Genomic DNA, 51,025 nt, shown 5'->3' on the forward strand with positions numbered 1-51,025 from the left:
CCTTAGCTTATCCGGACGAAAGTCCTGATATGAAAATAGCTTCCCTGTGAAGGCAAGGCGCAAAGAATAACTGAGGCCGACACGAGGACAGCAAAATAGCCGGTGTTTATTACGGTGAGGTCCCACCTGTTCCCATCCCGAACACAGAAGTTAAGCTCACCAGTGCCGAAGATAGTTGGCGGGAAGCCGCCTGTGAAAATAGGTCTTCGCCGGCACAAAAGAAGAGTTGATAGCGGTTCCATCAGGGACCGCTATTAGCCCATTCCGAAAACTTTATATGCCTTAATAGCTCAGTCGGTAGAGCATGCGGCTGTTAACCGCAGGGTCGTTGGTTCGAGTCCAACTTGAGGCGCCACCAGGCGAGGGCCTGGAGCCAAACGCGCTCCAGGCCTTTTATTATAACCGGAATAAATGGCCCGTGCTTGATTTTAATAAATCTGAGTTATAGTCGCAGGCTGATACCGGTAATCACTGGGCGAGAATCCCAAATAGCTCGCTTTGCAGGTCTTGATTGCTGTTATTTTATGGTTTGGATTTGAGGAGAAATGACTTTTTGGAAACTCCAAATCCCAAAAGGATTCTCTTTATGATTTATATTTACTTTCAGTGAACAAAGGGTCAAAGCGTCAGCTGGAGAGAAAACAAACTTTGCTTCTTTCTTCACCTTGATAGACTTCCATCTTGTTTCTCATCCAACCTTCCAAAGTTTTCCACAGATGGCACGGACTTTTCCCGCAAGGCTGACGATGCAGCCTGTCTGTTGAAAGGTAAAGAGCAAAACGCCGTTGAATAGTGTTTCCAGATTCAGAAAAACATTTGGACCTTTATTGGGCGAGGGGATGGGACTGTTTAAAAGAAAATAGGTATACGATAGAGACTATTTGAAAATTTTGTTCACAAAAAGGGAACTGTTTGCAAGGCAGTTCCCTTTTTTGACATCTTTTTATTTGATAGAGAAAAAGAAGACTTTTTTGCCAATTCAGGTAGATTGTTGCAAGGCGGAGTAATAAGGCCGTTCAGGCAGCGGAGGAATTTTTAAAGCAGGAGAGGTTGCTACAATATCTTTTGTCAACTGGATAAAGGCCTGGGCAGAAGGCGAAAGACCAATATGCTTATTATAAGCGGCGATAATTTTGCGTCTGTAGGGCGGCAGATCCACGGTACAGCAAACAGGAATGTGGGGCGGATAAGGAGGTGTTACGCTGTTATCCGGGGTGAAAACCAATCCCAGTCCTTCACTTGCCAAATGAAAAGCGGTATCGCTGTTGTTGATTTCCCGGATTTCGCCCGGTTTAATCCCATGCTTTTCAAAGATTTGCCAGGTACACCGATACAATCCATGGCCCGGACTGGGACAAATAAAGGTTTGTCCGTTTAAACGCTCCGGTTCAATATATAAAAGATGTTCCAAGTCATTTCCGGACAAATTTTTCCCTTTGAGAATGGGATGTCCAGGAGCGACTGCCAGAATAATTGTTTCCTCACAGATGATATCAAAATCAATGTCCAGGGACATATTGGGAAGAGCGGTGATACACAGGTCAATGGTTCCCTTCAGTAGACCTTCTTCAAAAACGTCGCTTTTTCCTTCCACGATTTTAATATCGATGCCGGGATAAGCCTTCAAAAAAGGCGGTACAATATGGGGCAGCCAATATTCTCCCCGGGCGTTTCCGATGCCTATTACCAGGCGCCCCCGGCGCATCCCGGCAATTTCCTCCAGCTCATTGCTCAGGCGATGCTCAAGGGCGATAATTTTTTGCATCTCTGTAATGTAGTGCTCTCCGGCGTAGGTCAGTTGTATCGGATTGGAGGTACGATCAAATAACTTTACCCCCAAGCGCTCTTCCAGTTTGTTGATGGTTACAGTGAGAGCGGGTTGAGAGATATACAGTTTTTTGGCAGCCTGCGTCATGTTTTTTTCTTTGGCAATAGCCAGGACGTACTCAAACTTGGAATGATCCATCACAACTCCGCCTTTCCTTTCAAAATAAAATCTGTTTGATAAATATCAGTTTATCATGGCAATATATAAAATGGTATTGGACATAATAAATAAAAAATGTTATTTTTGAAATAGAAAAATATATATTTTTCAATGGGTTTAAAAGAGGAAAACCTGATCAATTTTCCTTTGACAGGGAAAGGAGCAAGCAATGAGCCAGAGTTTCTATGATCATTTGGTATTTACAGGATCGCATCGGGAAGTAGGACGTCAATATGGCGAGGCACTCAGAGAAAAAATTCTGGGACATCTGGAAATTATTTATCGAAATGCTTATAAAGTTTCTGGTGTAACCAAAGAAAAGGCACTGCAGATTGCTCAGATGTACGAACCGTATATTGAAAAATATGCGCCCCATTATTTGGATGAAATCGCCGGACTGGGGGAGGGTGCAGGGATTACCAAAGCGGAGGCGCTTTTGCTTCAGGTGCGGCAGGAAGTCGTTAATTTGGCACGGTTTGGTGGGATTGATCCTGAGTGTACTGCTTTCGCGGTGACTTCGGAATACACAGCAAACGGAAAGGTATACTCTGGGCAAAACTCGGATATGTATGATGATTTTCGCTCCATTACCAATGTCATTACCTTCTGCGTTATCGGAAAACCCCAGATTATGATGGCCGTTCCCGCCGGTCAGCTGAGTTTTTTGGGCATGAATTCCGAAGGTATTTCCTGCAACTGCAATATGCTGCACTGCACCGGCTGGAAGAAAGGGTTCCCCCGTTATCTCATGTCCCGTTTGATTCTGGAACAACGGACTTTTGAGGAAGCTTGCGCCAAAGCGGAGATTCCCGAGCGGGCGTCCCAACGGAATATTTTGATCTGTGATCGGGAAGGCCATATCGCCAATTACGAAACGACTTCTACTGATTTGGCACGGATTGATGGAAAAGGTTATTTGGTACATACCAATCATTTTCTGGCTCCTTCTATGTTCCAATATGAGAAATCCAACAACATTGAAACCCAAAACTCTACCACCAGATATCGCAGGATGTGCCAGCTGATCGAGGAGAATAAGGGGAAGATAGACGATCTGAAACTGCATCATTTTCTGGGAGACCATGGAACCGAACCGGACACCATCTGCATGCACGAAACAGCGGAACGCGGCTACCATACCTTTGTTTCCATTATCAACAATCTCACCGACAACGTAATGGAAGTGGCGGCGGGAAATCCCTGTTGCAATGAGTATGCCATTTATGAGTTTCGCTAAAGAAAAGGCCCGACTGGTAAAAAATAAAGGCGGAATTCCAAAAAACTGATTCAAAAGGCAACGGGGTGTTTCTTCACTGGCAAATGGTGAAAAGAGTTTTTTCATGAGGTTTTCTCACAAGGAAAGGGAATTTTTATCCATAAGTATAGGAGGGAGAAAAGCATGAGTGAGCAAGCCACGAAGACAAAGAAAAAATTTGAGGTACCTCATTCCCTGATTATTATTCTGGCAGTGATGCTGTTGACGGCAGTTTTGACTTATATCATCCCTGCGGGTACCTATGACCGGACAGTTTCCGAAAGCGGTCAGACCGTGGTGGACCCTGAGAGTTTCCATTATGTGGAGCGCTCCCCTGTCAATCCCATCGGCGTATTGGGATTGGTATTTCAGGGACTCACCGACGCCCAGGGTATCATTTTCGCTCTGATGTGCTGCGGTGGTGGGTTAGGCATTGTCCTTTCCACCGGAATGTTCCAGGGCGCCGCCGGAACCATGGGACGCCGGGTCAAAGGCAAGGAATGGGTGGTTATCGCCTCCCTGATGACCATTTTTGCCCTGCTGTGCATCCCCATCAACCTCAATAACTTTATTCCCTTTGCGCCTCTCGGTCTGGTAATCGCCGCAGCTCTGGGAATGGACGCCATTGTGGGAATTTCCATCATCATGCTGGGCGGTGCGGTAGGCTTCTCCTGCGGCGCGATGAACCTTTCCAACACCGGAACGGCCCAGAGCATCGCAGAACTCCCCACCTTTTCCGGCATAGAGTACCGGCTGTTCTGTATGATTCCCTTCCTGATTACCGCCATCTTTTATGTGGTGCGGTATGCGAACCGGATCAAGAAGGACCCCACTAAGAGCTACGTCTATGGTTTGGACCTGGGCACCGATGCCTCCCTGGAAAAGATTCCGGAGTTTACCAAGCGGCACATCCCCGTTGCTGTCGTTACCGCCATTGGCATCGGCACGATGATCTATCTGGCGCTGACCGGAGAAGCGGGCAACCAAACTACCGCCACCATCTTTATTTACATGGGACTGGCGGCCGGCATTGTTTACGGGATGAAGCCCAATGACATTTGCAAAGAGTTTATCAAGGGTCTCAAGAGTATGGCCGGCACCAGTATGATGATTGGTTTTGCCTATACCATTGCCATTATCCTTACCGATGGCAACATTATGGATACAGTGGTTCACGCTTTGGCTGGTGTTTTGAGTTATATTCCCCATATTTTCCAGGCTCCGGCCATGTTCATTATGCACATCATCATCAATCTGCTTATCACCTCCGGCAGCGGACAGGCCGCCGCCTCCATGCCCATTATGGTGCCGGTGGCAGATCTGCTGGGAATGAGCCGGCAGACTGCGGTTTTGGCTTTCAACTTCGGCGACGGCTTCTGCAACAACATCCTTCCCCACGCAGCTGCTACTATGGGCTTTGTGGGCGCGGCTGGCATCCCCTTTGGTCGTTGGTTCAGCTATGCCATCAAGCTCTTCCTCCTCTGGGTTGTGGTGGGATGCATCTTGCTGATGCTGGCCACTGTAATTGGGTACTCCTGAAACTTTCTTCTCATACATACAAGCACATACAGGCGGCGTCCCCGAACCCTGGGGACGCCGTTTGTATGGAGAAAAGAGGAAAAGCGACGGCCTGGGTAACGGTATTGTCTCAATGGTATGATGGTTTCATAAAGGAGCAGTTGCTTTTGTTTGGTATTCTCTTTTATTTACCCCTCGACAAAATGTTGCAAGAACTGCCGGAGAATAATTCAATTTTGTCTTCATTGCCGTTTTTGTCGAAAGCTTCTTGACAAGGGCAGCTTTGCCCCATAAAATAGTCGAGGTATGAATGGCAGGAGCCAAGTTGCGCCCCGAATGCTGTGCAGTGAGGCACGCCTTTTCCATCCCACGGAAAGGCGTGTTTTTTTGCGGCCTGGGCACAGATACGGGCAGAATCAGAGGGAGGAATCAGTGTATGAACACAACTGAAAAGACCGCTTCCATGGGTATGGAAGGCGTGCTGGGCGGTAAAGCTCAGCACCAGGAGCAGCCCCAAACGGTGGACCATGACTTTTCGTTGGAAAGTGTCCCCATGTCCGCCAGAAAGGCATTTATCCCCATGTTCTTTATCATGCTGGGATTCACTTTTTTCTCTGCCAGCATGAGCGTAGGAGCCAAGCTGGGCAATGGCCTTGATCTCAGCGGATTTGTTTGGTCCATTCTGCTGGGTGGCGTTCTGTTGGGAGCCTATACCGGTGTACTGGGTTATATCGGCAGCGATACCGGCCTTTCCCTGGACCTGCTGGCCCAGCGGTCCTTTGGCCGGTACGGTTCTTATCTCCCCTCGGCTCTGATCAGCTTCACTCAGATCGGCTGGTTCGGTGTTGGTATTGCCATGTTCGCTGTACCCGCCGCTGAACTGCTCCATGTGAGCCCTGTTGTGCTGGTAGCGGCTGCCGGCATCTGCATGACCAGCTCCGCCTATTTCGGCATCAAGGGCCTGGAAGTGGTCAGCTACATTTCTGTCCCCCTGATCGCAGTGCTGGGTATTTACTCCATGGTTACCGCCACCGTTCAGGGCGGCGGCCTGGAGGCCATCTTCAGCCAGAGTGCCGGCTCCCTCACTGTTTTCAGCGGTATTGGCCTGGTGATCGGTTCCTTTGTCAGCGGCGGTACTGCAACCCCTAACTTCACCCGTTTTGCCAAAACCAATAAGATCGCGGTTATCTCCACTGTAGTAGCCTTTTTCCTGGGCAATACCCTGATGTTTGCCTTCGGCGCTGTGGGCGGTGCTTTTACCGGTAAGGATGACATCTTCTATGTGATGATCGCTCAGGGACTGGCCCTCCCCGCTCTGGTGGTGCTGGGCGCCAATATCTGGACCACCAATGACAACGCCTTGTACACCTCCGGCCTGGGCCTGTCCAACATCACCAAGATCCGCAAGCGCCCCATGGTGCTGGTGGCCGGTGTGGTGGGTACCGTTACCGCTCTGTGGCTGTACAACAACTTTGTGGGCTGGCTCAACTTCCTCAATGCCACCCTGCCTCCTGTGGGCGCTCTCATCGCCTTGGATTTCTTCCGCCATCGGAAGGACTATGCCCAGGGCAGCGAAGTGGCAACCAATTTCAACTGGGGTTCTATCCTGGGCGTGGTGGCCGGTGCCTTGGTAGGAAACTATCTGCCTGTAGGCATCGCTTCGGTCAATGCCATGATTGCAGCCTGCATCTGCTATCTCATTGCAGAAATGGCCGGAAAGAAGTAAAATAGACACCGGAAGGATCGTGCCCCTCCGGAGAACAAAGGAGCAGGGGCTGTACAAAAGCCTTCTGCTCCTTTAAGCTGCCATCAAAGAAATTCTCAAAATTGCATCCTTGTGTTTGCGTGAATGAAAAATTCAACAAGAATGAGGGCGTCTGTGGAAAGGCTGCACGACCAAGAGAAGCGTCAAAAAAATCAAAGAAACACACCAGAAAGGGGATTATTGAATGCTGCTGAAAAACCTGTACCTGGAAAACGCGCCGGAAACCTGCGATATTCGCATTGAGGAGGGACGGTTTGCAGAAATCGCCCCCTCCATCGCTCCACGGGAGGGGGAAGAAGTGGAGGACCTGGGCGGACGTCTGGCTCTGCCGCCTTTCATTGAATCCCATGTCCACCTGGACACCTGCCTGACGGCGGGGGACCCGGTGTGGAATATGTCCGGCACCCTTTTTGAGGGGATCGAGTGCTGGGCCAAGCGCAAGGACAAGCTGACCAAGGCGGATGTCCGGGAGCGGGTAAACCGGGCGGTCCGGATGCAGGCGGCTAACGGTATCCAGCATGTTCGTACCCATGTGGATGTCACAGATCCCAAGCTGACCGCTATGGAAGCCATGCTGGAGCTGAAAGAGGAACTGCGGGATGTGATGGACATCCAGATCGTAGCTTTTCCCCAGGAAGGTATCCTCAGCTATCCCAACGGCAAGGAACTGATGGAGAATGCGGTGAAGATGGGCGCCGATGTAGTGGGCGCCATTCCTCATTTTGAGTTCACCCGGGAGTACAGTGTGGAATCCCTCAACTTTGCCATGGAATTGGCGGCAAAATATGACCGGTTGGTGGATGTTCACTGCGACGAAATTGACGATGAAGCCTCCCGCGGTCTGGAGACCCTGGCGGCCCGGGCCTATGAAATGCAGATGTTTGACCGGGTGACTGCCAGCCACACCACCGCCATGCATTCCTATAACAATGCCTATGTTCTGCGGCTGATGCGGCTGCTGAAGCTGTCCCGGATCAACTTTGTTTCCAACCCCCTGGTCAATACCCATCTCCAGGGCCGGGTGGACACCTATCCCAAACGCCGGGGTGTCACCCGCGTCAAGGAGCTGACAGCGGAAGGGCTAAATGTTTCCTTCGGCCACGACGATATCTTTGATCCCTGGTATCCTCTGGGCAACGGCAATCTGCGGGATGTGGTATTCATGGGGCTCCATGTCTGCCAGATGATGGGCTATCAGGAGATTATGGATTCCTATAAGTTCATCTCCACCAATGCTGCCAAAACTCTCCATCTGGGGGATGGCTATGGGATTCGGGTAGGCAACAGCGCCGACCTGATCGTGCTGGACGCCAAGAATTATTATGATGCCCTCAACTATAATTCTCCTGTCCTTCGCTCCTATAAGGCGGGACGTTTGATTGCCAGCGCTGTACCCGGGGAGAAAAAGGTACTTTTCTAAAAAAATCATTTACAAACAGCAGAAAAAGAATCCCGTGGCGGGGAAGATGGACTTCTCCGCCACGGGTTCTTTTTTATGGAAGATGAGAAGTTTTTCCCCTTATTCTGCAATCAGCAAAGAGAAGGTGGGGACGCCCAGGATCTGCCGTTTTAACCTGCTTTTGAGAAAGAAAAAGGAAAAGAGTATTTTCCCTTTTGCAGACTGCAAAAAGGCATGGTTATTATCCCATGTCCCTTCCCGCGGATGAGGTTGGGTAAAACGGCCCTATCTGTGGAAAATAACGGCGCAGAGAAAGTTGAAAAGAAAAGTTATCGCAAATAATGCTTTTCCCAAGCATCGGCTTCCTCACGGGAGGTAAAGATAATGATCTGTTTTTGGTCCCGATACTGATCCAACAGCCGGTAAATATCCGGCAGCTGCGTGTTTGGAAAATCCAATATCCACTGACGGAATTCCGGATCAAATTCTGTTTCCTGCCAGGGTATATCGGGACGGTCTTTTCCAATTCGTTCCGCCACTCCGGCAAGGCAGACCTCGACGGGATAATCTAGAAGAAATATGGTGTCACAGGCTGCTATACGCTGCTGTAAGGTGCGCTGATAGTTTCCGTCAATAATCCACTCCTTCAGGGCGAGAATCTCCTCCAAACGGGTATCAAACTCCTCCCGTGAGATGTTGGTTTTATCAGGCAGATGCCACAGCAGATCCAGATGAAACAGGGGCAATCCTGTAGCCCGATGAAGCTTTCTGGCAAAGGTGCTTTTTCCTGGGCCGGAATTGCCGATCACAAGAATTCTTTTCATTTTGTTTTTTTGAGAAAACATTCTGTCAGCTCCTCCCTATGGTATTTTGGGCTTTTCAAAACAGAGGTGAGAGGTTCGCCTGCAAATAAATTTTTAAGAGATCACTTTTAAACAAAGAGGGCCGCTCTGCTTATCAGAGCGGCCCTTCTTATACTTGCTTCATTTAAAAAGTGAATTACTTTTTGCGGATGATCAGCGCGCCGGCAGCGGCAATGGAGACCAGAGCCAGAGCGGAAGCCAGACCCATCACATCATTGGCGCCGGTGTCAGGGTTGTAGTTGATGATGGGAGAAGAAGAGGAGGAGCTGGAAGAGCTGCCGGAATCTTCTTCAGATTCAGAGCTGGAGGAAACGGATTTCAGCCGCACATCGGAAATGATGTAAGAAGTATTGCTGCTGATCTTGCCGGTCCAGGCATACAGATCCTCATCCCACTTCAGGTTGGAAGAAGTGAGCTTGCCATTGCTGTAACGATAAATATAAGCGTCTTCGTTATAGTCGGAGTAAACCTCCAGCTCCATGGAGCTGTTTACCCGGAAGTTCAATCCCATGATGTCGGCATCAGGATAGGTGCGGAACAAATCGGTGTCCACATCGGTGTCAAAACCGTAGATGTTCTCGTCTCCCTTGTAAGCGCGGCCATAAGCATAAGCATAGCCGTCGAAGTCAGCGGTCACCATACCATAGGAATCGCCTTCCCACTCTACATAAAGGGTATCACCATCAGCGATGGGTGGCAGTTCAAAATCAGAATCGCGCATCAGGCTGTAAGTTTCCTTCTGATAACCAACCTTCAGCTCGATCTTTTCGCCGCCGCCGTAGGAAAAGGTATCGTTGCGGCCCAGAATCTCATGACCGTCCTCACGAATGCTCTTTTTGGACTTTACCGCCAGCTCAGAGATGACTACATTGGGTTTATCGTCATTAGTGATGCCTTCGCCAACATTGTCCTTCAGGGTGATGACCACTACCTCATCCCCATCATCAAAAGCGATGGATTCAATGAGATCGGATCCCTTGGTGATCCGTTTGGTGGAAATGGTGAAGTTTTCACTGGAAAACTCTACATCACTGGGAATACTGGAGTTATCATCCTCGTTTTGAAACTGGTTGTAATCCAGTACAATCGTATCGCCAGGGGAACAAACTTCGCTGGGAACAGAATCCCATTCCTTTGCGTATGCCATGGTTACCAGCATAGACGCCGCCAACATAGCAGCCAACATCTTTTTCATGTTTCTTTCCTCCGTTAAAAATTACAGTCGCTGTTGGTGTTCACCTATACTAACGTTTTGCAGGTGTCACTTATTGTAGTATATTACAAAATTGTAATTATTTCAATGGGATTTCCCCAGGCTTAATGGATGAATTCCCAAGTTTTTGTAACTTTTTTATGAATTTATACGCGAATTGCCCTTATTGCTCACGGAAAATGAGTTCTTTTTCATTCATACTGTCAATAATCGCCAGGGATTCCAGCCGGATTCCCTTTTCCCGCAGCAGCCGGCCACCCTCCTGGAAGCCCTTTTCGATCACAATGCCGCAGCCTGCCAGCTTTGCGCCGGCTTTGCCCACCACATCGATGAGGCCCATCAGAGCGTTGCCTTTGGCCAGGAAGTCATCCAGAATCAGCACAGTATCCTCAGGCCCCAGAAAGCGTTTGGACACCATGATCTGATAGGTGGTGCCGTGGGTAAAGGACTCCACCTGAGAGGTATAGATCTCGCCGTCAATATTTTTGGTTTTGGTCTTTTTGGCAAACAGAGCCGGCACATGGAAGTACTGGGCGGTTACACAGGCAATACCGATGCCGGAAGCTTCAATAGTCAATATTTTGGTTACGCCGCAGTCCCCGAACAGGCGATAAAATTCCTTGCCGATTTCCTGATACAGTTCCACATCCATCTGGTGATTGAGAAAGCTGTCCACTTTGAGGATATTCCCGGCTTTGACAACGCCGTCTTTTTTGATCCGCTCCTCCAGCAGTTTCATTTTTCCACTCCTCCGCAAAGGTTTGCTGTCTGATTCTTCTGACCCATGGAACGGGCGCCGAAAGATATTTATACGTTACCACAGACTGGCATAAAAAACAAGAGACTGAGAGGAAAAGAGGCACTCTTTCCTTTTACAAAAGCATTTCACAGTCATGACACAATGCCGGTTTTTGGAGTTGCCAAAAATTTTTTGTTCTGATACACTGATTTTGCGATGAGAAGCTTTCGGAAAGGGAAAGTTCTTCATGGTGGGCCGCAGATTCTCCGGCTTTTTTGTGCAGAATGAAAAAGTTGATTTTTTTCGGTCCCCAGGTGCGATAAAAGTTCGGTTTCCCACATTAACAAGATGGAGGGAGTTTTTGAGATGCTGTTGTTTTGCGCGGTTTTGGGCGCTTCTCCAGGGGAGGGATCCGTTCCCCGGTTTCATCTGGATGAAGAGCTGATTCCCCTGATTGGGCAAGGGGACGGCCAGGCGCTGACCATCTTTTATCATCAAACGGAAAAGGCATTGTATGCCTATCTTCTTTCCATGCTGCGCGATCCTGAGGATACCCAGGATGTGATGCAGGACACCTATTTGAAGATCCGCTCCTGTGCCCACCTGTATCAGCCTCAGGGAAAGCCCATGGCATGGATTTTTACCATCGCCCGAAATCTGGCGCTGATGAAGCTGAGACAGCGGCGCAGGCAGGGAGAATTGCCCCCTGCGGAAGAGCTGGAAAACAGTCTGCGTTTTTCCGTCACCTGTGACCGGGAGGATGCTATCGTGCTCCAGGCGGCGTTGGGGCTGCTGGAGGAAACAGAACGGCAGATCGTGCTGCTGTTTGCGGTTTCCGGGATGAAGCATCGGGAAATCGCGGCACAGCTGGGCCTGCCCCTGTCCACTGTACTTTCCAAGTATCACCGCAGCCTGAAAAAACTGCGCAAGTACCTGGAAGAAAAGGAGGCGCTGTCATGAAAAGAAAATCCCGCAAGCAGCTGCTCCGTTCTCTGAACCGGGCCGTGGAGGCACAAATGCCGGATTTGCTGGAGCAGATCTCCAGTGCCCCGGTGCGGAAGATGGAGGAAATGGATTTCATTACCGCCCAGCCTGCTTCCCCAGACAGAAAAAGAAACAGTTGGATTCCCCGGATGGCGGCAGTATGCTGTATGCTGCTGCTGACCTTGGCGGGGGGATGGTTTTGGCAGACGCGCCTGCCTTACAGCCTGGTGGATCTGGATGTCAATCCCAGTATTCAGCTGACAGCCAGCAGATCAGACCGTATTTTGAAGGCAGAGGCTTTTAACAGCCAGGCCCAGGAAGTCCTGGGAGAGATGGACCTGAGAGGGGTTCCCTTGGATGTAGGAGTCAACGCCATTATCGGTTCTATGGTGACCCAGGGCTACCTTAATGAGCAGCATAGTACCGTCCTGGTAACCGTGCAGAGCTCCAACCAGCAAAAAGCAGTGGAAATGACCGCCTCTCTCGCAGGTGAAATCAGCCAGCAGCTGACTACAGCCGGGCTGACACCCAAGGTATTGTCTCACGCTTCCCCTTTGGAGGAAAAATCTCAGGGGGCAGCGGTCCAGGGAATTTCTCCCGGCAGAGTGGCGCTGATCGAACACATTCTGGCACAGAAGCCGGAAGCAGACCGTGAGACCCTTTATCAAATGTCGGTGGATCAGCTGCTGGGATATTGTTACAGCAACCATTTGGACTTATCCGATTTTACCTCTGATGATCCTGATGATGAATGGGATGATTGGTACGACGATTGGGACCAGGAGCAGGACGACGAAGACGATTGGGACCAGGAGCAGGACGACGAAGACGATTGGGACCAGGAGCAGGACGACGAAGATGATTGGGACCACCAAGAGGAGGATGATGACCAGGGCGACCAGGACGACGGGGATGATGATAGAGACGAGGACGACCAGGACAACCAGGACGATCGGGATGACCAGGAAAATGACCATGACCAGGATGACCGGGACGATGGGGATGACCAAGAAAATAAGGATGACCGGGACGAACGGGATGATCAGGAAGAAGAGGACGACCGGGAAGACAGGGACGACGATGAAGATGACCGGGATAACCGGGACGACAGAAACGATGAGGATGATGAAGACGACCAGGATGATGAGTCAGATGGGGATGACCGGGATGATGAGCATGACTGACAGATAAGAGGTTAAAAGCAAATACAGGTTTCAGGGCGCGGGGAAAGTGTGTGTGTTCTCCGCGCCTTTGCTTTTGGTGAAGGATGATAGAAACCCCTGATGAATAAAAAGCCGTATGAGATTTGAAAGAAGAATATTTTGTCTGTCTGTTCTTTTGGGCGATGCTTCACAAAGGACGACAGGAATGGTTTGTACGGAAGGCAAGAGACTTCCCCACGGAAGAAGATGCCATCCCTCTGACCAGTAAGAAAAGAACTTTGGGTTAATCCTGCTGAACAAAGAGCGGAAAATGGGCCGTGGAACGGAATTTCACAAAATCGAAAAAATTTTTGCGGGGCCTGCAATAAAAATCCCATCCCCGGCATTATGGTTATGAAAGGCAAAACCGGTTTCGCACACAGCGCCCATTGGGCAAGAATAATAACAACAGACAGGAGAATGATTATGAATTTGCTGAAGAAACACACTGCTCTCTGGCTGCTTTCCCTGCTGACACTGATTGCTGTTTCGGCAGCGCTGCTGCTGGCTCCCGCCCACTATCTGGCCATTGATGTCAACCCCAGTATTGAGCTGGAAACCAATTGGCTCAACCGGGTGACCAAGGTTACCGCAGCCAACGCTGACGCCCGCAAGATGCTGGACGGCGTGGACCTCACGGGAGAGACGCTGGAAGACGCGGTGGAAAAAATTATGAACCTGCTGATGAAAAGCGGTTATATCACCGGCGGAACGGATAATAAGGTGCTGGTGACGGTGGACGACGGGTATGCGGACAGCCAGGCGGTACGGCAGGTGAATCAGACCATTGCCCAGCTGCTCAAAAGCAAGCAGATCGAGGCGCAGATCCTCAATAACCAGGTGTCGGATCTGAAAAAGCTGCAGACCGAAGCGGAAAAGTATCATATCTCCGCTGGTAAATATGAGCTGATCCAGCAAATGATGAAGGACGATGACAGCCTGAGCCTGGAACAGCTGGCAAGCCTTCGGGTATCAGATCTGACAGCTTTCGCTGTCCAGAAGGATATCAAATTGAATCGTGTACTGGGTCAATTTGAAGACGCTGTGGAAAATACATTGGATCGCTGCAATGACAGCAATGATAATCAGCATAGTAACAACTGGTACGATGATGATCGTTATGATGACCGGTACGACGATGACCGTTATGAGGACGATGACGACGACCGGTACGACGATGACCGTTATGAGGACGATGACGACGACCGGTACGACGATGACCGTTATGAGGACGATGACGACGACCGGTACGACGATGACCGTTATGAGGACGATGACGACGACCGGTACGACGATGACCGCTATGAGGACGATGACGACGACCGGTACGACGATGACCGCTATGAGAAGGATGATGATGACCGGTATGACGATGATCGTTGGGATGATTGACCATTGTTCCATACAGCGAGGCTAAAGTATTAAAAAAGAGGTCATGCTCTTTGACAAAAGCCGGTTCAGGAAATGCAGGCAAAAAATCCTGAACCGGCTGATTTTTTTGTTGGATATATATCCCGGCAAAGAGGCAGACAGCTTGACGCCCTTTTTGACCATGCAAGAGGGCTTGCCCGCCTGTGAATAAGGCGCAGGATGATTTTTTCACCAGATATGTACCGGCGGTGTACTTGGCTTTAATTCATCTTTGGCTATTGAGCAGGGTGACGGTCAGAAGTTTTTGCTACAGAGAATCATCTTCCTGGTGAAAGATGCCGGATCATCGTTTGGGAACATTGAAACAGAAAAAGTCCGGGAGCAGACGAAAACTGTTCCCGGACTTTTGAAATAAAAGGACTACCCACAGAATCACTCTGAAAGCAAAAAAAGAACCTGGAGCAATTTTACTCCAGGTTCTGCAGATGGTGGGAGAGAATGGATTCGAACCATTGAAGCCGAAGCAACAGATTTACAGTCTGCCCCCTTTGACCACTCGGGAACTCTCCCATATGATAGCTTTTGATGTTGGTGGAGCTGGTGGACGGATTCGAACCCCCGACCTGCTGATTACAAATCAGCTGCTCTACCAGCTGAGCTACACCAGCGAATCTACTGTATCGCGCTAGAACAATATACCATAAGGCAGAAAGAATGTCAAGCGTTTTTTCTTTTTTATTTGAGAAAAAAACTGTTCCTTTTCCACCAAAATTTTCCCGCCCAGGTAGATTCCGCCGCTGTGCTGTGTTATAGTGATAACAGACCTGTGGCGCAGGGAATTTTGATGAAAAGCGGGAGATTTTTTACAGGCAGGACAGCAAAAGACAGTGTGCGCGGCAGGTGGATTTGCAGCAAACCGGAAATGTGTAAGGCGTCAGTTTCCCCACAGGAGAAGGGGGACAGAAAGGAGCCATTGAAATGAAAAAAGAACTGTTTGGATATACGGCCGCAGGAGAAGCGGTAGAGCGGATCTGGCTGGAAGGGGAAGGCATCCGCTGTGGGGTGCTCACCTATGGAGGAGCCTTGGCAGCGCTGGAGGTGCCTGATCGTGAAGGACACCCAACCGATGTGGTGCTGGGTTTTGATACCGTGGAGGACTACCAGAAGCAGGACAAGTATATCGGCGCGCTCATCGGCCGGTACGCCAACCGCATTGGGGGAAGCCGCTTCAGATTGGGCAATGAGACATATCCCCTTTATGCCAACGACGGCCCCAATCATCTCCATGGAGGCAAGGTGGGCTTTGATAAGAAAATCTGGCAGGCCCAGGAGCTTCCCGATGGCATTTCCCTTTCCCTCCACAGCCCTCACATGGAGGAGGGGTATCCCGGCGAACTGGATGTGACAGTCTCCTATACCTTACAGCCAGGCCAGCTGACCATCCATTATCAGGCCCGTACCGACCGGGAAACAGTTTGCAATCTTACCAATCACAGCTATTTCAACTTGGGCGGACAGGGGTCCCAGGCAGTCCTGGACCATCAGCTCCAGCTGTTTGCTTCCGCTTATACTCCCGCAGACCCTGAAAGTATTCCCACCGGAGAAATCGCTCCGGTAGAAGGCACCCCCATGGACTTCCGCCGTCCCACCGCCATCGGCGCAAGGATCGACCAGGATTTTGCCCCCCTGCGGTACGCCTCCGGCTATGACCACAATTGGATCATCGATGGTCCCCAGGGAACACTGCGGCCATTTGCGCGGGTCTGGTGCCCCCGGACGGGTATTTTGCTGGAGGGAAGCACCACTTTGCCGGGGGTACAGCTGTATACCGGGAATTTTCTGGAAGGAGGTCCCGCAGGAAAAGGGGGAGCGGTTTACCACAATCGTGACGCCTTCTGCCTGGAGACCCAGTTCTTCCCCGATGCCCCCAATCATGAAAACTTCCCGTCCCCGGTGCTGCGTCCCGGAGAGGTGTGGGATCACACCACTATTTTCCGCTTTTCAGTGGAATAACCCCTTTTCATAGGAGGATTTCCCACAGCTAAGGAACGATTGAATACCCCTATAGGGGACCTCTGTGAGAACAGTGAACCGGAAAACGCCATATTTCTTTGGCTGCAATTTATTGCAAAACAGATTTTGAGAATATCAAGGGAGCCGCTCTGAAATCAACATTCAGAACGGCTCCTGATGCTTTTTCGTATCTTTTTATGAAAGGATGGACAGGAAACGATCAGCCCCAGACATTGGGTACCTTAAAGTCGGTATTGGCGGTGACGGTGACAGGTTCAATGGTTTCACCGGGACGCAGCAGCCGGGCCATAACCACAAAACGCTGATTGTTGGTGGCGCCATAAGCTCTGGTGCAGGTGGAAAGGGTGAGGATCTTATCGGAGGAATCCACCTTCACATCAAAATCATGGAGGCTGCGGTCACGGGCCTCGCTGATGATGTATTCCATATCTCCTTCAGGCTGATTGTAGTTGAAGGCCACCTCTGTATAGAAGCAGGCGAAGATCTTGAAGGTCATCTGCTCTTTTTCGGTGGAATAATAAATGTAAGGATAGCTCTTGGCCATGTTCAGCCAGTGATAGCCGGTAAGCTGGGCAAACATAATGTCATTGGCGTTGCCGATGCGGGGGGTAGCGGAATAATTGGTCCAGTTGTGGCCGTAGATGACGGTGTTGGAGGAAATCTCACTGCTGTTTCCCACCACTGTGTTGGGATTGGTCCACAGCACGCCATAGTAGCTGTACTGCTTGTCAATGCCCTTGCTGGTATAATAGTTGACGTCGGAGGTGTTGCGCAGTACCGGATGGCTGATGTTGGTGCCGGGAATACGCAGATAGCCGATAACGTCGCTGTTCTGGCTCTTCCAATAGTCGATTTTGTCCGCACCGGTATAACCGTAAGCGTCCGCCTGGAACTCACCGTTGGCGTTGGCAATGGGTTTGGCGGCGGGAGTGGTGCTTTGGCTGCTGCTGGGGGAGGAGCTTTCAGAACTTTCGCTGCTTTCAGAGCCTTCCGTGCTTTCTGTCTCGCTTTCCCCAGAGCCGTCTTCCGCTGTCAGGCTGGCCGCCAACAACAGATCCTGGGTGCGCACAGCGGCCAGAGAAGCATCCAGCGCTTCCTGAAACGCCTCAGTGTTCCCCGCCTGAATCTCCACTGCCTGCTGGGCCAGGGCCTTGTGCTGGGCCTGCGCCTCCACAGTACCATCCACGGTGATGGCTCCTACCAGTACACACAGATAAAGTGCCACGGTAACCAAAGCCATTCTACGGTGCTTCCTGATTTTTCTTTGCTGCCTGACAGCGCTGCGGCTGCGATCCATAGACACACGACCTCCAGATTTTAAAATACAGAAAAATAAATAAAGGGAACCTGCCCACGGGAAAAACAGCGGCTTTTTAGCCGCCGTCTTTAAAATCCTCCTCAAACCGGCGTGAAAATGATTGTAAAACGCCGCAAAATGGACTACTATATAGTATACAAAACAAGAAAAAGCTTTTTCAAGAGTTTTTTCACTTTTTTTGCTGGAAAATTGCGCTTTTTTTCGGAAAAATCTTGTCCAAACACAGCAGAAGGACGGGATACTCAGCCAGCACGAAATTTGTCGGTAAAAAACGGCTTTGGTTTCAGGGAAAAGATTGCTTTCAGGATGGATGTGGAGAGGAGGAGAAAACAGATGGCTGTGACAATCAGGCGGGCAGGCCGCCAGGATTGGCAGGAGCTGGACTGCATCATGGGGGAGGAGATTGATGCCGGTCATGTGCCGGGGCTGGAGATCGTTCCGTTAAAAGAAGAGGAATGGATGGAGTGGTTTGACAGCCATGGCAGCCGCCATCCGGTTTTTGCCGGTGAAAGAGACGGCAGGATGATCTGTTGGGCAGATCTGGCGGTCAGCCGCTGGAGCTATCCCTTTGACCATGTGGTGGAAGCCACCATCCATATTGGTACGGAGGGAAGAGGGCTGGAACGTCCGCTGCTGCGCTTTCTGGAACAGCAGGCAACCGCCCTGGGCTATGGCAAGGTGATGATGCTGGTGCGGGCGGATGACCGCAATCTTCTCCACAACTGCCGCTGCTGCGGCTACCGGGATGTGGGAGTGCTCCGTGGCCACGGCTTCTATTTGGGACGATTGGTGGATATGGTGCTGCTGGAACGTCTGCTCTCTCCCAATCTGGAGCAGCTGCGGGAATATTATTGTGACCATTATCCCTTTTACCAGGAATATTTTTTGCGGCAGCAGCAGGCGCTGGAAGAGGAGATGCACCGCAACGGCATGATCCGGTCTCCTCAGGATCCCAGCAAATGGATTCCCGCGCCCAGAGAAGTGCCGGAGGAGTCCGCCGGGGATACCATGGAATGGGAGCCCATCCGCTGAAAATAAGGACAGGGCTTTGGAGCGGGGTGGAAGGACTTTTTTCAGAAGAATGTCCTTGCCCAGCGGGCGATGGGAAAAAAGGGGCGAAAGGGGCCTTTTTCCTTGACTTTGCGCCCATGGGCCGATAGAATAGGAAGTTAGAAACGGGTCCGCTCCACAGGAGCGGATTCCCGGTGAGATGGAGGAACATAAAAGATGAACAACGCGGACAAGACCATGGAAAAAATCGTGACCTTGTGCAAAGGCAGAGGTTTCGTATATCCCGGCTCCGAAATTTACGGCGGATTGTCCAACACCTGGGACTACGGTCCTTTGGGCGTGGAATTCAAGAACAATGTCAAAAAGGCATGGTGGAAGAAATTCGTGCAGGAATCCCCCTATAACGTGGGGCTGGACTGCGCCATCCTGATGAATCCTCAGGTGTGGGTGGCCTCCGGCCATGTGGGCGGTTTTTCCGACCCGCTGATGGACTGCAAGGACTGCAAGACCCGCCATCGTGCCGACAAGCTGATTGAGGACGCTACCGGCGAGGTGGCCGATGGCTGGACCAATGAGCAGATGATGGAGTTCATCAAGTCCCACGGCATCAAATGCCCTGAGTGCGGCAGCACCAACTTTACCGACATCCGCAAATTCAACCTGATGTTCAAAACCTTCCAGGGCGTGACCGAGGACGCCAAAAATGAGATCTATCTCCGTCCTGAGACTGCCCAGGGTATCTTTGTCAACTTCCAGAACGTGCAGCGCACCACCCGCAAGAAGATCCCCTTCGGCGTCTGCCAGGTAGGCAAGTCTTTCCGTAACGAGATCACCCCCGGCAACTTCACCTTCCGTACCCGGGAGTTTGAGCAGATGGAGCTGGAGTTCTTCTGCAAGCCGGATACTGATCTGGAGTGGTTCCAGTATTGGCGCAGCTATTGCGAAAACTTCCTGCTGAGCCTGGGAATGAAGAAGGAAAATATGCGCCTGCGGGATCACAGCCCTGAGGAGCTGTCCTTCTATTCCAAGGCCACCACAGACATTGAGTTCCTGTTCCCCTTCGGCTGGGGCGAGCTGTGGGGCATTGCCGACCGCACCAACTACGACCTGTCCAAGCACGCCGAGCACTCCGGCAAATCCATGGAATACTTTGATCAGGAAGCGGGAGAGAAGTACGTTCCCTATGTGGTGGAGCCTTCCCTGGGCGCCGACCGTGTGGCGCTGGCTTTCCTCTGCGATGCTTATGACGAGGAGGAGCTGGAAGGCGGCGATATCCGCACTGTGCTGCGTCTCCATCCCGCTCTGGCCCCCTATAAGGCTGCGGTGCTGCCTCTGTCCAAGAAGCTGAGCGAACCCGCTGAGAAGATCTTCCATCAGCTGGCCGGTAAATTCATGGTGGACTTTGACGTTACCGGAGCCATCGGCAAACGGTACCGCCGTGAGGATGAGATCGGTACTCCCATCTGCATCACCTACGACTTTGAGTCTGAGAACGATGGCTGCGTGACCGTCCGTGACCGGGATACCATGGCTCAGGAGAGAATTTCCATTGAGAGCCTGGAAGCTTATATCGAGGAAAAGATCCGGTTCTGATTTTGCTTTGCATCCCAAAAGAAACAAACAACAGCAAGCCCCGTCCGGCGAAAGCCGGACGGGGCTTGTGCGTGTCGAAAAAGTTCGACACGCTTCCAGGGGGTATCCAATACCCCCTGGATACGCCGCAGGTTCCTGACGAAACCAGCGGCGATACCCCCGGTTTCGCGCCCCGATGGGCGCGGGTCGTGGTATAAAAATCAGGCGCATGTCCCTCTGAGTGTGCCGAAGGGGTTCGGCACACTTCCAGGGGGACCCAGTCCCCCTGGATACGCCGCCTGGTTCCTGACGAAACCAGCGGCGATACCCCCGGTTTCGCGCCCCGGTGGGCACGGGTCGTGGTATAAAAATCAGGCGCATGTCCCTCTGAGTGTGCCGAAGGGGTTCGGCACACTTCCAGGGGGACCCAGTCCCCCTGGATACGCCGCAGGTTCCTGACGAAACCAGCGGCGATACCCCCGGTTTCGCGCCCCGGTGGGCGCGGGTCGTGGTATAAAAATCAGGCGCATGTCCTGATTTTTATGATTTTGAATTTTGTTTTTTCTCGGAATCAGCTTTTTCTACAGAAGACTGGGCCCTGTCCGGCGAAAGCCGGACGGGGCTTTTTGAGTATGCTTCCAAAGCTGGGTAATTGTCCGGAAATATCGAGTTTGCAAGCAGGTTGGAAGGGGAACACCTTCATGTACAGATGTTGTTTCTGTACCCGTTGTTCACTGGAAAATGCTGCTGTATTCTTCCCGGGCATGAAAACGGAATGATAGATTTGGAAATGTTAAGCCTTTCCGGAACGCTCAAAGGGATATCTGGCTGGTTTTTATAATTTCAAATTTTGTTTACCCTTTGAAACAGTTTTTTACGGTGTGGGGGCGGCGGTTTATCCGCCGCCCCCTTTGGCCGCCTTGGGCGGCCATCTCTTCCACCAGGAAAGCGAGTGGATTGTCGGGCTTTACCCCGACAACCGGCGAGCGGACGATATTGTCTATACTGGAATTGGAACAGAAACCATCCCTCCCACCCGTTCCCCATAACACTAAAAGATACAGGCAAAAACAGCGGCAGGCTCCTTCCCTTTTTTCCTTATAAAATGAAAATCACTCCCGCCCCCAAAAGGTTGGTAGCGCAGCGGAGGCGTCGTGAGGGCGCTTGTTACCCCTAAAGGGTACAGGCAACCGAGCAGCCGAAGCAAGCGGGACCTTTTGGGGAAGAGCTTCGCGCCCGCAGGCGCATTTCGGAGGCCAACCGCCGCAGGCGGCTCTTAGGCCGGAGATGGGCAAGGGAATGGAGTGGATGGTCCCCGTCCAGGGGACCGAAGCGGAATGGACTTTGCTCCGGCGAGAGTCCCTTTGGGCGTAACCCCAGCCCAAACCGTTGCCCACTCCACTTTCTGGTATGGAACACAGTCTCTGTCCAATTTTTCCACACATGACTTACCGGGAAACCAACATCACCAGCGCTATGCCAATTGCCACAACACCACTGACACGGCTGGCGGTCACAGCTGCATCAGAAGGCTCCGCCTGGCGATACATCCAGCCGTGCCGAAGATACCAGCAGCGTTCGGGCCAGATGATATGGGGCACGCCAATGGCGATGAGAAAAAGCACCACCGGCCAGTTGACAGGAGAGGGCTGGGACTGCATTTGTTCCTCCAGAATTTCCACCAGCAAATGAGGATCAGCGTAACCGCTGGGATCAAAGCCATCACTCCATCCTCCATAACCGCTGGAAAAGCCGTTTCCTGCTTCCTCCCTGCGCCACCAATAGGTTTCCCCATTGGGATAGGTCAGTTCTGTCTGCCAGGAGTGGGCATCTCCCTGCAGGGTATAGCGGTAGGTCTCCCCGCCGCAGGAGATGGTTTTTTCTTCGGGATCCACAGTGAAAACCTGCTCATTTTTGACGGTGGTGTAAGGCTGCTGGGAATTGGAAGCGCCGCATCCTGACAGCACCGCCAGCGTTAGCACAAAAGCCAAAAGCAGTGAAACAATCTTCATCTTTCTCTCCCTCTCCCGGCCTTTTTCCCCAGAGCAGAAAGACCGGAGAAAAGGCGTTTGTATTTTTTTCATCATAACATAAATGACATTTCCGCGGCAACAGCCATTGGACAGAGGTATAAAGAAAACCCCACTGGGGAGAATGAAGAAAAAAGAGAAAGGATGATGGTCCTATGGGACTGACGCCAAAGGATTATCAGCAGATGTCGCAGGAGGCGTCCCCGCCGTCCAGGACAGTGAAAAATGGGGCAATGGCCTTTTTGATTGGAGGCAGTATCTGCACCCTGGGCCAGATTGTACTGGAGCTGCTGAAATCCATGGGAATGGAGCAGGACCAGGCTTCTGCGCTGGTGTCGCTGTCACTGGTGCTGCTGTCGGTGCTGCTGACCAGCTTCGGTCTTTATGACCGGGTGGCCAGAATTGCGGGAGCGGGCACACTGGTACCCATTACCGGCTTTGCCAACGCCATGTCCTCTGCTGCCATTGAATTCCGCAGTGAGGGACTGGTGCTGGGGCTGGGAGCAAAAATGTTTTCCATAGCGGGACCGGTACTGGTCTACGGCATTTCCGCCGGTGTACTGTATGGCTTGATCTATTACTTTATCCGCTAGAAGGGAGAAAGAAGTATGGCGTTGCGCAAAGGGAGCACCCTGCTGCTGACCCAGGGACCGGTAATTCGATCCTTTGCGGCGGTGGGCTCCAAAATGGAAGGGGAAGGGCCGCTGGGGCCCTCCTTTGATCTGATTTGTGAGGACAGCGCTTTCGGCCAGGACAGCTGGGAGAAGGCAGAGGCCTCCATGCAGAAAAAGGCCCTGGATCTGGCAATCCAGAAGGGAGCTTTTTCTCCGGAGGAGATCGATGTTCTTTTTGCCGGGGATCTGCTGAACCAGTGCATCAGCTCCACCTATGGCCTGCGGGATCTGAACATTCCCTTTCTGGGGGTATACGGCGCCTGCTCCACCATGGCGGAAAGCCTGATGATGGCTTCCCTGTTTGTGGAGGGAGGCTTTGGAGAGCTGGCAGGGGCGGTTACTTCCTCCCATTTCTGTTCAGCGGAGCGGCAATTTCGCTTTCCTCTGGAATATGGAAGCCAGCGTCCCCCCTCCGCCCAGTGGACCGCCACAGCCAGCGGCGCTGTGGTAGTGGGACGGCAGGGAACAGGCCCCCGGGTGCGGGCGGTTACCCCCGGCAGGATCCGGGACCTGGGAATCACCGACGCCAATAATATGGGAGCAGCTATGGCCCCGGCAGCGGCAGATACCATCTCCCGTTTTTTCACCGACACCGGATATCAGCCGGAGGACTTTGATCTGGTGGTGACGGGGGACCTGGCTCATGTTGGCTCACAGCTGCTGCTCCAGCTGCTGGAGCGGGATGGGGTGCGTCTGGAGGGACGGCACCGGGACTGCGGACTTTTGCTGTATGACCGGAAGAGACAGCAGGTGGATTCAGGAGGAAGCGGCTGCGGCTGTTCCGCTTCTGTGCTGTGCTCCAGCCTGCTGCCCCGTTTGCTGGATGGCTCACTGAGAAATATCCTCTTTGTAGCCACCGGCGCCCTGATGTCTCCTACAGCGGTGCAGCAGGGGGAATCCATCCCCGGGATCGCCCATCTGCTGTGGCTGTCCGCGGCTCCCGCAGGAAAGGAGTGAAAAAATGAACCTGTTTGTATTGCTCAAAGCCTTCCTGGTGGGAGGAAGTCTCTGTCTCATTGGACAGCTGCTCATTGACCGCACCAAGCTTACTCCGGCCAGGATTCTGGTGGCTTATGTGGTGGCAGGAGTGCTTTTGGGAGGGCTGGGAATCTATCAGCACCTCATTGATTTTGCCGGCGCTGGAGCAACTGTACCCCTCACAGGCTTTGGGGCGCTGCTGGCAAAGGGCACCCGTCAGGCCATCCAGGAGCAGGGACCTCTGGGGATCCTTTCCGGCGGTCTGACCGCCTGCGCTCCCGGTGTGGCGGGGGCTATTGTGCTGAGCCTCCTGGCAGGCTTTTTCTCCCGTTCCAAGGACAAGCCCTGATGGCCAGAGAGTACCCCTGGCGTACCACGGCATGGAGAAGGACCCGGAAAAGAAAGCCGGGGTCTTTCTCCATGATTTATTTTAAAGGCTGATGGTCCCAAAACCTGGAATCCATCAAATACCTCTGAAAAAATCCTTTGATTTTCAAGCCGGCGACAAAAAGGAGATAACCATCACCTCCGGCGATATTTCTCCCCAATATCTTGTGGTGAGTGTGGAAAAAAACGTTTCCACCCCCCCACATATGGTGTTGAAAAGGCTGTAAACCCGCTTGCTGAGCCGTTTTATCCCTTATACAGGGGGTAATAAACGGCTCTTATATTTCACCTTTCCACACTTTCAACTTAGTTTTCCACCGCTTTTTTCTCATTTTCAACCCAAAAAGTTCCGTTTTTCAAGGGGATTTGCCTGATTTCATTCACTTTTTCCACCAAATCCACCGCAAATCATTCCAACTTTTCCACACTTTCAACCGAGTTATTAACATGATTAATTTGAAAAGCCATGGTATTAGCTGAGCTAATGAACTCTTTCCGGCGTCCGACGTATAATGAAACTAAGCGGTTCCCAAAAGCGCTTCCCCAACATGAGTCAGAAGGGAGAAAGGAAAGATGAAAAGATGCAAACGTCCCGGTCCTTCCTGTATCCCTCTGGCTTGTGTTTGCTTTGGAGCGGGAGTGCTGCTGTCTTTGGTGTTTTCCCTGCGGCTGGTGGTGGTTTTGTCCGCCTTTGGCCTGATTCTTCTGGGATGTACCGCATCGGGTAAGCGGTAAGAGGGACCGCAGTGTCAGCATGAAGGAGGTGACGGCGTTGAAGATCGTGGTGGTAAAAAGTCCCCGGCTGCTTTCGGGGATCCTTCGTCTCATTTTCGGGATCCGAAAAGAGGAGCTGACCTGAAAGAAACGATACATAGACGCTGGTGACAGGCTTTCTGCTTCTGCTGGTGCTGTACAGTGAAAAGCAGAGCCGGAAGCCTTTGCCCTGAAACCCCGGCGGCGTTCTTTGCTGGAAGCGGCTGGAACAGCAGCCATGAGGATCATCAGCGTCAAAAACGGGATAATCTGCGGAAAAACCGGCGGCTCCGTTCACCTTTCAGGAAATGGAGACGCCGGTTTTTTTCTCTTTTTTCTTGCTCCCAAAGAGGAAGTATTTTATAATAAAATCAGCGAATCAATGGGGAAAACTTTTTTCATCCCCTTCTGGCAAGGGGAAAAGACGAAGGATTCCTCCTTTCAAGGATGGACAAGTTCTGTTTTGATGGAAAGGATGTACCCTATGGATGATATCAGTCAAGCCATTCATCGTTTTCTGGTACAGGATTTTAACCAGGTCCTCCGTTGGGAGGAAAAGGTGCTGAGTTCTTATCAGCAAGGCAAGCTGTCAGTCAATGAGTTCCATATCATTGAGGCGGTTTTTCTGGCCATGGATGCCGGCCTGAACAATATGGGTGAGATTTCCCGGCGGTTGGGGGTAACGATGGGCACCCTTACCACCGCGGTCAAAACCCTGGAAACAAAGGGCTTTCTTACCCGCCGCAAACGGCAGGAGGACCGGCGCATGGTGTGGCTGTATCCCACCCATGTGGCGGAAGAGGCCAATCGGTATCATCAAATGTTTCATGAGCGGCTGGTGAGCGGGGTGATGGACTGCCTGGATCATCAGCAGCTGCTGGCATTGGTTTCGGCCCTGGAGGTTTTGGCACAGTGGTTTACATCTCTGGAGCAGGAGGAGCGGTATATTCAGGTGGAAAATCTTTTGCCTGCGGAGGAATGAGGGAAAGGAGGTCTTGATGATGTCCCTCAAGATCATCATTGACAGCACAGCTGGTTATTCTCCCGAGGAACTGGAACAGCTGGACCTCACTGCCGTACCGTTGGCCATCACGATGGATGGCCGGGAGTATCAGGATGGGGTAGATCTGTCACCTCAGGAATTTTATCAGAAGCTTGCTTACACCAAAAGCACACCTGTTACAGGAAAAGTGGACAGCTTGATTTTTGAGCATCTGTTTTCCTTCCGTCTGGAGGAGGCGGATGAGGTGGTGGCCATTCTTCTTTCCGGCAGTCTCAGCGGCACCTGTGAGGCTGCCCGGGAGGCCAGAGAGCGTTTGGTGGGACCGGAACGGATTCATATCGTGGATACCGGCAGTGTATCCATGGGTTCCATGGTGCTGATCAATGAAGCGGTGAGGCTGCGCCATTTGGGTGTATCCGGTGAGGAGATGGCCCGCACGCTGGAAAGCCTGAAAGGGAGACTGCGGATGCTGGCGGTAACAGGTTCCAGAAAGTATCTTCGCCGAAGCGGGAAGCTGACGGGGGGCAGCGAGATGCTGGACAAGCTTTTTTCTCGAAAACCTGTGGTGAGACTGACCCAAGGGACCCTTTCCGTGGAAAGCCAGCCCCGGGGAGAAGAAGCCGCCTGCCAGTGGATTGCTGCCGCCATGGCCCGGGAAGGGGTGGATCCTGCTTTCCCACCGGTTTTGGGATCAGCTCAGGCTCCGGAGTTGACAAGCCGTTTGGCGGGATACCTGGAAAAAGTCCCGGGTGTCGGCGCCTGCGGCCACTGTGAGATCGGTCCGGTGATCGGCAGTTATATTGGCCCTGGAAGCGCTGGGGTTGCCTGGATCGTGCCGGAAAAACAGGGGAATGGATGATTGCGGCAGTTGCAAAACCAAGGGCAGGGGAGCCTGTCCAATGATTTTGATGTTTCAAATTGGATTTAAGCAGACGGAGACGGGGAACAGTTTTTACTGTTCCCCGTTTGCTATAGTAACGATATTTTGTTTTTTACTCCAGGATATAGATGTCTACCCAGCGGACGCTGTTCAGACAGCTTTCCTCATAAGTTTCATAAAACAGGTCCACATCAATGATTCCCTGCATCAGTCCGGTGCCGGTATCGTTGGCAACAGCATAACCATAGATAAAGTTGCCGTCAGGGGTACGGATATACATCTTGGTGCCATAGGGAATTTCGTTGGCCCGTACCGCTACAGTACCCGCCATGCAGTATTCGCCGCTGGCGCCCCAGGCACGTCCGGCACGCCAGTAACCAGTGGCCCGCTGATTGTGCAGGACATATTTGTAATTGATGGGGGTGCCGTTTTCATCCAGAGGATAGGAAGCGCTGTAATCCAGTCTGGAAATGGCGCTGCCATCACCTACCAGAACGATTTCCTCAGTGGGCTCCTTGGTAACAGTGGAGCTGGCAAGCAGGGTTTCCACCACTTGGCCATCCTCCAGGATCTCATCATAGCTGTCGATGCGCAGACCGTCGGTGCCCGCCTGAAGGACCCGGCTGGTACCGTATTTGATCAGGCTGGTGCTCTTGTAGGTCACTTCCTTGGGCAGGGTGACAGGAACATCATAGGAGCGATAGGCCACCCGGGTGATCACTACATTTTCATAGGGACGCATCTCATGGTCGATCTCATGGGTGATCTTATCATGGGCCCCCAGCGTTACGCCGGTGGTTTCCAGCAGATCCTCCACCTGACCCTCGATCCAGTTGACGGTATGGGTAGCGCCGTCCACAGTGACCGATACGGGAAATCCCCGCTGGATGGTCAGCTGGCCGCTGCTGCCGATGGAAGGAGCCTCATAGGTGATGCGGTCATTGGCGGTGGTAATGATGTTTTCATTGGCCAGAATTTTCATGGCGTCCCGCTCGGTGGTAACAGTGACGGTGGTGGTGTTGCCATCAGTGATATAAATGACATTGTTGAGATAGGATACGGCAAAAATAACGGCGGACAAGGCTATCGCCAGAGCACTGAACAGCACTGTTTTGCTGAAAATCAGGTGCAGCGCTCCTTTGAGTATTCGTCGTGGGTTAATTTGATCCATATAGTTCTCCTTTTTGTTTTCTCTGTATCCGGCCCAGGAAACTCCCACCGCCTAGGGAAAAGAAATTTAAGAAAAGGACTGCCGTCAAAAAGAAGAGCTTCTTCTTTCATCGGAAGCTGCCTTTGCCATGTCCCGGAAACGGGAGGATACAAAAAGCAATTAAAAGCAGGATTTCCTGCAAAGCTTTTGCTATTATATTGCATCCCCGAAATCTTGTCAAGAAAGGGATCACGGTCCATAGGGGTGATATTCTAAGCTTTTTGCCGGTATTACAAAGGAATTTTCGTTACATTAACTAATGGGATGGGGAAAAATACGCGATAAATGAACGAATTTTGAGAAAAGCGCTGTTCCCGTCATGAAAGGCCGGACAAATGTCCTCAAAGCGGCTTTTCAAGCGGATTTAAGCTCCTTTTCAGGGAGAAAGGGAAAAGAAACGCCACAGAAGAGACATAAATATCCGGTGTAAAGAGAAAAGCGTTTTGCATGATGATGAAGAGCTTCCTGCAAAATAAAGGAAAAGCAGTTTTATTTTGCCCCTTTATTTGGCTCTTATTCCACTTTTCACCGGGATCTTGTCCCAAAGCCATGGGAAAACCGCCATTCTGTGCCATATTCCAATAAGCTGGGGAAAAATCGTTTGCTGCTCAGTCCTATGATAAGTGCTGCCGTTCATCCCAACAGGGACCGTTTTTGAGGTGGCCTTACCCCTGTTGTTGGAGCATTTTTTCAAGTTCAGCCAGTGGAATGGCAGTAATCTCATTCCAGACAGGAACAAATCCCGCTGAAAGAGCACAGCGTACCGATGGAATATTGCACCAAGCGGCCCCGTAAAATGGAACCTTCCCCCGTATCAGTACTTCTTGTGCCAGCTGTCTTACCAAGGAAACAGCAATTCCTTTTCCACGATAGAACGGATCAACATCCACCCCAATCTGCCATAGCAGAGGACTGTCCTCCGAACAGGCGGCCAGTCCTACCATGTTCCCGCCGTCCAAGGCTGCCACCCCCAGACGATCCAGGTGCCGGTGATGAGCTGTGAGGGCATTGGGTCATTGGGAGCTGTTGAGCTCCGCCAATTGCTCTGTTACCAATAGCTCTGTCTTGAAAGAAGAGGCCTTTGCCTCAGAGAAACGGAGAGGGAGAAAATATTCAGATTGAAAGCAGACCCCATATCCCATAGGTTTCAGCAGTTTATTCAGGGTATACAGGGCAGGGACTTCCATCCGATCCGCCTGTCTGGGAAAGCGCTTGAAATAGATGCGTATAGCTTCCAGTGCTGCAGGATCAGCCGATGCCACTGTACAGCTGCCGTAAGACACAAAAAAACAGAAGGGTGCAGCTTTTCCCCTCTTTCCCTGAGCATTTTCACGGGTGATAACCAGATCTGCTGATCCGGCCAAGTCCTCTTGACGGCAACCCAGCAATCGGGCTGATTCCTTTTGAGCCAAGAGAATCATTTCTCTGGAGGTCATGATCATTCCCCCTTTTAAACTGCCTGACTTTTATTCTACATGATGTAGCAATATTCTGCAAGGGTAATTCCTGCTTCCGCTGCAAAGTATGGCAAAAAGAAAAACCCGCAGGCCCGAAGGCCTGCGGGAAAGTTCCACAGAAACAACAAATTATCTCTTGGAGAACTGCGGAGCGCGACGGGCAGCCTTGAGGCCGTATTTCAATCGTCTGAGCGATGATTTTCCTTGATATTCCGGGCTTTTTTGAGCCTCGGCCCCTCGGTTGTCCTATTCCTTAACCCAAAAAACAGGCCACTTTTACGAGGGGACAGCTTGATGAAATGCAGAATTTACTACATCGAATAGCTGTTCTGGTTTATTATACTTTACTCTTGCATAGATGTCCATAGTTGTCTTGCTGTTCTCATGTCCGGCAAGGTACTGGACCGTCTTGGGGTCAACACCTGCATACAGAAGATTGGTGATGTAGGTATGCCGCAGCAGGTGCGGTGTCACATCGAAGTCCAGGCTATACACACTGTTGGGATTGTTTTTCTGATGTCCTCCCAGACTCGGCTGAACAGTGTACTTGATGCTCTGTCCGTTCACATACTTATAATAGGTACGCTCCTTGGTAGACCGAACAACGATGTACTGCCAGACACGTTTGAACTGCGAATATGACAAGGGCTGTCCCTCACTATCGGCAATCACATATTCCGATTTGGAGGCAGCCTTGGCTTCCCGCAGACAATTCACAAGGCATTTGGGAATGGGAATATCCCTTCTTGCTGCTTTCGTCTTAAGCGTTGTAGAGATAACCGGTCTGTTATGCTCTGATCGCCATGCGCGCCGCACAGAGATATATGGAGTGGGTGCATCGAGGAACACACAATCCCATTGCAAGGCGAGAGCTTCTTCTCGGCGCAGACCGGCATATAAGCCGATCATGGTAAACAGATACGGCGGAAGTCCTTTGACGGTTTCCAGCAGCACTTCCACCTGCTGGTCTGTCAGCGAATCTTTCTTTTGGGTCGGTTTACCTCCTTTTGCCGAAATCCCCTCACACGGATTGTATTCCAGCAACTGGCTCCGCTCTGCCGAGTAAAAAATGCACTTGAGGAGCATATTCACCGTATTGTGCAGGCTCTCGGACTTATTGGACAATGGGATCAGCGCCAGACGAATATCATCCGCTGTTACTTCCTCCATATACATATCTCCCAAAGGCTTGATAATGTAGTTCTTCATATTGGAGGCGTAGCCCTTCAGTGTAGCCGGCGACACTTTTGCGGATTGCATCAACAGCCACTTCTCACAATACTCGGCCACAGTAGGATGCTCCCGGTGGAAGATGATCTCCGCTACCTGGCGTCTCGCCTCCTGCTCTTTATCGTACAGTTCCTCGCAGGTAGTCCCATACAAGCTCACCTGCTTGCCGTCTGCGTCCAGAATCCGGGTTCTGTAATACAGGACACCCTTTCGTGTGACGGTTCCATATTGAGGTATGTTTTTTTTCTTCTTTGCCATAATTAATTTCCTTTCTCGCGTGGTGATGTATCTACACCTCCTTTTTATCAGAGATTTCAAATTGAATCAAAGATACGGCCAAGGAAAAACTAAGAGCGAGACATCCTTGTCTCGCTCTTACTTCATTTTCTGAATTGTTCGGAACTTACACAGCGTCCCATAAGTCAAAGGCACAGCCCATTGCTTTGACAAGATCATCCGGCCTGTTGTATTTGACCTTTGCGTAAATGTCCATCGTGATTTTGCTGCTTTCATGGCCCGCCAAATATTGTACCGTTTTGGGGTCCACCGAAGAATGAATCAGATTGGTGATGTAGGTGTGCCGCAGCTGATGCGGTGTCACTTCAAAATCCAGGCTATATACCACATGGCCGTTATTCCTGGCTTTTTCTCCAAGTTTCGGGTAAAGCATATATTTTACATACTTTCCGTCCACAAGTTTTCTGGCCATTCTCGGCTTTGCAGTCCGCGTCACAATATACTGCCACAGCCGCTTAAACTGTGTATAGGATAGCGGATCACCGTCCCGATTGGCAATCACATAATCCGAAGTGGATTTTTTCTTTGCATCTTTCAGACATTCAACCAGACAGACCGGGAGAGGAATGTTTCTTTGTGCCGCTTTGGTCTTTAGCTCGGTAAGAATGACCGGCCTGTTATGTTCTGTGTGCCATGCCCGCCGTACCGTTAAGTACGGAGCCTCTGCATCCAGATACACAGAATCCCATTGCAGCGCCAGGATTTCTTCCCGGCGCAGACCGGCATATAAACCGATCATCACAAATACATAGGGCGGCAAATCCCGGATCGTGTCCAAAAGCCGCTCAACCTGTTCATCCGTCAATGCCTGTCTTTCTTCCTGGGGAACTCCTCCCTTTGCATCCAGGTATATGGTCGGGTCCTCGTCAATCACATGGCTCTCCTTGGCCGCCCGGAAAATGGACTTGCAGAGAATCACCACAGACTTATAAACCGAAGCCGACTTCTTGGAAACAGGTACGAGGGCAAGTTGGATGTCATCCAGGGATACATCAGCCATTCTCTTGTCTCCCAGCCCTCCAATAATGTGCCGCCGCACCTTAGAGGTATAATCTGTCAAGGTGGTGGCCCGAACATGGACGGACTGCATCAGCAGCCACTTCTCACAGTACTCAGCAACCGTAGGCGATCTTCGACGAAACGTAGTACTGTCAATCTGCTCTAACGCCTCCAGTTCCTTGTCATAAAGCTTTTCGGGCGTCTTTGCATAAAGCGCCACTCTGTTTCCATCCGAATCTTCGACTCTGGTTCTATAATATTCAATGCCGTTAAGCACGACCGTACCATATTGAGGAATTGCCCTTTTTCTTTTTGCCAATTCCGTCACCTCCTAAGAATAATGTCCAGCGCTGTACCTTTGTTTTATCAGACATATTAGGTTCCAGCAAGGATACGGAACAGCTCAAGCTCGGACACTTCGCAGCTTGCGGTATGTAGCGCTTTTTTCCACTGGCTTTGCACGATGGGTGCATTTTGCGATATACTCCTGAAGGCCAGCATCTGTAAAGTACACGCAACCATTTTGCACATACTGAACATAGGAAATTAGCCCACTGTTTCGAGCTGCATCCAAAGTGGCAATGCTAATCCCCAGTAATTTGGCAGCCTCTTTCCGCGAAATCAATTTTTCCATAGGTGGTCCCCCTTTCTGTCAAAGATGTGGTTGTTGCTTTCAAAATCACATGAATGCGCTGGCAACCGAAGCTGCCAGCGCATGGTATCTGACTTTGAAAAATTTACTCGCCACATTTGCCACGCACCCCTGGCGATGGGGACATTCCGGTCTCCGCTGGCGCGGCTGTCATAACTCCACAGCGTCGTTTTACTCGTGCGCCGCAGAGTTCCCCCCAAGTCTTTAGGAGGCCGTGAGGAAGTATCTTTAACCCCTATGCAGTCATCGCGCCCTGAAATGCCACTTTCGGGTATCAGGCTGACGTGGATCGCTCGGAACAGTCCTATTCATCACCTCCTGGGGCTGTCCATCTTCGCGGCGTGCCTGATTCGCTCGTACATAGGTTATGTACCGGAAATGCCGTCTATGAAATTGTCAAGCTCCACATTGGGAGAATGTTCTTCCCTCAATGGGTAGGCACTGATACGCTTCATTTGTTAAGTGTTATTCAAAAATTTTTTTATTTTTTTAAATCTTTGTGCAACAGCACTTCTGGAACAATGCCAAAGACGTGCTACATCAATTTGACGATAACCATCCACAAAAAGTAATGTCAATAGCTCCAAATCTTTCTTCGACAGCTTCTTCAATCTCAACAGTAGTTGTTCGTTTTCCACCGAAGCCAACCATCCATATCGCGTTTGATCAATCTTATCAACATCCCATTGATAAGATAACGATGCAAACTTTCGGAACAGCTGTGATTGACCACATACTTCATCATATTGTTCACAAGGTATTGGTTGCGTATGGTTTTGAAAAACCCTTTGACTGCAAAACCATGCCCAGTCATATTCTTTCATGGCAGCAATCTGTTCTTCGCTCATCCCTGCATCACAATACTCAACTTCTAAACGCTTCCATCTACTATCAAACTTCTTTTTCTCATATCCATAATTAAATCCCATTATTAACCTCCTGTAGATTCAATTTGCAAAATTCACCATGCAAACTAAAATCAGGAGGAGATCGACAACGAGAATCTCTGGGTTGTTTTCCATCCCCAGAAACAAAAATGCCAGCTGATCTTAAGGACCAACTGGCATTTTTATTCGCGCACAAAGAAAACGCATTATTAAGATTTTATAAGTACAACAAGTATACCAAGCACAATTCGATACCAACCAAACACCTTAAAATCATGTTTTTTGATAAAGTTCATTAGGAATTTAATTACTAAGACAGATACCGCAAATGCCACAGCCATACCGAGAACAAGAGCGAGCAGTTCTGCACTTGTAAATTCAAACCCGAATTTTAACAGCTTAAAAGCACTTGCTCCAAGCATAGTAGGTACTGCGAGGAAAAAAGTAAACTCTGCTGCTGCCACTCGTGAAACTCCTATGAGTAAAGCACCTATAATCGTTGCTCCCGACCGTGATGTGCCGGGTATAAGTGATAACACTTGAAATGCCCCTATCAAGATTGCTGTTTTATAGCTGATGTCAGAAAGTGCCATAGTAGTAGGAGTACGCTTTTTATTCCAATTTTCTATGAGAATGAATAACAAACCATAAAAGATTAACATGATTGAAATCACAATGGGGGTTTGGAGGTAAGCATCCAAATAATCATCAAATAGAATCCCCATAATAGCTGACGGTACACAAGCTACCGCAACCTTGAACCACAACGAGAAAGTATCCTTTTTAACAATTGACTGTGCTTTGTTCTTAAATTGAAAGGGAAACATCTTGTTCCAAAACATTACAACCACTGCGAGTATAGCTCCAAGTTGAATAACAACAAAAAACATTTCTTTAAATGCTTCGCTCATATTAAGTGTGATATGTTGCTCCATGATTCCTTTTCAAAACAAACACACATCAGTTTCGCTATCCCAAGTGCAATCAAAACAATAAAAACAATCCAATAGATTGCAAGATATATTGGGGTAGTGTCTGTAAATGAAAGTAGATTGACAGAATAAATATATCCGTCAACAAGGTTACCATACAACGGCAAAAGTATAAAAGTAACCGCCATCATATCTAATATTCCATAAATGAAACTGTAAATTTTTTTCAAGTTGGAACGATTTTCAGTTTCGGCAAGTGTAATCAGTTCTTCGCCCGATAGCAGTTCATCTATGGTCACAGAAAAGAATTTAGAAATACACTTGAGCGACTCAATGTTAGGGTAACCCTTGCCGCTTTCCCATTTTGAAATGGCTGTTCTTGATACATATAATTGCTCCGCAAGTTGTTCCTGCGTTAAGTTCTTTCCAGTCCTAAGCTGTTGTAGCTTTTCATTAAATTCCATGATTCTCCTCCTGTTTGTTCCTTGTTTTCATACGTCCATCAACGGGTTTTTCTGCATCTTTTGGTATCATCCATGCACGACCAAATTTTTCAGTTCCGTCAATGCGATTTTCCTCACATAATTTTTGTATCCGTCTTTCCGATATGCCCCATTTTTCAGAAGCGGCTTTCACAGAAATGTAATTCATAATATCAACTTCCTTTCGCAAAGAGTATATAATTATTATATACGGAATGACGAATAATAGCAAGTTTCTCTCCACTAATACGAAATTATACACTACTAAACATAAAATCATACTTCGTTCAAATATCATCACCCGAAATGTACAATGATATAGGATGATATTAAAATGTACCAAGATGAAAGAAAACTTGATTTTAAGCCGTTAGGTATAGCGATAAAAAAAGCTCGGGAAGCAAAAGGGTGGACACAGGAATATCTTGCCCAACTGGTAGACCTTACGCCACGCTCTATTATGTATATAGAGAACAGGGGGCAGCACCCAAGGCTTAACAAATTTTATCTCATTACTACCTTGCTTGACATCTCTGTAGACCAGTTCTTTTTTCCATGCAATGAAGATGGCGACAACAATCGCCGCAAACAAGTTGATGTACTGTTGAATGATATGGAAGAAAAGGAGCTTATCGTGATGGAAGCTACGGCTCAAGGCTTGAAAAAGGCAAGAGAAACTGCGGAATAATTAACGCTGTTTTCGTAAGCCAAGCCAACTGAAAAAAGTGCGACACCTACACAGGCTATCGCACTTTTTAGGTTATTTTTTTATTCTCCACACAAATCATAAAGCTGTTCACATCGGTTTTGAATATCTAAGATTTCTGTTTCGGTTAAACTCCTGCGGTTATGAGTAAGTTGTTGCTCTAAAAAATCACGATAGCCATCAAGTAAGGCATCCCGTAAAAGCTCGGGGGCTTTGCAATGTTCCACACCAAACCATTGCTCATCTTTTTCATCCCAAATCATAACGGTGTATCCTCGCTTAGTGTTCACCACCTCCAAAACACTATCTTTATTTAGGTAATCGTTGAATACTTCTAAAACCTTTTCAAAGGTCATCATTTTATCAGCCCTTTCATATTTTAGGTGCTTATATGTAAGTAGTTTATATACTTATTACGACTATGATAATAAAAGTAAATCATCGTGTAAAGGATACGGATATTGTTTGCGAACAAAAGTGGCAAGCGATGCCTGTGGCTATCCAGATAGCCCCACGCGCTTGTTGAGGGAAGTCCCCCAAGCCCCCTTTGAACACAGATTTTCAATCTGTGGCTGCGCGTTCTGGCGAACGCTTTTGACCGCGACCAGCTCACCGCTGGCCGTGGTCTTTTTCTTTCTGTTGCGGCTCGGTCGGCTCTATCGCCAGGACCCGATCCACGTTGTTCTTGACGGTCAGCAGTTCCCGCATGGCGGCGCGGGCCTGCCGGTACTCTCCGTAAGCCTTTTTCTTATCCGCCAGCAGCTGGGCATACTCGGACTGAAGCTCCTTGATGGTGGGCAGCTTTTTCACGTTCAGCTCATTAAAGGCCTCCTTGGCCGCTTGGTGCAGCCGGATCTCATCCTCATGCTCCGCGTAAAATTTCCGAGAATATCCGGCCCTTCGGTAGGCCACATAGGTCTCGCGGGTCTTAGCATAGTTGACGATGTGCGTGCGCAGCACGGCGATCTCAGCCATGCGCTTTTCGGCCGCCTTAATCTGTGCAGATAGCGCATTGTATCGGGCTGTTGCCTCTGCCGTTTTTGTTTCCAGGTCGGCATAGTCCAGTAGGCCGTGTTCGGACAGATAGTTGAGGGTTTGAGCCATCTGCTTGAGGTTGAACACCTTGGCCCAGCGTGTATACCCGGCGCCTTTCCCGGCCTGGAGTTTTGCCTGGATGTCTACCAGCAGATTGACCTTGGGCGGAGCAGCCTGCACAGCAGTTTCCTTTCGGGGTGTATGCTCCTTTTGCCCGGAGAGGACGGCAAGCAGATCGTCCAGCGTGTAGCCGTCCCCCAGTCGGTCAAAGCGGATATTGTTGCCCCAGCCCTCCGCGCTGATGGAAATGGTTTTGCCGCGCCGGTGGACGGTGAAGCCGTCCTGTTCCAGCAGACGAAGAAGCTCCTCCAAGGTGCCCGGTTTCTGTACCAGTGCCCTGTCAATGGCCTGGCGCAGTTGCTCCTTGTGGGAGGGCTTCGCCGCGTCGCCCAGCCACTTGTTGTAGCTCTGGCCGCGCCGCTTAGGGGTCTCCACGATGGAATAGCCGTTCTCAATGCAGATGGTATCGTTCAGACGGCGGACGGCACGGGTGCTTCCCCAGAAATTGCGGAACTTGCGGTCACACTCCAGCGTGGTGGAGTTCCATATAATATGGTTGTGGACGTGAGACTTGTCGATGTGGGTGCAGACGATGAAAGCGTGCTTGCCTTTGGTAAAGCGCCGGGCCAGCTCCACGCCCAGCCGATTTGCTTCCTCCGGCGTAATCTCGCCCGGCACAAAGGACTGCCGCAGGTGGTAGGCAATCACATCATCCTTGCCGCGCACCCGGCCGGTGCGGGCAGCGTAGGTCTGCTTGTCCAGCAGGAACTGCGCGTCCGCCACGCGGCTGTCACACTGGTAGCTGGTGATGAGCCTGCCGTGGTCGGTCTTGTCTGGATTTTTTACATAGTCGATGATGTCGCTGATGGCCTTGCCGACCGTGCGGCCCTTTCCTGCGTGCAGCGGCATGATGCGGGTGGTGGCCATGACTTTTCCTCCTTCCATCGGAAATGCGTTTGATATTGCGTGCAAAATCTCGTATAATAATAAAAAAGTATAAAACCAACTCGAAAGGGGGCTGTTGCTCCTATGACAGAAGCCGAACTTCTGAAGCTGATCGAGGACGGCGAGAACATCCGGGTGGAGTTTAAGAAATCCACCACTGAGATTACAAAGGATGTTTACGATACCGTCTGTTCTTTTTCCAACCGAGACGGTGGAATCATTCTCCTGGGCGTCAAAGACAACGGGGAGATTTTGGGTGTTGCCCCGGATGCGGTTGACCGTATGAAAAAAGACTTCGTGACTTCCATCAACAACGGGCAGAAAATCAATCCGCCTCTGTACTTGCAGCCGGAAGCCTGCACCGTAGACGGCCGCACGCTGCTGGTCATTCAGGTGCCGTCCGGCAGCCAGGTCTGCCGCCATCACGGGCGCATTTTTGACCGCAGCCACGAAGCAGATATTGATATAACCGACAACTCCGACATGGTGTACCAGCTGTACGCCCGGAAAAGCGGCAGTTATTTTGTAAATAAAGTGACCCGCTTCCAGATGGACGACTTGCGCCCTGACCTGATGGAGCGCGCCAGAGCCATGACCACCAGCCGCACGGCCAACCATCCGTGGAAGTCCATGTCAGACGAAGAACTGCTGCGCAGCGCCGGTCTGATCTTAAAAGACCCCGAAAGGCAGCTCGAAGGCATTACCCTGGCGGCGATTCTTCTGTTCGGGAAGGACAGCACGATCCTGGCTGTATTGCCGCAGCACAAAACGGACGCCATTTTCCGGGTGGAAAATCTGGATCGCTATGACGACCGGGATGTCATCATCACGAATCTGCTGGAAACCTATGACCGGCTGATCGCTTTCGGTCAAAAGCACCTCAGTGACCCCTTTGTGCAGGAGGGCCTCCAGAGCGTCAGCGCCAGAGACCGCATCCTGCGCGAAATTTTCTCCAACAGCCTGGCGCACCGGGATTACTCCAGCGGCTATGTGGCAAAATTCGTAATTGAGCGTAACCGGCTCTACACCGAAAATGCCAACCGTTCCCACGGGCACGGCGCTCTGCACCTTTCCTCCTTTGAGCCGTATGCCAAGAACCCGCCCATTTCCAAAGTGTTCCGTGAGATTGGACTGGCGGACGAGCTGGGGTCCGGGATGCGGAATACTTACAAATACACGAAGCTCTATTCCGGTGGAACCCCGGAATTTATCGAGGGCGATGTGTTCCGCACCGTGGTTCCGCTGGCCCCGATTGCGGTGGAAAAGGTTGGGCCGCAGGACGAGACCCAAGTGAGGACCCAAGTGGGAACCCAAGTGGGAACCCAAGTGACACTTACAGACCAGATTTTAGCCTTTTGTGCAGAACCGCGCTCGAAAGCTGAAATTGCGGAACATTGTGGGTATAAAAACACAAAGGGATTTACAAAGAGGTACTTGCGTCCACTGCTGGACAATGGACAGCTGCAAATGACCATCCCAGATAAGCCCAGAAGCCAACATCAAAAATATGTAACGGTACAAAAACCTGCACCAGAAAATTGAACCAAATCAGGGTGTCGGAGGAAGTTGTATGCTCCGACACCCTGATTTTTTATATGCCTTTGATGTGCGTGGACTTTACTTTCATGCTAATCTCATCACTGAAATTAGCGCGAAAGTAAAGTCAAAAAAATTGCCGGGCAACTACTCCCGGCAATCCTGTGTTTTCTATTCAGCCATACACTGCGTCTTGGATGGCATACCGCAGATCCTGCACCTTGCCCACCAGCCAGGCGGCGGCCATCGGCAGGCCCACCGGGCTGACCAGGAAGGCAATCACCAACAGGATGATGCCGTTTTGCGGTGAGTAGGTCACAAGCACTGCGATCCCCAGTAGCGCCACCAGGGTGGAGGCCAGACCGAAGATAAAGCTGGACACATACAGCAGCCCGAAGCATACCCAGGTGAACAAGGCCAGCGCCAGCACTACCGGCGCAGCGATAATTTTCATCATCAATCTCAAGATAAACAGTAACGCTCTCATTTCTGCGCCTCCTTTCGCCAGTCCAGGTATGGCTGGCACAGTTCGTCTACGGCTTCTTCGTCTGCTGCGGTGGCCTCCCTGCGGCCATGCGTCCGGCGGATCAGCTCGAAATCCCAGTAATCTTGCAGCAACAGATCAAAAAGTTCCTCCGGGGTTCGACAGAGGACGCCGTCCACACAGTAGCGGGAATCGCTGTTCCAGCTTATCCGAACGTAGCCGCGCCTGCATGAAAGGACTTCTTCCTCCGGGTCTTGCCGCAGGTAATCACGAAACACAGTCAAGACATTTTCAAACGTCAGCATCAGCCATCACCTCGTTTCTGACTCCATTATCAATCACACCCCGCCAAAACGCAACGATACGGGCAAAGAAAAAGGAGGGAGGCCCGGCGCAGCAGCCCGCATACGCCAGACCTCCCTCACAGCCGGGGCGTATGCCCCTGTCACGACAGCTTCGCCAGCTGAGTTAATATCCTATGCACCCCATCCCACAAAGCCTCCTGCTGCTGGGATATATCTTCCAGGTCGGCGTCATAAATGCGCCCGGTCTCATGCACGCGGCGGGTCAGCTGGTTCAAATTGTTGCTGGAATAGCGCATCAGGGAGACCAGCTCCTTCAGCTCCGGCAGTTCCAGGCGCACCACATAGCCGTCCAGGGCCATCTTGCGCAGGTAGGCTTCCCGGTTCTTTGTCCCCAGCTGGGCCATCTTCTGCTCGATCATCGCCAGTTCCTCCGGCGAGACCCGGAAGTTCAGCTGCACGTCCCGCTTGCGCTTGGGGGTGGTCATCGCTCCGGCTCCGTCTTTTTTCGGGCAGGCGCTTTTTTCTCGCCTTTTTCAGCGGGGTGCGGTTCCTGCTTCAGCTGACGGCGGACCGAGGGGCGGCGCTGGCGCAACTCCTTACTGCGATCCTCGCTGGCAAGGATGGTGACATAGGTGCCGGGACGGTCCACCAGCCCGGTAATCGCCAGGCTGCGGAACGGCAGCAATTTCATCAGCTGGTCGTGGGCCTGGGTGCCTGCACGGGCCAGAAAGTCCGGCGACACGCGGGCCATGTAATGGGTGCCGTGGGGGCTGTTGGGGGTATCCGGGACGCGAAGCTCCTGCAAGAGCCGGGCGGCCTCGGCCTGGATTTCCTCCGGCGTCAGCGGCTGGAGACGCAGATAATCCTGCCGGGCCTGGGTCAGAAACAGATCGACCAGGCCGGAATGGCTGTCCACCACAAAGTCCAGGTTGCGTTCGCCGCCGAAGCCGTCCGGGTTGGGCGGGATGTCCACAGTCTTGGCCCACGTCTTGTTGGCCGAGCTGAACCGTCCGTCCCAATCTTTCTGCTGCACGGTGTTTGCCAGCACATAGAGAGTGCGGGTGTAGCCGAACTGTTCGATCACCTGGGGCACCGCGTCTCTGTCCAGCCGGTTGTCCCGGTAGTTGTCGGCAATCGCCGTCTCAATGGCCTCCTTGCAGGCGATATTGGCGCGGCGGGACGCCCGGTACAAATCCAGGTCGCCCTGTTCGCGGGCATGGGCGGCGTCATGCCGGTAGAGCGGCAGTTCCCGCTGGGTGTCCAGTGCTGCCTCGGCCCGCTGCTCGATGCTGTCCCGCACCACATCCATGTAGGAAGTTTCCCGGTCGGCAAACTCCTTGTACACATCGGCCAGCGGGGACGGCGACGCCAACAGCGCGGCGGCCCGGCTTTGGGGCAGATCCAGTTCCTCCATTGCCATCAAAATATCCTCACGGACAACGTACTCATAGGCATGGTTCAGAATTTCTTCCGGCGGTTGGGTTTTCAGCCAGTCCCGGAACTTGTCCTGCTCGGCGGCCATCTTTTCATAGAGGGCCGTATTTTTGTCTGCGTTCATGTTATCGCACCTCCTGTTCATGGTGTTTGGGTTTCTTTTCGGGGCTACGCAGCGGCACCGGGCGTTTCAGCCCTTCCAGCACCGAGGGACGGCCGCTCTTAGCCACCACCGCCTCCGGTGCGGGGCGCTTATGGCCGTCAATATTCAGCAGCACATCCAACTCGGCCAGCCGGGCGGATTTGTCCCGCAGCTCCTGCTCCTGGGCAAAGGGCTTCCCCACCTCGGCCTTGGCGGCGGCCTGCTGCTGATAGAGGTTGTCCAGCTGATTTTTCACCGCCTCCAGCCGCTGGGGCATCTGGGCAAGGGCGTTGTCAATACGGGTGAGGTTGCCGCGTGGGTCGGTGCCCAAGGCCGTCCGGTGGGTCATCTCGCCTTTCAGCAGGAGCATATATTCCTGCCGGAAAGCGTCAAACGACACCGACATAGCAAAGCCCCGGTAACTACCCACCGATACCGGGTCGGAGCCTTTGACCTCCTTGCAGGCATCCAAAAGCGCCGCACCGGCGTTCTCTTTGTCCGTCAGGGTATCGCCCCGGACTTCCATGCCCGCAAAGCCGTCCTCCGGGTGCGGGTGTTCCGCCAGCGTTTTCATATCCGCTTCCAGCCCGGTGATAAAACCCTTGTTTTTTTCGATTTCCTCAGGGAAGGTTTTGAGCAGCTGGTCCTCCAAGTGGTATTGCTTGCTTTGGTGGTCGGCCTTCATCAATTTCAACCGTGCCACGTCCACATCCAGGTCCATGCGTTCCTTGATGCGCGGGTCGCCTGCGCACAAAGCCTTGATCTCGGCAAATGACAACGCCGTTTCGTCCACGTCATCACAGCTTCGCACCGGAGATTTGGAAGTCATAATCTGACTGATAAACCGCTGCTTGTTCTCCACTGTCTGCCAGAGATAGGCATCGAAAGTTCCCTCAGTGACGTAGCGATACACATGGACGGTCTCGTTCTGGTTGCCCTGGCGTTCAATGCGGCCCTTTCTCTGGGCCAGATCGCCGGGCCGCCACGGGCAGTCCAGGTCATGCAGTGCCACCAGGCGGTCCTGGACGTTGGTACCCGCGCCCATTGTCTGTGTACTGCCCAGCAGCACCCGCACCTGGCCGGTGCGCACCTTGGAGAACAACTCTTTTTTTCGTACCTCGGTGTTGGCCTCATGGATAAAGGCGATCTGTTCGGCAGGCACTCCCTTGGCAATGAGCTTTTGTCGAATGTCCTCATACACCGTAAAGGCCGGTTCCGGCTCTGGCAGCGGCACCGCGTCCTCCAATGCGTGCAGCGTTGGGTTGTCCAGCGCCTTCGCTGCCTTTTTGGCAGGCCGGGCCTGGGGCGTAGAGATGTCGCAAAAGACCAGCTGTGTCAGCTTGTCGGCCTCGCCGTCCCGCCAGATTTGCATGATATTGTCCACACACTGGTTGACTTTGGTGCCCGGCTCATCCGGCAGCAGCTGGTTGATGATCCGCTGGTCCAGACCCAGCTTGCGCCCGTCGCTGGTGATCTTGAGCATATTGTCCTGGGACGGGTCCACCGTACCGCTGTGTACCTGGGACGCCCGCTCGGAGAGCGCCTCTACCATCTCTTTCTGGATTTCGGTGGGCTGGGCCACGACGTTGTGGTACTCCACCTGCGGCGTGGACAGATGCAGCTGGTCGGCGGTCTTAATATCCGCCACCTCTTTGAACAGGTTCATCAGCTCCGGCAGGTTGAAAAACTTGCTGAATCTTGTTCTTGCCCGGTAGCCGGTTCCTTCGGGAACGAGTTTGTCAAGATGATTTTTGCAAGTTTTCTAAATTCAAATATTTATCCGCTGAAAAATCTCCCAACATCTCGTGTCTGCATATTTCTTGAAACACCGTATTCAAAGGCTTCTTCGCACTTTCCGATTGCTTCACATTGACAATAAAAGTTGTTTTGCCTATTCGTGTTGTATAAGATAAAGTGTTTTCTTTCATATAGTCCGTTTCTCCTTTTCATAAATTGACTGGTGGGGCATTCCGTTTGGAACACCCCACAAATACAGCCTGTTTCATCGGAACATATCAAGAAGTCATTAAGTCGTGAGTATAATGGAAATGGTTATCTCTCCATATCCCGCTTGTTTCTTCGTGCCTTGGTACGCTCTTGTCTTTCTTTTTCCCTTGCTTCTTTTTCGGCTCGTTCCTGTGCTTCCTTAAAAGAAAAAAGTTGCTTCACTTTTTCGGTAAAAAGTTTAGCAACTTCGGGGAAATGTTCCAACGCTTCAAGAAAAGGTCTGCACTTTTCTTTCAGTTCGTTGTATTTGGTTTTCATTCGTTCCAATGCGTTTGCACTGTCCATATACTTCTGTCGGTAAAAATTTGCACTCTGCTCAAATTTTTTGATTTCCGCACGACTGGTAATACCCTCTTTGGCAAGGGCTGTCAGTTGAGAATAATCCTCTTTGGAGATTGCCATTTTACCTGTGATTGTTTTCTGCCCCATACTGTCAATCTCGTTTAAGGTTTTGGAGATATGACGGGCAGGCTCATACTTGACCTGTTCCTTTTGAATACGCTTCTGCAACTTCTCCAATCGCTCTTTGTCCTGTTGGATTTGATATTGCAGGGAAGTCAAATGCTCTGCTGTACTTCCGTATTCGCCACGCTGAAAGCCTTTGAACCCTTGCTCCGTCATATAGTGAAACAATTCATCTTGCAGTATGCTGTACGAAGCTCTAAACATCGGCTTTCCGTTCTTCCTAAGAAGCGGCTTTCCTTTTTCATCGGTCAGCGGAATATCCGATTTCCATTTCTTTGAATGGCTTATCTGATTAACAACTTCCTTGACCGTTCCTCGCAGTTTTTCGTCTTTGCAACGCTTACTCCATAGGATTTCTTTCTCCACCACTGGCAGAACCATAGCGTGAAGATGATAATGGTAAACCTCTTTTCCCAGTTCCTCGGTTGCGGCTACATTGATTTCATCAGCGTGCATTACTGCCGATATAACATTGTCAGCACCGAATTTTTCCACGATGAAACGATAGGCTTCTTCATAAAACTGCTTTGCGTATTCATAGCCACCATTACGCTCGAAGTACATCGTATTCACATCAATCACTATCTCATTAAAGAGTGTTGCGTCTCTCCTCAACCCACGAAGCGACACCTGACCGTCTGCTTCCATCTGTTTTAACTGTTCCATATAGGTAGGGGCAGTCGGCTTTTTGAAATGCACATTAAAGGGTATTCGTTCCTCAATCACATTCATATTTTCGTAGGTTTCATTCTTGCGTTCGTTGTGCCTTTCCGCCTTGCTCACATCAGAAGCGGTGTACTGTTTTACCCTTGCACAACTCATATCCGCCTTGTCGATTTTTGCCATTTTGCTCTCCTTTCTCGGCAGGGGCGAAGCCATTACACAACATTCTTTGAATGTGTGTAACCCACTATGACACTTTCAGACTTCGTCTGCAAAGATGTCGTGGGCAAGGGAGTTCCCCCTTGACCTCCTTTTGATACCTCAATCATAAAAACAGACTGTCCTCCCATCAGACAGCCTGCTTTTATTCTCTCGGTATATCGCCCATCGGCAAAGACCAGTACCACAGAAAGCCTTTCTTTTGGGAGATAACTTCTGCTTTCTTCTTTGCCTTTTTGATGGTCGATTTTTTGAACCCAGCGGCTTCAAGTCTTTCTTCGCAATCCGAAGAAAGCATTTCTCCGTCTTTCAGCATTTCCAAAAGAAATTCTTTCGCCTTGGTTTCCTTTTCGTTCGGTCTGCCCATTTTAGGGGCAAGGGACTGGAACGCTTCTTCTGCTGTCATTTCCATTTCAGAAATAAAGTCCACTCCCTTTTCTGCAACCTCAAAGAGAATTGCAGAGCCTGTCGGGGCAAGGTTGGATTTCACTTGAACCATATATCTTTCCGCCGGTGCTTCTTTGTTCGGTGTGCGTGTGATTGCAAAAATACTTCTTGCAGCACCCGCAATATCAATCGAACCGTTGGTACGATAAAGAGGGTTGGTATCTCTCATCTTGTTCATATGAGCGATAATCACGATGGCACAGCCAGTATTTTTTGCAACTGCAATCAAGTGATTAAACTCTGCCCTTGTTTCGTTGGCATTGTTCATTGAACAGTTCTCTCCGATATAGGAACTCATCGGGTCAAGAATTAAAAGTTTTGCGTGATACTTTTCGATTGCTTCAGCAATACGGTTATCTCCAAAGGATAAAGACTTTTCATCTTCCTTGATGAAGATAAGGTTTTCTCCGTTCCCACCGGCAGAGTTAAATCGGGGTACTACCGTATCGTCTGCATCATCTTCCGTTGTCTGATAGATGATAGTCATAGGCTCATTTTCTTCCGTTTCAGTAAAAGGCAGAGGTTCGCCCTTAGAGAGCAGTGCGGCGATTGACAGCATTAACTTGCTTTTTCCATCGCCCGGATCGCCCTGCAACAGCGTAACCTTGCCGTACGGAATATACGGATACCACAGCCATTTCACTTCCTTCGGCTCAATCTCACTTGCCTTAATAACTTCGAGAGGGACATTTACATTCATTTCATTTTCCATTTGCTTCATTTTTCTTCGTTCTCCTTTTCGATAAATACTTAGGGCAAAGCACCACGATACAACGGAAACTCTGCTTGCAGTCATTACTGCATTTTCTGCAAAGTTCGTTGTAGGTAATGCGATTTCTTTCGTTCAGAAACAATGCCCAATCTTGTTTCCGTTTCTTACTCATTCTCGGCATATCAATCCTCCTTTCCGTCTGAAAATAAAAAAACCACAGGAAAGATACTCAGAGCCTTGTTTCTGTCATTTTTCGGGGCGAAAATCGGGCAAAATTGCCTTTCTAAGCCTTTCAAAAAAATCACGCAAGGTATTTGTACTAACCTGTGGTTATGTATGAAATTGTAGGGTTTGGGGCAACAAAAAACACCGTATTTCTACGATGTTTTCTGTCATTCAAGTAGCAAAAAACGTGACCACTAAAATTATAATCATAAGAACAGGCAAAAAGCGAAGATACCGTTCTAATAGAGCTTTTTAGACTTGTTTTTTGGGGCTTTATATTACTTTCCCTATTTTTTAAGGGTATAGGGTGTTACATCAAGTTCTTAGTATATGAAATTTGCAGATTATTCTTGGATTTGGCTCAAATCAAATGCACCGTTCTCAATCAACTTCAAAATTGTGTCTGCCAAGTTGTTTTTTACAGTTTCACTTTCATTTTCAACGCCAGAATACTCTACATAAATAGTGTTCTCTCCCATATCAAAGGTTGCATAATATATTACGGTTTTGACACCTTGACTATTTGACTTTGTTACGAAATATCCTGCGTTGATATCAACGCCGTCTACACTTGAAGTGATTGTATTTCCATCAATGATAGTATCTAATAGATTTACACCCTGTTTAGAAACTACCATTCTTGTATCATCAATTTTTCCCTCAAAACCCAGAATATTATGATTGTCAGCATCAAAATAAGCATCTGCGGTAACAGGCAAGTCTGCAAAAAGCATTTCAATTTCAGCATCGCTCAAAGGTCTTGTTGTTACATTTAAGTTAATTGAAGATTGTGATAAGTCATTTTTAACAAAAGTAATTGTTTCTCCATCATTCAGCGTGGCAATATCGTTTTTTGTACCAAACAGATTGCTTTGAAAAACTCCCACTCCAATCACAGCAACGAGTACGAAGCAAGCTGCAACAGACACCCATTTTTGCCGATTAGTTATTTTACTTGTTTTTTTCATAGGTTCAGCCTCCTTAATATACTGATTATCGACATTTCCCAATGCCCTTAAAAGTTTCTTTTCTTTCATACAGAGATACCTTCTTTCTCTAACAATTTTTTGAGTTCGTTCCTTGAACGAAATAATGACATCTTGATTTTGCTCTCGCTCATACCATATTCCGTTGCAATTTCTTTAATGGGCGATAAATACCAATATCTTCTCATAAAGATTTTTCGCTGTTCTAATGACAGGGAAGAAAGAAAGCGGTTGAGAATATCCGTTAGAGCGATTTCTTCAACAATGTTTTCTGTACTATCCAACGATGGTATGCACTCTTGTATTTCATCAAAAACCAATGGCATTTGCCCACCATTACGTTTCTTTGCATTAAGCAGTTCGTACCTGTCCAAAGATAGGTTGCGAGTAATCTTCCCTAAAAAAGTTTTTAGGACAGATGGACGGTTAGGCGGTATGCTGTTCCAAGCTCTTAAATAAGTATCATTTACACATTCCTCGCTATCTTCGTCATTGTGAAGAATATTAAAGGCTATGTATCTGCAATACTTTCCGTATTTTTTTGAAGTTTCGGATATAGCAGCTTCGGAGCGCTCCCAATATAAATCTAATATCTGCTTATCATCCATAGGCTTCTCCTCCTTTCCCTTGTATTAAGGCCTTTCACCCTAATAAACGGGAAAAATGTGTCAAGCGTCACTTAAATTCAAAAAATATTTATTCAAAGATTAGCTTTCATTTTTTGAAAGAATATAATAAAACAGCAAAAGGCTTACACCTACAAGTCTCTTAATATTCAATGCGGAAAATTACAATTCATCACTCTCATTTTAACACATCATACCATCTTTATGAACTTTCAATTTAACCACTTCCATTACACTCACGACTTAATGACTTCTTGAATACTTCCCGAAAAAGAAAACTGCCATCAGTAAAGACAGCAGTTCCTTTTCGGCTGGTATGCTATTAGGAATACACAATATCGTTCAATACAATCTCATCTGCACAGGCTCGGATATTATTCATCAATCCGACCCATCTCATCATATCCTCCGCTTTCAGTTGTTCCGTCACACCTTGTTTTCTTGCCATTTCCTTTATCAGATACTCCGCCATATTACACGCCGAAGTATCAATTTCAGCAAGGTGTTCATATAACTTTCCGCTTGTAAGCAGATTGCAATATAAGACTTTCCTATGCTCCCTCAAATATCTTTCCCTCATTCTTCCGTATTTTGTGAGCGTAGGCGGTTCTTCGTTTTCTATCGTCAAGCAGGGATAGTAATAATCTCCGATGAGTTCGTACTGGATACCAGTTCTTTCGTCTGTAATAAATCTTTGCATTCTGATTTCTCCTTTCGCTTCTTGTGATAAAATTCCAAAGATTTCTCGTTGTGATTTTGCTTTTGACATTCTTCGGAACAGAATTTCTGCTGACTGTGTGCAGGCCAGTAGGTACTGCCACACACAGCACATACACGCTGACGATAATAATGATTTCCTTTTTCTGCTTCTCTGTCGGCTTTTGTCTTATCCTGCCTTGCCTGATAGCAACAATCCTTTGAACAGAATATCTGTCGGTTACTTGTAGGCACAAACTCTTTTTGACAGTGAGGACATATCTTTGTCTTGACGATTTCTCCACCGTTTTCAGCGAGTTTTTTCGCCTTTCGCTTCTCTCGGTAGGCTTTTTCACGCTCACGCTGTTTTGCCAAGCGTTCCATCTCAATCTGTTCTTCCTGTGCCTTTATTTCAGCAAGTTCTTCTTCTGTATAGGCAATATCGACCTGCCCGACATAGTTGAAGTAAATATCAACCTTTTGTGTCCTTGCTTTTCCCACACCCTCTGCTTCATAAACCACAATCTTGTCAATGAGTTCAGCAAACATCAAATCGGAAATTTCTGTCGGCTCTTTGCACTTGCGAATTAAAGAAATGAAATGCTTAATATCAACAGCATTTACTTTTTCTTCGGTAAGTTCCTTTTCCATTTCCTCAATCTTCGTTTCCAGTTCAGCCTGTTCGTCATCGTACTGCTTCATCAGTTGCTTATACTGTCTTTCGGGCAGTAATCCCGAAACAAGATTTTCATACAAGCCACGAATAAGTTTAGACAATTCATCGTATCGCTTCTGAAAACGGTGCAATTCCGATTTATTGTGCTTTGGCTTTTCTGTCTGCTTTTCATTCCAAAGTGCTTGAAGTTCCTTTGCAAAGGCTTCTTCGTCATTCAGAACAAATCTTGATAATCGTTTGACAGCCGATAATATCAAGGCTTCAACATTATCAGCACTAATTGAATGGGCAGAGCAGGAGTTTACTCTGCTTGCATACCCACCGCAACGGTAAGAATACTGCACCGAACGGTCTTTTTTACTGTAATGCGTTTGCAGGGTCATTCTTCTGCCACAATCCGCACAGTACAGATAACCGCTTAAACGGTTGCTATGCGTACCTTTGGCTGCTGTCCTGTTCGCTCGTTTCTTTCGCTTCTGAACGCTGTCCCAAAGTTCCTGCGAGATGATAGGCTCGTGCGTATTATAAAATACATACTGTTCATCTTCATCGGTATTCTTTCTTTTGTGCAGTTTGAAATTGGTGCTGACCGATTTACGCAAAACAGTATGACCGAGATATTCCTGTCTGCTTAAAATCGCTCTTATGGTTGACATTCCCCAAAGATACGGGTCTGTAAACTTTATTCCATTATACTGTTCGGGGTGATATTCCTTTGCGTGTGCAGCCGGAATTAAAACCTTTTCTTCGGTAAGCAATTCAGCGATTGCTCTCGGACTTTTGCCCTCGTTGGCAAGCAGAAAGATACGCTTTACCACCTCAGAAGCCACAGGGTCAACGACAAGCGTTTGTTTGTCGGTTGCTAATCGGTTATATCCATAGGGAATTGAACCGCTACAACGCTTTCCGTCTTTCATACGAGCATCAAACACAGCCTTAATTTTATTGCTTGTGTCTTTGGCGTACCATTCGTTCATTATATTCAAAAATGGGGCAAAGTCATTATCAGAAGCATTATTACTGTCAATGCTGTTGTTTATTGCAAGAAAACGGACATCTTTCTGTGGGAACAGAACTTCCGTATAAAAGCCGACTTGCAGATAGTTTCGTCCTAATCGGCTCATATCCTTAACAATAATCGTTGCGACATTTCCTGCTTCTACTTCCTTAATCAACTCCTGAAAACTCGGACGATTGAAATTCACACCCGAAAAACCATCGTCAGTAAAATGACGGATATTCGTAAAGCCATTTCTTCGGGCGTAATCTTCCAAGTATTGCTTTTGGTTGGTGATTGAATTTGACTCACCATTGAGGTCATCATCTCTTGATAAACGCTCATAAATTGCTGTAATCTTTGAAGTCCTTGACATTCTCTTATCCTCCTTTCTTTATGTAATCTGATTTAGCATTACAGGGATTACTCCCTCTGCTAATAGGAGAAAATAGGGGTGCAAAGCGGAACTGTTTTTCAAGAAAATTAAAAGATTTTTTTGAAGTTCCAAAACCGATTTTGATAGCCTATTTTCAATTTAGGAACGCATTATTTATCGTCCTACTAAATTATATCCTTC

50 protein-coding genes, 3 tRNA genes, 1 rRNA gene and 2 pseudogenes are annotated in these 51,025 nt (G+C 49.7%); 22 read left to right on the forward strand and 34 right to left on the reverse strand.

What is annotated here, in order from left to right:
• Positions 1 to 98: 98 nt before the first annotated feature.
• Both rrf and BQ5383_RS00015 read left to right on the forward strand, forming a co-directional pair.
• Positions 99 to 215 (forward strand): 5S ribosomal RNA (rrf, locus tag BQ5383_RS00010).
• Between the two features lie 64 nt (positions 216 to 279).
• Positions 280 to 355: transfer RNA gene (locus BQ5383_RS00015), tRNA-Asn, on the forward strand.
• A 162-nt stretch (positions 356 to 517) separates the two neighbouring features.
• On the opposite strand, the gene BQ5383_RS20915 is transcribed toward BQ5383_RS00015, so the two are convergent.
• Both BQ5383_RS20915 and BQ5383_RS00020 read right to left on the reverse strand, forming a co-directional pair.
• The gene (locus BQ5383_RS20915; protein WP_172724561.1) at positions 518 to 664 is read right to left on the reverse strand and encodes a hypothetical protein; all 147 of its coding nucleotides are present in this window, start codon (positions 662 to 664) and stop codon (positions 518 to 520) included.
• A gap of 315 nt (positions 665 to 979) precedes the next feature.
• Entirely contained in the window at positions 980 to 1,966 is a 987-nt protein-coding gene (locus tag BQ5383_RS00020) for a LysR family transcriptional regulator (RefSeq protein WP_139193292.1), read from the reverse strand.
• A 190-nt stretch (positions 1,967 to 2,156) separates the two neighbouring features.
• Between BQ5383_RS00020 and BQ5383_RS00025 the strand changes: the two genes are divergently transcribed.
• The 5 genes from BQ5383_RS00025 to codA all read left to right on the forward strand — a co-directional run bounded on the left by BQ5383_RS00025 (position 2,157) and on the right by codA (position 7,945).
• Positions 2,157 to 3,224, forward strand: coding sequence for a C45 family autoproteolytic acyltransferase/hydrolase (locus tag BQ5383_RS00025; RefSeq protein ID WP_071428810.1), 1,068 nt, complete (start codon positions 2,157 to 2,159; stop codon positions 3,222 to 3,224).
• A 162-nt stretch (positions 3,225 to 3,386) separates the two neighbouring features.
• Positions 3,387 to 4,781 (forward strand): YfcC family protein, encoded by a 1,395-nt coding sequence (locus tag BQ5383_RS00030; protein WP_071428811.1) that lies wholly within the window; start codon positions 3,387 to 3,389, stop codon positions 4,779 to 4,781.
• A 65-nt stretch (positions 4,782 to 4,846) separates the two neighbouring features.
• On the forward strand, positions 4,847 to 5,032 hold the full coding sequence (locus BQ5383_RS00035) for a hypothetical protein (RefSeq protein ID WP_071428812.1): 186 nt from the start codon (positions 4,847 to 4,849) through the stop codon (positions 5,030 to 5,032).
• A 197-nt stretch (positions 5,033 to 5,229) separates the two neighbouring features.
• Positions 5,230 to 6,486: a cytosine permease gene (gene codB, locus BQ5383_RS00040; protein ID WP_071428841.1), complete on the forward strand. Its 1,257-nt coding sequence runs from the start codon at positions 5,230 to 5,232 to the stop codon at positions 6,484 to 6,486.
• A gap of 223 nt (positions 6,487 to 6,709) precedes the next feature.
• Positions 6,710 to 7,945 carry a cytosine deaminase gene (gene codA, locus BQ5383_RS00045; RefSeq protein WP_071428813.1) on the forward strand — a complete coding sequence of 412 codons (1,236 nt, stop codon included), beginning with the start codon at positions 6,710 to 6,712 and terminating at the stop codon, positions 7,943 to 7,945.
• Positions 7,946 to 8,253: 308 nt separating this feature from the next.
• On the opposite strand, the gene BQ5383_RS00055 is transcribed toward codA, so the two are convergent.
• From BQ5383_RS00055 to BQ5383_RS00065, 3 genes are all read right to left on the reverse strand, one after another.
• The gene (locus tag BQ5383_RS00055) at positions 8,254 to 8,769 is read right to left on the reverse strand and encodes a P-loop NTPase family protein (protein ID WP_235821899.1); all 516 of its coding nucleotides are present in this window, start codon (positions 8,767 to 8,769) and stop codon (positions 8,254 to 8,256) included.
• A gap of 154 nt (positions 8,770 to 8,923) precedes the next feature.
• Complete coding sequence (locus BQ5383_RS00060; protein ID WP_071428815.1) at positions 8,924 to 9,982, reverse strand: hypothetical protein; 1,059 nt, start codon at positions 9,980 to 9,982, stop codon at positions 8,924 to 8,926.
• A gap of 181 nt (positions 9,983 to 10,163) precedes the next feature.
• Complete coding sequence (locus tag BQ5383_RS00065) at positions 10,164 to 10,739, reverse strand: xanthine phosphoribosyltransferase (protein ID WP_071428816.1); 576 nt, start codon at positions 10,737 to 10,739, stop codon at positions 10,164 to 10,166.
• Positions 10,740 to 11,105: 366 nt separating this feature from the next.
• Between BQ5383_RS00065 and BQ5383_RS00070 the strand changes: the two genes are divergently transcribed.
• The 3 genes from BQ5383_RS00070 to BQ5383_RS20925 all read left to right on the forward strand — a co-directional run bounded on the left by BQ5383_RS00070 (position 11,106) and on the right by BQ5383_RS20925 (position 14,317).
• Entirely contained in the window at positions 11,106 to 11,699 is a 594-nt protein-coding gene (locus tag BQ5383_RS00070) for an RNA polymerase sigma factor (protein WP_071428817.1), read from the forward strand.
• The gene (locus BQ5383_RS20920) at positions 11,696 to 12,907 is read left to right on the forward strand and encodes an anti-sigma-I factor RsgI family protein (protein ID WP_071428818.1); all 1,212 of its coding nucleotides are present in this window, start codon (positions 11,696 to 11,698) and stop codon (positions 12,905 to 12,907) included. Before BQ5383_RS00070 ends, BQ5383_RS20920 begins: the two co-directional genes overlap by 4 nt.
• 444 nt (positions 12,908 to 13,351) lie before the next feature.
• Positions 13,352 to 14,317, forward strand: a complete 966-nt coding sequence (locus tag BQ5383_RS20925; RefSeq protein WP_071428819.1) for an anti-sigma-I factor RsgI family protein — start codon at positions 13,352 to 13,354, stop codon at positions 14,315 to 14,317.
• Between the two features lie 465 nt (positions 14,318 to 14,782).
• Here the strand turns inward: BQ5383_RS20925 and BQ5383_RS00085 are convergent.
• Both BQ5383_RS00085 and BQ5383_RS00090 read right to left on the reverse strand, forming a co-directional pair.
• Positions 14,783 to 14,866 (reverse strand) — tRNA-Tyr (locus tag BQ5383_RS00085).
• A gap of 22 nt (positions 14,867 to 14,888) precedes the next feature.
• Positions 14,889 to 14,964, reverse strand: a tRNA-Thr gene (locus tag BQ5383_RS00090).
• 310 nt (positions 14,965 to 15,274) lie between these two features.
• On the opposite strand from BQ5383_RS00090, the gene BQ5383_RS00095 reads away from it, so the two are divergent.
• A complete protein-coding gene (locus BQ5383_RS00095; RefSeq protein WP_071428820.1) occupies positions 15,275 to 16,309 on the forward strand; it encodes an aldose epimerase family protein in 1,035 nt (344 codons plus the stop codon).
• Positions 16,310 to 16,529: 220 nt separating this feature from the next.
• On the opposite strand, the gene BQ5383_RS00100 is transcribed toward BQ5383_RS00095, so the two are convergent.
• Entirely contained in the window at positions 16,530 to 17,570 is a 1,041-nt protein-coding gene (locus BQ5383_RS00100) for a class B sortase (protein WP_071428821.1), read from the reverse strand.
• A 411-nt stretch (positions 17,571 to 17,981) separates the two neighbouring features.
• Here BQ5383_RS00100 and BQ5383_RS00105 point away from each other — a divergent pair, with 411 nt between their 5' ends.
• Both BQ5383_RS00105 and BQ5383_RS00110 read left to right on the forward strand, forming a co-directional pair.
• Positions 17,982 to 18,680, forward strand: a complete 699-nt coding sequence (locus BQ5383_RS00105; protein WP_139193295.1) for a GNAT family N-acetyltransferase — start codon at positions 17,982 to 17,984, stop codon at positions 18,678 to 18,680.
• Positions 18,681 to 18,875: 195 nt separating this feature from the next.
• Positions 18,876 to 20,252, forward strand: a complete 1,377-nt coding sequence (locus tag BQ5383_RS00110; RefSeq protein WP_071428823.1) for a glycine--tRNA ligase — start codon at positions 18,876 to 18,878, stop codon at positions 20,250 to 20,252.
• A 1,427-nt stretch (positions 20,253 to 21,679) separates the two neighbouring features.
• Here BQ5383_RS00110 and BQ5383_RS00115 read toward each other — a convergent pair.
• Positions 21,680 to 22,243 (reverse strand): DUF6199 family natural product biosynthesis protein, encoded by a 564-nt coding sequence (locus BQ5383_RS00115; RefSeq protein WP_071428824.1) that lies wholly within the window; start codon positions 22,241 to 22,243, stop codon positions 21,680 to 21,682.
• Positions 22,244 to 22,416: 173 nt separating this feature from the next.
• Here BQ5383_RS00115 and spoVAC point away from each other — a divergent pair, with 173 nt between their 5' ends.
• From spoVAC to BQ5383_RS00140, 7 genes are all read left to right on the forward strand, one after another.
• Positions 22,417 to 22,854: a stage V sporulation protein AC gene (gene spoVAC, locus BQ5383_RS00120; RefSeq protein ID WP_071428825.1), complete on the forward strand. Its 438-nt coding sequence runs from the start codon at positions 22,417 to 22,419 to the stop codon at positions 22,852 to 22,854.
• Positions 22,855 to 22,869: 15 nt separating this feature from the next.
• Positions 22,870 to 23,892: a stage V sporulation protein AD gene (gene spoVAD, locus BQ5383_RS00125; RefSeq protein ID WP_071428826.1), complete on the forward strand. Its 1,023-nt coding sequence runs from the start codon at positions 22,870 to 22,872 to the stop codon at positions 23,890 to 23,892.
• 4 nt (positions 23,893 to 23,896) lie between these two features.
• The gene (locus tag BQ5383_RS00130) at positions 23,897 to 24,262 is read left to right on the forward strand and encodes a SpoVA/SpoVAEb family sporulation membrane protein (protein ID WP_071428827.1); all 366 of its coding nucleotides are present in this window, start codon (positions 23,897 to 23,899) and stop codon (positions 24,260 to 24,262) included.
• Positions 24,263 to 24,873: 611 nt separating this feature from the next.
• On the forward strand, positions 24,874 to 25,035 hold the full coding sequence (locus tag BQ5383_RS20930) for a hypothetical protein (RefSeq protein WP_172724562.1): 162 nt from the start codon (positions 24,874 to 24,876) through the stop codon (positions 25,033 to 25,035).
• Between the two features lie 19 nt (positions 25,036 to 25,054).
• Positions 25,055 to 25,159 (forward strand): stage V sporulation protein SpoVM, encoded by a 105-nt coding sequence (gene spoVM / locus BQ5383_RS21965; RefSeq protein ID WP_139193296.1) that lies wholly within the window; start codon positions 25,055 to 25,057, stop codon positions 25,157 to 25,159.
• A 378-nt stretch (positions 25,160 to 25,537) separates the two neighbouring features.
• On the forward strand, positions 25,538 to 26,035 hold the full coding sequence (locus BQ5383_RS00135) for a MarR family winged helix-turn-helix transcriptional regulator (protein ID WP_071428843.1): 498 nt from the start codon (positions 25,538 to 25,540) through the stop codon (positions 26,033 to 26,035).
• Positions 26,036 to 26,051: 16 nt separating this feature from the next.
• On the forward strand, positions 26,052 to 26,915 hold the full coding sequence (locus BQ5383_RS00140) for a DegV family protein (protein ID WP_083389762.1): 864 nt from the start codon (positions 26,052 to 26,054) through the stop codon (positions 26,913 to 26,915).
• A 133-nt stretch (positions 26,916 to 27,048) separates the two neighbouring features.
• Here BQ5383_RS00140 and BQ5383_RS00145 read toward each other — a convergent pair whose 3' ends face one another.
• The 10 genes and pseudogenes from BQ5383_RS00145 to BQ5383_RS21825 form a co-directional block, all read right to left on the reverse strand.
• Positions 27,049 to 28,107, reverse strand: a complete 1,059-nt coding sequence (locus BQ5383_RS00145; RefSeq protein WP_071428829.1) for a 3D domain-containing protein — start codon at positions 28,105 to 28,107, stop codon at positions 27,049 to 27,051.
• 380 nt (positions 28,108 to 28,487) lie between these two features.
• Entirely contained in the window at positions 28,488 to 28,697 is a 210-nt protein-coding gene (locus BQ5383_RS00150; RefSeq protein ID WP_071428830.1) for a hypothetical protein, read from the reverse strand.
• A gap of 114 nt (positions 28,698 to 28,811) precedes the next feature.
• Complete coding sequence (locus BQ5383_RS20320; protein WP_268874614.1) at positions 28,812 to 29,114, reverse strand: GNAT family N-acetyltransferase; 303 nt, start codon at positions 29,112 to 29,114, stop codon at positions 28,812 to 28,814.
• 765 nt (positions 29,115 to 29,879) lie between these two features.
• A complete protein-coding gene (locus BQ5383_RS00160) occupies positions 29,880 to 31,091 on the reverse strand; it encodes a tyrosine-type recombinase/integrase (protein ID WP_071428831.1) in 1,212 nt (403 codons plus the stop codon).
• Positions 31,092 to 31,236: 145 nt separating this feature from the next.
• The gene (locus tag BQ5383_RS00165) at positions 31,237 to 32,448 is read right to left on the reverse strand and encodes a tyrosine-type recombinase/integrase (protein WP_002576319.1); all 1,212 of its coding nucleotides are present in this window, start codon (positions 32,446 to 32,448) and stop codon (positions 31,237 to 31,239) included.
• A gap of 84 nt (positions 32,449 to 32,532) precedes the next feature.
• Positions 32,533 to 32,763: a hypothetical protein gene (locus tag BQ5383_RS00170; RefSeq protein ID WP_002576320.1), complete on the reverse strand. Its 231-nt coding sequence runs from the start codon at positions 32,761 to 32,763 to the stop codon at positions 32,533 to 32,535.
• Positions 32,764 to 33,239: 476 nt separating this feature from the next.
• Entirely contained in the window at positions 33,240 to 33,710 is a 471-nt protein-coding gene (locus tag BQ5383_RS00175; protein WP_002576321.1) for an RNA polymerase subunit sigma-73, read from the reverse strand.
• Positions 33,711 to 33,877: 167 nt separating this feature from the next.
• A pseudogene (bcrD, locus tag BQ5383_RS00180) lies at positions 33,878 to 34,594 on the reverse strand (bacitracin resistance undecaprenyl-diphosphatase BcrD); the annotation flags it as partial.
• Entirely contained in the window at positions 34,576 to 35,064 is a 489-nt protein-coding gene (locus BQ5383_RS00185) for a helix-turn-helix domain-containing protein (RefSeq protein ID WP_476726755.1), read from the reverse strand. The pseudogene bcrD and the gene BQ5383_RS00185, both read right to left, overlap by 19 nt.
• Positions 35,054 to 35,251: a helix-turn-helix domain-containing protein gene (locus BQ5383_RS21825; RefSeq protein ID WP_009246557.1), complete on the reverse strand. Its 198-nt coding sequence runs from the start codon at positions 35,249 to 35,251 to the stop codon at positions 35,054 to 35,056. The genes BQ5383_RS00185 and BQ5383_RS21825 overlap by 11 nt, the downstream gene beginning before the upstream one ends.
• Positions 35,252 to 35,410: 159 nt before the next feature.
• Here BQ5383_RS21825 and BQ5383_RS00195 point away from each other — a divergent pair, with 159 nt between their 5' ends.
• Entirely contained in the window at positions 35,411 to 35,770 is a 360-nt protein-coding gene (locus tag BQ5383_RS00195) for a helix-turn-helix domain-containing protein (protein WP_425330774.1), read from the forward strand.
• 80 nt (positions 35,771 to 35,850) lie between these two features.
• Here the strand turns inward: BQ5383_RS00195 and BQ5383_RS00200 are convergent, their stop codons facing one another.
• Both BQ5383_RS00200 and BQ5383_RS00205 read right to left on the reverse strand, forming a co-directional pair.
• Entirely contained in the window at positions 35,851 to 36,147 is a 297-nt protein-coding gene (locus tag BQ5383_RS00200) for a hypothetical protein (RefSeq protein ID WP_002576327.1), read from the reverse strand.
• 250 nt (positions 36,148 to 36,397) lie between these two features.
• Positions 36,398 to 37,810: a relaxase/mobilization nuclease domain-containing protein gene (locus tag BQ5383_RS00205; protein WP_071428832.1), complete on the reverse strand. Its 1,413-nt coding sequence runs from the start codon at positions 37,808 to 37,810 to the stop codon at positions 36,398 to 36,400.
• 102 nt (positions 37,811 to 37,912) lie between these two features.
• Here BQ5383_RS00205 and BQ5383_RS00210 point away from each other — a divergent pair, with 102 nt between their 5' ends.
• On the forward strand, positions 37,913 to 39,370 hold the full coding sequence (locus BQ5383_RS00210) for an RNA-binding domain-containing protein (RefSeq protein WP_071428833.1): 1,458 nt from the start codon (positions 37,913 to 37,915) through the stop codon (positions 39,368 to 39,370).
• A gap of 169 nt (positions 39,371 to 39,539) precedes the next feature.
• On the opposite strand, the gene BQ5383_RS00215 is transcribed toward BQ5383_RS00210, so the two are convergent.
• From BQ5383_RS00215 to BQ5383_RS00270, 13 genes and pseudogenes are all read right to left on the reverse strand, one after another.
• Entirely contained in the window at positions 39,540 to 39,851 is a 312-nt protein-coding gene (locus BQ5383_RS00215; protein WP_083389765.1) for a CD1845 family protein, read from the reverse strand.
• Positions 39,848 to 40,153 carry a hypothetical protein gene (locus tag BQ5383_RS00220; RefSeq protein WP_071428834.1) on the reverse strand — a complete coding sequence of 102 codons (306 nt, stop codon included), beginning with the start codon at positions 40,151 to 40,153 and terminating at the stop codon, positions 39,848 to 39,850. Before BQ5383_RS00220 ends, BQ5383_RS00215 begins: the two co-directional genes overlap by 4 nt.
• 140 nt (positions 40,154 to 40,293) lie before the next feature.
• The gene (locus tag BQ5383_RS00225) at positions 40,294 to 40,638 is read right to left on the reverse strand and encodes a plasmid mobilization protein (protein WP_071428835.1); all 345 of its coding nucleotides are present in this window, start codon (positions 40,636 to 40,638) and stop codon (positions 40,294 to 40,296) included.
• On the reverse strand, positions 40,635 to 41,711 hold the full coding sequence (locus tag BQ5383_RS00230; protein ID WP_071428836.1) for a DUF3849 domain-containing protein: 1,077 nt from the start codon (positions 41,709 to 41,711) through the stop codon (positions 40,635 to 40,637). The genes BQ5383_RS00225 and BQ5383_RS00230 overlap by 4 nt, the downstream gene beginning before the upstream one ends.
• Before the next feature lies 1 nt (position 41,712).
• Positions 41,713 to 43,467 (reverse strand): annotated as a pseudogene (locus BQ5383_RS00235) (helicase-related protein); the annotation flags it as partial.
• 1 nt (position 43,468) lies between these two features.
• Entirely contained in the window at positions 43,469 to 43,657 is a 189-nt protein-coding gene (locus BQ5383_RS00240) for a transposon-encoded TnpW family protein (RefSeq protein WP_004452856.1), read from the reverse strand.
• A gap of 124 nt (positions 43,658 to 43,781) precedes the next feature.
• On the reverse strand, positions 43,782 to 45,047 hold the full coding sequence (locus tag BQ5383_RS00245) for a plasmid recombination protein (protein ID WP_071428837.1): 1,266 nt from the start codon (positions 45,045 to 45,047) through the stop codon (positions 43,782 to 43,784).
• 181 nt (positions 45,048 to 45,228) lie between these two features.
• A complete protein-coding gene (locus tag BQ5383_RS00250) occupies positions 45,229 to 46,251 on the reverse strand; it encodes an AAA family ATPase (RefSeq protein ID WP_207646796.1) in 1,023 nt (340 codons plus the stop codon).
• Positions 46,232 to 46,423 carry a hypothetical protein gene (locus tag BQ5383_RS21375; protein ID WP_054325471.1) on the reverse strand — a complete coding sequence of 64 codons (192 nt, stop codon included), beginning with the start codon at positions 46,421 to 46,423 and terminating at the stop codon, positions 46,232 to 46,234. The genes BQ5383_RS00250 and BQ5383_RS21375 overlap by 20 nt, the downstream gene beginning before the upstream one ends.
• Before the next feature lie 388 nt (positions 46,424 to 46,811).
• Positions 46,812 to 47,504, reverse strand: coding sequence for a hypothetical protein (locus tag BQ5383_RS00255; protein ID WP_054690455.1), 693 nt, complete (start codon positions 47,502 to 47,504; stop codon positions 46,812 to 46,814).
• Positions 47,501 to 48,061, reverse strand: a complete 561-nt coding sequence (locus tag BQ5383_RS00260; RefSeq protein ID WP_071428839.1) for an RNA polymerase sigma factor — start codon at positions 48,059 to 48,061, stop codon at positions 47,501 to 47,503. Before BQ5383_RS00260 ends, BQ5383_RS00255 begins: the two co-directional genes overlap by 4 nt.
• A 340-nt stretch (positions 48,062 to 48,401) precedes the next feature.
• Positions 48,402 to 48,779, reverse strand: a complete 378-nt coding sequence (locus BQ5383_RS00265; RefSeq protein ID WP_054325472.1) for a TnpV protein — start codon at positions 48,777 to 48,779, stop codon at positions 48,402 to 48,404.
• Positions 48,704 to 50,824 (reverse strand): recombinase family protein, encoded by a 2,121-nt coding sequence (locus BQ5383_RS00270; RefSeq protein WP_071428840.1) that lies wholly within the window; start codon positions 50,822 to 50,824, stop codon positions 48,704 to 48,706. Before BQ5383_RS00270 ends, BQ5383_RS00265 begins: the two co-directional genes overlap by 76 nt.
• Positions 50,825 to 51,025 lie beyond the last annotated feature (201 nt).

Origin of the sequence: Angelakisella massiliensis (genome assembly GCF_900104675.1) — a bacterium.
In the GTDB taxonomy this organism is placed as follows: domain Bacteria; phylum Bacillota; class Clostridia; order Oscillospirales; family Ruminococcaceae; genus Angelakisella; species Angelakisella massiliensis.

Excerpts from the sequence above, each read along its gene's own strand:
- spoVAC (WP_071428825.1), top strand. The coding sequence starts at position 22,417 with ATGGGACTGACGCCAAAGGATTATCAGCAGATGTCGCAGGAGGCGTCC.
- BQ5383_RS00035 (WP_071428812.1), top strand. The coding sequence starts at position 4,847 with ATGGAGAAAAGAGGAAAAGCGACGGCCTGGGTAACGGTATTGTCTCAA.
- BQ5383_RS00175 (WP_002576321.1), bottom strand. The coding sequence starts at position 33,710 with ATGGGATTTAATTATGGATATGAGAAAAAGAAGTTTGATAGTAGATGG.
- BQ5383_RS00060 (WP_071428815.1), bottom strand. The coding sequence starts at position 9,982 with ATGAAAAAGATGTTGGCTGCTATGTTGGCGGCGTCTATGCTGGTAACC.
- BQ5383_RS21825 (WP_009246557.1), bottom strand. The coding sequence starts at position 35,251 with ATGAATTACATTTCTGTGAAAGCCGCTTCTGAAAAATGGGGCATATCG.
- BQ5383_RS00095 (WP_071428820.1), top strand. The coding sequence starts at position 15,275 with ATGAAAAAAGAACTGTTTGGATATACGGCCGCAGGAGAAGCGGTAGAG.
- BQ5383_RS00160 (WP_071428831.1), bottom strand. The coding sequence starts at position 31,091 with ATGGCAAAGAAGAAAAAAAACATACCTCAATATGGAACCGTCACACGA.
- BQ5383_RS00230 (WP_071428836.1), bottom strand. The coding sequence starts at position 41,711 with ATGAACGCAGACAAAAATACGGCCCTCTATGAAAAGATGGCCGCCGAG.
- BQ5383_RS20920 (WP_071428818.1), top strand. The coding sequence starts at position 11,696 with ATGAAAAGAAAATCCCGCAAGCAGCTGCTCCGTTCTCTGAACCGGGCC.
- BQ5383_RS00260 (WP_071428839.1), bottom strand. The coding sequence starts at position 48,061 with ATGGATGATAAGCAGATATTAGATTTATATTGGGAGCGCTCCGAAGCT.
- BQ5383_RS00205 (WP_071428832.1), bottom strand. The coding sequence starts at position 37,810 with ATGGCCACCACCCGCATCATGCCGCTGCACGCAGGAAAGGGCCGCACG.
- BQ5383_RS00185 (WP_476726755.1), bottom strand. The coding sequence starts at position 35,064 with ATGGAATTTAATGAAAAGCTACAACAGCTTAGGACTGGAAAGAACTTA.
- spoVAD (WP_071428826.1), top strand. The coding sequence starts at position 22,870 with ATGGCGTTGCGCAAAGGGAGCACCCTGCTGCTGACCCAGGGACCGGTA.
- BQ5383_RS00225 (WP_071428835.1), bottom strand. The coding sequence starts at position 40,638 with ATGACCACCCCCAAGCGCAAGCGGGACGTGCAGCTGAACTTCCGGGTC.
- BQ5383_RS00265 (WP_054325472.1), bottom strand. The coding sequence starts at position 48,779 with ATGCAAAGATTTATTACAGACGAAAGAACTGGTATCCAGTACGAACTC.
- BQ5383_RS20930 (WP_172724562.1), top strand. The coding sequence starts at position 24,874 with ATGAAAAGATGCAAACGTCCCGGTCCTTCCTGTATCCCTCTGGCTTGT.
- BQ5383_RS00055 (WP_235821899.1), bottom strand. The coding sequence starts at position 8,769 with ATGTTTTCTCAAAAAAACAAAATGAAAAGAATTCTTGTGATCGGCAAT.
- BQ5383_RS00150 (WP_071428830.1), bottom strand. The coding sequence starts at position 28,697 with ATGGCTTTGGGACAAGATCCCGGTGAAAAGTGGAATAAGAGCCAAATA.
- BQ5383_RS00110 (WP_071428823.1), top strand. The coding sequence starts at position 18,876 with ATGAACAACGCGGACAAGACCATGGAAAAAATCGTGACCTTGTGCAAA.
- BQ5383_RS00135 (WP_071428843.1), top strand. The coding sequence starts at position 25,538 with ATGGATGATATCAGTCAAGCCATTCATCGTTTTCTGGTACAGGATTTT.
- BQ5383_RS00115 (WP_071428824.1), bottom strand. The coding sequence starts at position 22,243 with ATGAAGATTGTTTCACTGCTTTTGGCTTTTGTGCTAACGCTGGCGGTG.
- BQ5383_RS00245 (WP_071428837.1), bottom strand. The coding sequence starts at position 45,047 with ATGGCAAAAATCGACAAGGCGGATATGAGTTGTGCAAGGGTAAAACAG.
- BQ5383_RS00250 (WP_207646796.1), bottom strand. The coding sequence starts at position 46,251 with ATGAAGCAAATGGAAAATGAAATGAATGTAAATGTCCCTCTCGAAGTT.
- BQ5383_RS00240 (WP_004452856.1), bottom strand. The coding sequence starts at position 43,657 with ATGAAAGAAAACACTTTATCTTATACAACACGAATAGGCAAAACAACT.
- codB (WP_071428841.1), top strand. The coding sequence starts at position 5,230 with ATGGAAGGCGTGCTGGGCGGTAAAGCTCAGCACCAGGAGCAGCCCCAA.
- BQ5383_RS00025 (WP_071428810.1), top strand. The coding sequence starts at position 2,157 with ATGAGCCAGAGTTTCTATGATCATTTGGTATTTACAGGATCGCATCGG.
- BQ5383_RS00270 (WP_071428840.1), bottom strand. The coding sequence starts at position 50,824 with ATGTCAAGGACTTCAAAGATTACAGCAATTTATGAGCGTTTATCAAGA.
- BQ5383_RS00030 (WP_071428811.1), top strand. The coding sequence starts at position 3,387 with ATGAGTGAGCAAGCCACGAAGACAAAGAAAAAATTTGAGGTACCTCAT.
- BQ5383_RS00170 (WP_002576320.1), bottom strand. The coding sequence starts at position 32,763 with ATGGAAAAATTGATTTCGCGGAAAGAGGCTGCCAAATTACTGGGGATT.
- BQ5383_RS00130 (WP_071428827.1), top strand. The coding sequence starts at position 23,897 with ATGAACCTGTTTGTATTGCTCAAAGCCTTCCTGGTGGGAGGAAGTCTC.
- BQ5383_RS00140 (WP_083389762.1), top strand. The coding sequence starts at position 26,052 with ATGATGTCCCTCAAGATCATCATTGACAGCACAGCTGGTTATTCTCCC.
- BQ5383_RS00210 (WP_071428833.1), top strand. The coding sequence starts at position 37,913 with ATGACAGAAGCCGAACTTCTGAAGCTGATCGAGGACGGCGAGAACATC.
- codA (WP_071428813.1), top strand. The coding sequence starts at position 6,710 with ATGCTGCTGAAAAACCTGTACCTGGAAAACGCGCCGGAAACCTGCGAT.
- BQ5383_RS00065 (WP_071428816.1), bottom strand. The coding sequence starts at position 10,739 with ATGAAACTGCTGGAGGAGCGGATCAAAAAAGACGGCGTTGTCAAAGCC.
- BQ5383_RS00145 (WP_071428829.1), bottom strand. The coding sequence starts at position 28,107 with ATGGATCAAATTAACCCACGACGAATACTCAAAGGAGCGCTGCACCTG.
- BQ5383_RS00220 (WP_071428834.1), bottom strand. The coding sequence starts at position 40,153 with ATGCTGACGTTTGAAAATGTCTTGACTGTGTTTCGTGATTACCTGCGG.
- BQ5383_RS00070 (WP_071428817.1), top strand. The coding sequence starts at position 11,106 with ATGCTGTTGTTTTGCGCGGTTTTGGGCGCTTCTCCAGGGGAGGGATCC.
- BQ5383_RS00255 (WP_054690455.1), bottom strand. The coding sequence starts at position 47,504 with ATGAAAGAAAAGAAACTTTTAAGGGCATTGGGAAATGTCGATAATCAG.
- BQ5383_RS20925 (WP_071428819.1), top strand. The coding sequence starts at position 13,352 with ATGAATTTGCTGAAGAAACACACTGCTCTCTGGCTGCTTTCCCTGCTG.
- BQ5383_RS00100 (WP_071428821.1), bottom strand. The coding sequence starts at position 17,570 with ATGGCTTTGGTTACCGTGGCACTTTATCTGTGTGTACTGGTAGGAGCC.
- BQ5383_RS00020 (WP_139193292.1), bottom strand. The coding sequence starts at position 1,966 with ATGGATCATTCCAAGTTTGAGTACGTCCTGGCTATTGCCAAAGAAAAA.
- BQ5383_RS21375 (WP_054325471.1), bottom strand. The coding sequence starts at position 46,423 with ATGCCGAGAATGAGTAAGAAACGGAAACAAGATTGGGCATTGTTTCTG.
- BQ5383_RS00215 (WP_083389765.1), bottom strand. The coding sequence starts at position 39,851 with ATGAGAGCGTTACTGTTTATCTTGAGATTGATGATGAAAATTATCGCT.
- spoVM (WP_139193296.1), top strand. The coding sequence starts at position 25,055 with ATGAAGGAGGTGACGGCGTTGAAGATCGTGGTGGTAAAAAGTCCCCGG.
- BQ5383_RS00200 (WP_002576327.1), bottom strand. The coding sequence starts at position 36,147 with ATGATGACCTTTGAAAAGGTTTTAGAAGTATTCAACGATTACCTAAAT.
- BQ5383_RS00105 (WP_139193295.1), top strand. The coding sequence starts at position 17,982 with ATGGCTGTGACAATCAGGCGGGCAGGCCGCCAGGATTGGCAGGAGCTG.